This is a genomic window from Thalassolituus sp. ST750PaO-4 (assembly GCF_020320405.1).
GTDB lineage: Bacteria > Pseudomonadota > Gammaproteobacteria > Pseudomonadales > Oceanobacteraceae > Venatoribacter > Venatoribacter alkanivorans.
This window is the reverse complement of sequence record NZ_JABVCB010000007.1, coordinates 346,027-403,697: the sequence shown is the minus strand read 5'-3', so window position 1 is coordinate 403,697 and position 57,671 is coordinate 346,027. Positions and strand designations below refer to the sequence as shown.

The 57,671-nt window shown below is 53.0% G+C and carries 52 protein-coding genes and 1 pseudogene (2 of these 53 only partly in view); 19 read left to right on the top strand and 34 right to left on the bottom strand.

Annotated features, from left to right (window positions below):
- The 3 genes in view from HUF18_RS07685 to HUF18_RS07675 are tightly spaced (at most 2 nt apart) and all read right to left on the bottom strand, a layout consistent with a single transcriptional unit that may run on beyond the window.
- Nucleotides 1–760 carry the 5' portion of a rhomboid family intramembrane serine protease gene (locus HUF18_RS07685; protein ID WP_225691738.1) on the bottom strand. It extends 92 nt beyond the left edge of the window, so the window shows 760 of its 852 coding nt (coding positions 1–760); it begins with the start codon at nucleotides 758–760; its stop codon lies beyond the left edge, outside the window.
- Nucleotides 760–1,716: a metallophosphoesterase gene (locus tag HUF18_RS07680; RefSeq protein ID WP_225691737.1), complete on the bottom strand. Its 957-nt coding sequence runs from the start codon at nucleotides 1,714–1,716 to the stop codon at nucleotides 760–762. The genes HUF18_RS07685 and HUF18_RS07680 overlap by 1 nt, the downstream gene beginning before the upstream one ends.
- A 2-nt stretch (nucleotides 1,717–1,718) precedes the next feature.
- The gene (locus HUF18_RS07675) at nucleotides 1,719–2,603 is read right to left on the bottom strand and encodes an NAD(+) kinase (protein WP_145469448.1); all 885 of its coding nucleotides are present in this window, start codon (nucleotides 2,601–2,603) and stop codon (nucleotides 1,719–1,721) included.
- A 97-nt stretch (nucleotides 2,604–2,700) separates the two neighbouring features.
- Between HUF18_RS07675 and HUF18_RS07670 the strand changes: the two genes are divergently transcribed.
- Complete coding sequence (locus HUF18_RS07670; protein ID WP_225691736.1) at nucleotides 2,701–3,597, top strand: DUF1853 family protein; 897 nt, start codon at nucleotides 2,701–2,703, stop codon at nucleotides 3,595–3,597.
- Nucleotides 3,598–3,668: 71 nt separating this feature from the next.
- Here the strand turns inward: HUF18_RS07670 and HUF18_RS07665 are convergent, their stop codons facing one another.
- From HUF18_RS07665 to HUF18_RS07655, 3 genes are all read right to left on the bottom strand, one after another.
- The gene (locus HUF18_RS07665) at nucleotides 3,669–4,607 is read right to left on the bottom strand and encodes a 1-aminocyclopropane-1-carboxylate deaminase/D-cysteine desulfhydrase (RefSeq protein WP_225691735.1); all 939 of its coding nucleotides are present in this window, start codon (nucleotides 4,605–4,607) and stop codon (nucleotides 3,669–3,671) included.
- Nucleotides 4,561–5,760 (bottom strand): hypothetical protein, encoded by a 1,200-nt coding sequence (locus HUF18_RS07660; RefSeq protein WP_225691734.1) that lies wholly within the window; start codon nucleotides 5,758–5,760, stop codon nucleotides 4,561–4,563. The genes HUF18_RS07665 and HUF18_RS07660 overlap by 47 nt, the downstream gene beginning before the upstream one ends.
- A gap of 295 nt (nucleotides 5,761–6,055) precedes the next feature.
- Complete coding sequence (locus HUF18_RS07655) at nucleotides 6,056–6,835, bottom strand: hypothetical protein (protein WP_225691733.1); 780 nt, start codon at nucleotides 6,833–6,835, stop codon at nucleotides 6,056–6,058.
- A 239-nt stretch (nucleotides 6,836–7,074) separates the two neighbouring features.
- On the opposite strand from HUF18_RS07655, the gene topA reads away from it, so the two are divergent.
- Together topA and HUF18_RS07645 are read left to right on the top strand one after the other, a co-directional pair.
- Nucleotides 7,075–9,729 carry a type I DNA topoisomerase gene (gene topA / locus HUF18_RS07650; protein WP_145469443.1) on the top strand — a complete coding sequence of 885 codons (2,655 nt, stop codon included), beginning with the start codon at nucleotides 7,075–7,077 and terminating at the stop codon, nucleotides 9,727–9,729.
- Nucleotides 9,730–9,836: 107 nt separating this feature from the next.
- Nucleotides 9,837–10,130: a ComEA family DNA-binding protein gene (locus HUF18_RS07645; protein WP_225691732.1), complete on the top strand. Its 294-nt coding sequence runs from the start codon at nucleotides 9,837–9,839 to the stop codon at nucleotides 10,128–10,130.
- 82 nt (nucleotides 10,131–10,212) lie between these two features.
- On the opposite strand, the gene HUF18_RS07640 is transcribed toward HUF18_RS07645, so the two are convergent.
- The 5 genes from HUF18_RS07640 to HUF18_RS07620 all read right to left on the bottom strand — a co-directional run bounded on the left by HUF18_RS07640 (nucleotide 10,213) and on the right by HUF18_RS07620 (nucleotide 13,970).
- On the bottom strand, nucleotides 10,213–10,926 hold the full coding sequence (locus HUF18_RS07640) for a hypothetical protein (protein WP_225691731.1): 714 nt from the start codon (nucleotides 10,924–10,926) through the stop codon (nucleotides 10,213–10,215).
- Nucleotides 10,927–10,939: 13 nt separating this feature from the next.
- On the bottom strand, nucleotides 10,940–11,203 hold the full coding sequence (locus tag HUF18_RS07635) for a glutaredoxin family protein (protein WP_225691730.1): 264 nt from the start codon (nucleotides 11,201–11,203) through the stop codon (nucleotides 10,940–10,942).
- Between the two features lie 94 nt (nucleotides 11,204–11,297).
- A complete protein-coding gene (locus HUF18_RS07630; protein WP_225691729.1) occupies nucleotides 11,298–12,353 on the bottom strand; it encodes a DUF5610 domain-containing protein in 1,056 nt (351 codons plus the stop codon).
- 159 nt (nucleotides 12,354–12,512) lie between these two features.
- Nucleotides 12,513–12,800 carry a hypothetical protein gene (locus tag HUF18_RS07625; RefSeq protein ID WP_145469438.1) on the bottom strand — a complete coding sequence of 96 codons (288 nt, stop codon included), beginning with the start codon at nucleotides 12,798–12,800 and terminating at the stop codon, nucleotides 12,513–12,515.
- A gap of 147 nt (nucleotides 12,801–12,947) precedes the next feature.
- The gene (locus tag HUF18_RS07620; protein ID WP_255605903.1) at nucleotides 12,948–13,970 is read right to left on the bottom strand and encodes an AraC family transcriptional regulator; all 1,023 of its coding nucleotides are present in this window, start codon (nucleotides 13,968–13,970) and stop codon (nucleotides 12,948–12,950) included.
- A 183-nt stretch (nucleotides 13,971–14,153) separates the two neighbouring features.
- On the opposite strand from HUF18_RS07620, the gene HUF18_RS07615 reads away from it, so the two are divergent.
- Nucleotides 14,154–15,050, top strand: a complete 897-nt coding sequence (locus HUF18_RS07615) for a MaoC family dehydratase (RefSeq protein ID WP_225691728.1) — start codon at nucleotides 14,154–14,156, stop codon at nucleotides 15,048–15,050.
- Nucleotides 15,051–15,073: 23 nt separating this feature from the next.
- Here the strand turns inward: HUF18_RS07615 and HUF18_RS07610 are convergent, their stop codons facing one another.
- Complete coding sequence (locus HUF18_RS07610; protein ID WP_145469436.1) at nucleotides 15,074–15,478, bottom strand: STAS/SEC14 domain-containing protein; 405 nt, start codon at nucleotides 15,476–15,478, stop codon at nucleotides 15,074–15,076.
- Between the two features lie 372 nt (nucleotides 15,479–15,850).
- On the opposite strand from HUF18_RS07610, the gene HUF18_RS07605 reads away from it, so the two are divergent.
- Together HUF18_RS07605 and HUF18_RS07600 are read left to right on the top strand one after the other, a co-directional pair.
- Nucleotides 15,851–16,570, top strand: coding sequence for an outer membrane beta-barrel protein (locus HUF18_RS07605; protein ID WP_225691727.1), 720 nt, complete (start codon nucleotides 15,851–15,853; stop codon nucleotides 16,568–16,570).
- 299 nt (nucleotides 16,571–16,869) lie between these two features.
- Nucleotides 16,870–17,919, top strand: coding sequence for an AraC family transcriptional regulator (locus HUF18_RS07600; protein ID WP_145469434.1), 1,050 nt, complete (start codon nucleotides 16,870–16,872; stop codon nucleotides 17,917–17,919).
- A gap of 95 nt (nucleotides 17,920–18,014) precedes the next feature.
- On the opposite strand, the gene rrtA is transcribed toward HUF18_RS07600, so the two are convergent.
- The 6 genes from rrtA to lepB form a co-directional block, all read right to left on the bottom strand.
- A complete protein-coding gene (gene rrtA / locus HUF18_RS07595) occupies nucleotides 18,015–18,626 on the bottom strand; it encodes a rhombosortase (protein WP_225691726.1) in 612 nt (203 codons plus the stop codon).
- Nucleotides 18,627–18,740: 114 nt separating this feature from the next.
- Nucleotides 18,741–20,849, bottom strand: a complete 2,109-nt coding sequence (locus HUF18_RS07590; protein WP_225691725.1) for a M6 family metalloprotease domain-containing protein — start codon at nucleotides 20,847–20,849, stop codon at nucleotides 18,741–18,743.
- A gap of 285 nt (nucleotides 20,850–21,134) precedes the next feature.
- Nucleotides 21,135–22,148 (bottom strand): YheT family hydrolase, encoded by a 1,014-nt coding sequence (locus HUF18_RS07585; protein WP_225691724.1) that lies wholly within the window; start codon nucleotides 22,146–22,148, stop codon nucleotides 21,135–21,137.
- Nucleotides 22,149–22,254: 106 nt separating this feature from the next.
- A complete protein-coding gene (locus tag HUF18_RS07580; protein WP_145469430.1) occupies nucleotides 22,255–22,614 on the bottom strand; it encodes a glutaredoxin family protein in 360 nt (119 codons plus the stop codon).
- Nucleotides 22,615–22,754: 140 nt separating this feature from the next.
- Nucleotides 22,755–22,880, bottom strand: coding sequence for a hypothetical protein (locus HUF18_RS19625; protein WP_255449037.1), 126 nt, complete (start codon nucleotides 22,878–22,880; stop codon nucleotides 22,755–22,757).
- A 39-nt stretch (nucleotides 22,881–22,919) separates the two neighbouring features.
- Nucleotides 22,920–23,750 (bottom strand): signal peptidase I, encoded by an 831-nt coding sequence (gene lepB / locus HUF18_RS07575; RefSeq protein ID WP_225691723.1) that lies wholly within the window; start codon nucleotides 23,748–23,750, stop codon nucleotides 22,920–22,922.
- Between the two features lie 103 nt (nucleotides 23,751–23,853).
- On the opposite strand from lepB, the gene HUF18_RS07570 reads away from it, so the two are divergent.
- Nucleotides 23,854–24,918, top strand: coding sequence for an alpha/beta fold hydrolase (locus HUF18_RS07570; RefSeq protein WP_145469428.1), 1,065 nt, complete (start codon nucleotides 23,854–23,856; stop codon nucleotides 24,916–24,918).
- 3 nt (nucleotides 24,919–24,921) lie between these two features.
- Here HUF18_RS07570 and HUF18_RS07565 read toward each other — a convergent pair whose 3' ends face one another.
- Nucleotides 24,922–25,806: a LysR family transcriptional regulator gene (locus tag HUF18_RS07565; RefSeq protein WP_225691722.1), complete on the bottom strand. Its 885-nt coding sequence runs from the start codon at nucleotides 25,804–25,806 to the stop codon at nucleotides 24,922–24,924.
- 122 nt (nucleotides 25,807–25,928) lie between these two features.
- Here HUF18_RS07565 and HUF18_RS07560 point away from each other — a divergent pair, with 122 nt between their 5' ends.
- From HUF18_RS07560 to HUF18_RS07550, 3 genes are read left to right on the top strand one after another with little or no spacing between them, the layout of a single operon-like run.
- Complete coding sequence (locus tag HUF18_RS07560; protein WP_225691721.1) at nucleotides 25,929–26,672, top strand: NAD(P)H-dependent oxidoreductase; 744 nt, start codon at nucleotides 25,929–25,931, stop codon at nucleotides 26,670–26,672.
- Between the two features lie 18 nt (nucleotides 26,673–26,690).
- Nucleotides 26,691–26,870: a hypothetical protein gene (locus tag HUF18_RS07555; RefSeq protein ID WP_225691720.1), complete on the top strand. Its 180-nt coding sequence runs from the start codon at nucleotides 26,691–26,693 to the stop codon at nucleotides 26,868–26,870.
- Between the two features lie 53 nt (nucleotides 26,871–26,923).
- A complete protein-coding gene (locus HUF18_RS07550; protein WP_225691719.1) occupies nucleotides 26,924–27,508 on the top strand; it encodes an NAD(P)H-dependent oxidoreductase in 585 nt (194 codons plus the stop codon).
- Here HUF18_RS07550 and HUF18_RS07545 read toward each other — a convergent pair whose 3' ends face one another.
- Together HUF18_RS07545 and HUF18_RS07540 are read right to left on the bottom strand one after the other, a co-directional pair.
- A complete protein-coding gene (locus tag HUF18_RS07545) occupies nucleotides 27,509–28,837 on the bottom strand; it encodes a hemolysin family protein (RefSeq protein WP_225691718.1) in 1,329 nt (442 codons plus the stop codon).
- Nucleotides 28,838–28,966: 129 nt separating this feature from the next.
- Nucleotides 28,967–30,343 carry a deoxyguanosinetriphosphate triphosphohydrolase gene (locus HUF18_RS07540; protein ID WP_225691717.1) on the bottom strand — a complete coding sequence of 459 codons (1,377 nt, stop codon included), beginning with the start codon at nucleotides 30,341–30,343 and terminating at the stop codon, nucleotides 28,967–28,969.
- Nucleotides 30,344–30,538: 195 nt separating this feature from the next.
- Between HUF18_RS07540 and HUF18_RS07535 the strand changes: the two are divergent.
- Nucleotides 30,539–32,749 (top strand): annotated as a pseudogene (locus HUF18_RS07535) (efflux RND transporter permease subunit); the annotation flags it as partial.
- Nucleotides 32,750–32,794: 45 nt separating this feature from the next.
- Here the strand turns inward: HUF18_RS07535 and HUF18_RS07530 are convergent.
- Nucleotides 32,795–33,484, bottom strand: a complete 690-nt coding sequence (locus tag HUF18_RS07530; protein ID WP_145469422.1) for a MarC family protein — start codon at nucleotides 33,482–33,484, stop codon at nucleotides 32,795–32,797.
- A 235-nt stretch (nucleotides 33,485–33,719) separates the two neighbouring features.
- Between HUF18_RS07530 and HUF18_RS07525 the strand changes: the two genes are divergently transcribed.
- A complete protein-coding gene (locus HUF18_RS07525) occupies nucleotides 33,720–36,032 on the top strand; it encodes a hypothetical protein (protein WP_225691716.1) in 2,313 nt (770 codons plus the stop codon).
- Nucleotides 36,033–37,348: 1,316 nt separating this feature from the next.
- Here the strand turns inward: HUF18_RS07525 and HUF18_RS07520 are convergent.
- A complete protein-coding gene (locus HUF18_RS07520; protein WP_225691715.1) occupies nucleotides 37,349–37,594 on the bottom strand; it encodes a hypothetical protein in 246 nt (81 codons plus the stop codon).
- Nucleotides 37,595–37,739: 145 nt separating this feature from the next.
- Between HUF18_RS07520 and HUF18_RS07515 the strand changes: the two genes are divergently transcribed.
- The 5 genes from HUF18_RS07515 to HUF18_RS07495 all read left to right on the top strand — a co-directional run bounded on the left by HUF18_RS07515 (nucleotide 37,740) and on the right by HUF18_RS07495 (nucleotide 40,598).
- Nucleotides 37,740–38,270, top strand: a complete 531-nt coding sequence (locus HUF18_RS07515; RefSeq protein ID WP_225691714.1) for a hypothetical protein — start codon at nucleotides 37,740–37,742, stop codon at nucleotides 38,268–38,270.
- A gap of 100 nt (nucleotides 38,271–38,370) precedes the next feature.
- Nucleotides 38,371–38,637: a hypothetical protein gene (locus HUF18_RS07510; RefSeq protein WP_225691713.1), complete on the top strand. Its 267-nt coding sequence runs from the start codon at nucleotides 38,371–38,373 to the stop codon at nucleotides 38,635–38,637.
- A 100-nt stretch (nucleotides 38,638–38,737) separates the two neighbouring features.
- Entirely contained in the window at nucleotides 38,738–39,568 is an 831-nt protein-coding gene (locus tag HUF18_RS07505) for a TIR domain-containing protein (protein ID WP_225691712.1), read from the top strand.
- 54 nt (nucleotides 39,569–39,622) lie between these two features.
- Nucleotides 39,623–40,114 (top strand): hypothetical protein, encoded by a 492-nt coding sequence (locus tag HUF18_RS07500; protein ID WP_225691711.1) that lies wholly within the window; start codon nucleotides 39,623–39,625, stop codon nucleotides 40,112–40,114.
- Nucleotides 40,115–40,211: 97 nt separating this feature from the next.
- Nucleotides 40,212–40,598: a DUF7668 domain-containing protein gene (locus HUF18_RS07495; protein WP_225691710.1), complete on the top strand. Its 387-nt coding sequence runs from the start codon at nucleotides 40,212–40,214 to the stop codon at nucleotides 40,596–40,598.
- A 119-nt stretch (nucleotides 40,599–40,717) separates the two neighbouring features.
- On the opposite strand, the gene phnX is transcribed toward HUF18_RS07495, so the two are convergent.
- The 8 genes from phnX to HUF18_RS07455 form a co-directional block, all read right to left on the bottom strand.
- Nucleotides 40,718–41,545, bottom strand: coding sequence for a phosphonoacetaldehyde hydrolase (gene phnX / locus HUF18_RS07490; RefSeq protein WP_225691709.1), 828 nt, complete (start codon nucleotides 41,543–41,545; stop codon nucleotides 40,718–40,720).
- Nucleotides 41,538–42,131, bottom strand: coding sequence for an HD domain-containing protein (locus HUF18_RS07485; protein ID WP_225691708.1), 594 nt, complete (start codon nucleotides 42,129–42,131; stop codon nucleotides 41,538–41,540). Before HUF18_RS07485 ends, phnX begins: the two co-directional genes overlap by 8 nt.
- 29 nt (nucleotides 42,132–42,160) lie before the next feature.
- Nucleotides 42,161–43,270, bottom strand: a complete 1,110-nt coding sequence (phnW, locus tag HUF18_RS07480; protein ID WP_225691707.1) for a 2-aminoethylphosphonate--pyruvate transaminase — start codon at nucleotides 43,268–43,270, stop codon at nucleotides 42,161–42,163.
- 961 nt (nucleotides 43,271–44,231) lie between these two features.
- Nucleotides 44,232–44,960, bottom strand: a complete 729-nt coding sequence (locus HUF18_RS07475) for a UTRA domain-containing protein (protein ID WP_145469411.1) — start codon at nucleotides 44,958–44,960, stop codon at nucleotides 44,232–44,234.
- Between the two features lie 2 nt (nucleotides 44,961–44,962).
- Nucleotides 44,963–46,330: a DUF5690 family protein gene (locus HUF18_RS07470; protein ID WP_225691706.1), complete on the bottom strand. Its 1,368-nt coding sequence runs from the start codon at nucleotides 46,328–46,330 to the stop codon at nucleotides 44,963–44,965.
- 98 nt (nucleotides 46,331–46,428) lie between these two features.
- Nucleotides 46,429–47,664, bottom strand: a complete 1,236-nt coding sequence (locus HUF18_RS07465) for an NAD(P)/FAD-dependent oxidoreductase (RefSeq protein WP_225691705.1) — start codon at nucleotides 47,662–47,664, stop codon at nucleotides 46,429–46,431.
- A 157-nt stretch (nucleotides 47,665–47,821) separates the two neighbouring features.
- Nucleotides 47,822–50,617: a TonB-dependent receptor gene (locus HUF18_RS07460; RefSeq protein ID WP_225691704.1), complete on the bottom strand. Its 2,796-nt coding sequence runs from the start codon at nucleotides 50,615–50,617 to the stop codon at nucleotides 47,822–47,824.
- A gap of 223 nt (nucleotides 50,618–50,840) precedes the next feature.
- Nucleotides 50,841–51,380 (bottom strand): DUF2147 domain-containing protein, encoded by a 540-nt coding sequence (locus HUF18_RS07455; protein ID WP_225691703.1) that lies wholly within the window; start codon nucleotides 51,378–51,380, stop codon nucleotides 50,841–50,843.
- Between the two features lie 469 nt (nucleotides 51,381–51,849).
- Between HUF18_RS07455 and HUF18_RS07450 the strand changes: the two genes are divergently transcribed.
- Together HUF18_RS07450 and HUF18_RS07445 are read left to right on the top strand one after the other, a co-directional pair.
- Nucleotides 51,850–52,119 (top strand): DUF4212 domain-containing protein, encoded by a 270-nt coding sequence (locus tag HUF18_RS07450; protein ID WP_145469407.1) that lies wholly within the window; start codon nucleotides 51,850–51,852, stop codon nucleotides 52,117–52,119.
- Nucleotides 52,120–52,133: 14 nt separating this feature from the next.
- Nucleotides 52,134–53,909 (top strand): sodium:solute symporter family protein, encoded by a 1,776-nt coding sequence (locus HUF18_RS07445; RefSeq protein WP_145469406.1) that lies wholly within the window; start codon nucleotides 52,134–52,136, stop codon nucleotides 53,907–53,909.
- Between the two features lie 110 nt (nucleotides 53,910–54,019).
- Here the strand turns inward: HUF18_RS07445 and HUF18_RS07440 are convergent, their stop codons facing one another.
- The 3 genes in view from HUF18_RS07440 to HUF18_RS07430 are tightly spaced (at most 10 nt apart) and all read right to left on the bottom strand, a layout consistent with a single transcriptional unit that may run on beyond the window.
- Entirely contained in the window at nucleotides 54,020–54,445 is a 426-nt protein-coding gene (locus tag HUF18_RS07440; RefSeq protein WP_225691702.1) for a group I truncated hemoglobin, read from the bottom strand.
- Between the two features lie 10 nt (nucleotides 54,446–54,455).
- Nucleotides 54,456–55,313: a DUF3034 family protein gene (locus HUF18_RS07435; RefSeq protein ID WP_225691701.1), complete on the bottom strand. Its 858-nt coding sequence runs from the start codon at nucleotides 55,311–55,313 to the stop codon at nucleotides 54,456–54,458.
- A protein-coding gene (locus HUF18_RS07430; RefSeq protein ID WP_225691700.1) for a bifunctional diguanylate cyclase/phosphodiesterase crosses the window boundary here: on the bottom strand, nucleotides 55,310–57,671 show its 3' portion. It continues 38 nt past the right edge of the window; only the last 2,362 of its 2,400 coding nucleotides appear in the window; the start codon falls outside the window, past its right edge — the gene reads right to left on this strand; the stop codon is at nucleotides 55,310–55,312. The genes HUF18_RS07435 and HUF18_RS07430 overlap by 4 nt, the downstream gene beginning before the upstream one ends.

Genomic DNA, 57,671 nt, shown 5'->3' with positions numbered 1-57,671 from the left:
GCGCGGTACCGGATAATCCCGGCACTAAGGTATCGGCACTGATGGTGAGCAACAACCAGCCCACCATGACCGGTAATAACATGCGCGGAATACGGTAATCGATATTGCGCCGGCGCTGACGGAATCCAACCCAGCCAAGCAAACCGAGAGTGACGCCGGAAATTCCGCCAAATGCCGGCCCGGCATACCACCACTGCACTATATTGCCCATCAGACCGCAAACCAGCAGCAGAACCAGCAGAGGCTTAACGCCCTCATGCTGCTCGACTCTTCTGGCCAGAATCCACCACCAGAGCGAATTAAACAGCAAGTGCAGAAGTGAAAAATGCAGCAAGGTTGGCCGCCACAATTCCCAGACACCTAATTGCCAGTAAACCCCCGGATCAAAGCGCTGCTCTGGCCAATAATCTGCGCCTGCGCTGACCCAGCTATGCCAGCCGGTTGAAAAATGCATCCAGATAAAAACGGCCGGCAACAACAATAAAATAAAGGTGCTGAGCGGTGTTGCCAGTAACTGCAGCAACCCCTGCCAGAGTTTAGGTTCAACCGCTTCCGCGGGCAGCGGAGTAATCTGCCCTGCCTGCCATTCTTCCAGCCACTGTTTAACCTGCGGTGCATGACGGCCATCGGCCAGGTATAAACACTGCTGACCATCCGCCTGATCAATGACTCTGTGCGCTATACGTTCGGCCCACAGACGCTGAGTCAGCGGCGATAAATCCACACCGGCCGGGGCGACCAGCACAAGCACAGGCTCCATCAGCGCTCGCTCTTTTCTACCCGCACCCAGGTAAATTTACCCGGCTGCAAACTGCGTTCGGTATCCATACGGTACGCGGCAAGACGTCCGTATTTAACCGCACTGTAATCAAGACAGGCTATATTAGGCACAATGGGCGCAGGTAAACCCTGCATCCAGTAGTGGCCAATAAACAGCGGTTTTTCCTGCGGGCCGTAAAACAGCAGCTGGTCGCGTTCTTCACCGCTTAATAAAGCGTGTTCAATATCATCGGGCAGCGGATCAGGCTGGAACACCACATCGCTGTAACGCTCCGGGTCACCTTCCCAGAACTTGGTGCGGAAAAACTGCCGCACCATACCGTCTTTGGCCGTCATGGAACGGCCATCCGGTAATTTCAGAGATGTGCCGCGCAGCATTCGGTCGAGAAATTTATAAATAAATGAACTGGTATTCACCGACTCGGCGAGCATATTACGGTGCAGTTTATTACTGCCATAACGGCGCAGATATTCGTCAATCATGGCCTGATCCCAGCAGGCATGAACCACGCGAAAGTGCTCATACTCCAGGAACAGCGGCAGATCGATAAACCAGTCGAGAAATTCATTAAACTCGTGCGGATAATTAGCAAACTGCTCCAGTGTCTGCTCGACAATAAAACTGTTGCGTTTGGTGTGCGGACGCAGAAAAGGCTGGCGCATTCCCGGCGGCGCTTCGGTGCAATAGGTCACCACATTGTATTCGTGATTACCCATCACTATGTCGGCATGACCGGCATCCACCATATCGCGTACAACATGACAGGCGAGACGGATATGCGGTCCGCGATCAACAATATCGCCGAGAAAAACGACCTTGCGCTTCGGGTGCTGGTACACGCCGCCGCGCTTGCTGTAGCCCATCTGCTCCAGCAATTCGATCAGCGTTTCGCCACAGCCGTGAATGTCACCGATTAAATCGTAACCCTGGTGCATACTTAATCCCCCAGGTTGCTACTCCAGCCCAGTTTAGTCCGGCAAATTTCATAGAAATTGTGGCCTTTGGGGTGAATCAGCTTCAGTTTATGGGCTTTTTTGCGGATGGTAATACTGTCGCCGGGCGCACAGGGAATATGCGTCTGGCCATCACAACTGATGGTCGGGTAAATACCCAGATCCGAATCAATCACGATTTTAATTTCGCTCTTGCCGTCAACCACAATCGGCCGGCTGGAAAGCGTGTGCGGGAACATCGGCACCAGCACCAGCGCATCCAGTTTCGGATGCATAATAGGGCCACCGCCGGAGAGCGAATACGCGGTCGAGCCGGTTGGTGTCGATACAATCAGACCATCGGAACGCTGGTTATAAACGTACTGGCCTTCAATCCACAGATCAAAAGCAATCATCCGTGCTGACTTACCCGGGTGCAGCACCACATCGTTCAGCGCCGCGGCGGTCGCAATCGGATTGCCATCACGCTTTACTTCAGCATCCAGCAGGAAGCGCATCTCGCTGACGTATTCGCCATTAAGAACATCCTGCACCGCATCGAACATGGTTTCGTCCGGGCTGATATCGGTCAGGAATCCCAGGCGGCCACGGTTAATCCCCAGCACCGGCGTATTAAAACGCGCCAGTGCGCGCGCCGCACCCAGCAAACTGCCGTCACCGCCCACCACAATCACCAGATCGCAGATCTCACCGAGCAGATTAACATTACTGACCTGCATGCCATGACCCGGCATCACTTCAGCAATACGGTCATCAAGAATAACGTGATAGCCTTCATCGATCAGATAACGGGACAGACGCTTAACCGTCTCAATCACTTTATTGCTGTTCAGACGGCCGATCATGCCGATGTTACGAAATTCTTCCATTACTGCGACCTGGCATTTAAGTGGGCGATAGGCAGAACGGCTGGCTGCAGCCCTGCGAATAATGGCCCGATTTATACCACAGAGGAGTTAAAAACGCTTGTTTGCCGCTGATCATTCCTACTTCGCCCTGCCCGGCCAGCATCAGCGCGACCTGATCTGGAGCCTGTTCGGCCCGCCCCTGCTCGACTGTGACTGGAGCCCGGCTGAGCAACCCTGGCTGCCTGATAACTGGCAACCTCTGGCTGCCCAACTGAGCAATCTGGCGCCGGACTTCAGCAGTCCGCGTCTGGGATTAATATTTGAGCAGCTGTGGCAGGAATATCTGCAACTCAGTGGCATCCGCTTTCAGGCCAATGTGCAGATTATTGATCAGGGCAAAACCCTCGGTGAGCTGGATCTGCTGCTGGATGACGGCCGCCAGCAATGGCATCTGGAGCTGGCGCTGAAATTCTATCTTGGCTACGGCAATGAACAGGGCCAGCACTGGGTCGGCCCCAACCGCGCCGATCTGCTGGCACGCAAGATCCGCCATACCCATGAACATCAGCTGACCATGCGCCAGAATCCGCAGGCACAGCAACAACTGGCTGCGCTGAACTGGCAGCCGCAGACCAGTCTGGCGGTGATGCGCGGCTGCCTGTTTTATCCGGCCAACCCGCAGTATCAGGCCAGCCTGCCGGCGGAAGTATCAGCCCATCACTGGCGCGGACACTGGTGCCATGCCCGGCAGGCCGCCGATTATCTGCCACAGGGGCGCTGGTACGTGCTGGCCAAACCGCAGTGGCTGAGCCCGGCGCTGGCGGCTTTCAGCATCGGCCGGGAGGAGTTACTTGAGTATCTGTGCACGCATTTCCGTCATCTGACCTATCCCTGCTGCGTGATACAGGCAGAGGAAGGTCCATACGGCTGGGCCGAACAGCAGCGCTGGCTGATTATGCCGGATGACTGGCCACAGAACGGCACTCATAAGAATCTGCCGGTTAAGCTGGGCTAAGATCGGGCTGGGCTGGGCTGAGGTCGGGCTGGGCTAAGGTCGGGTCAGTTGAGGTCAGATTTAAAAGCACATTACAGCGAATAGCCGCGACGCCCCTGCAACCCGCCGCTGTGAATCAGTAAAATCCGGGCGTTCGCGGATTCAGTCATCAGGGCCTGCTCAAAGGCCAGCAACAGTTTGGCGGTATATACCGGGTCCAGTGGCAGATGCTGACGATCATAACGTTCAATCAGCGCCAGCAGCTCTGGCGAAGTACGTCCGAACGCCCCCAGATGCGCATCATCCAGCAGGCGCCAGCGTATATCCGCCGGCATCGCCTGCTGCCAGGCGCGCTGGCGTTCGCCCTGATCGGCAACCGCATTCACCCCGACCAGTTCACAATCAATCCGTTGTTCCTGCAGCCCTTTCGCCAGTCCCAGTGCCGTTGTACCACTGCCAACCGCCAGCCAGACCTGATCGTAGTCAGCACACAACGACGCCAGTTGCCGGCACTCCTGCTCTCCGGCATCACCTGAGCCGCCCTCAGGAATCACAAAGGCATCGTAGTGCTGAGCCAGCTCCTGCCACCATTGCGGATCATAACGGCGGCCGTAAGTTTTTTTATCGGCAAAAACCAGCTCAGCTCCCCAGCTCTGGCAATCCTGCAACGTAGCCGTCAGCGGCAGATGTGCATAGCCGCGCACCAGCGCAATCACCGGAATATTCAGCGCCTGCCCGAGGGCTGCAAGAGCATGCAGATGATTGGAGTACGGGCCGCCGAAACTCAGCAGCGCACGGCGGCCGGATGCTCTGAAGCGCGGCAGAAATCCGGCCAGCTTAAAGGCTTTGTTACCGGAGATATGAGGATGCAGACGATCAAGCCGCAGGATATCGACATGGCCGCGGGACGGCAGGCCGGGCACAGGCTCAATCAGGGCGGCCAGCTCAGCCGGATCAATCCCGGACCAGCCAGCCCCGGTGTCGTCAGCTGCCGGCAAGGTGCAACTGGCGGTGCAGTTTACAGTAGGCATTCAGGTCGTGATCGAACTCACGCGGGTGTTCTATGCGGGGGATTTCAGCGTTGCATTGCTGACAGCGCGGATCATCATAATGATCCAGCCAGCGGCGGTAAACCTCTTCGCTGACAAAACACTTCTGCGCCGCGTAGGCCAGGGGGTTATCGGCATAACGCAGCATGTTGGCCGGCGTAATGGTCAGATGACCAACGCCCGGATGAAATGCCACCAGCACCGCTTCCAGACCATCCAGACGATTAACAAAACGTTCAGCGCTCTGCTCTTCTGCCTGTTCCAGATACTGGCGCAGGGTTGCTGCTTCTTCTTTTAAGCGTGCCGCCTCTTCATCACTGACCACAGGCTCTGCCGCTGGTTGGTTATCGTTCAGAAACTGACGTAAACGCTCAGTCTCCTGACGCTCCTGCTCCAGCGCCAGGGTCAGGCTTTCGACTTCGGCGGCATGAGCGGCCATTTCATTGCGGTGCACCTGGCGCAGCTCTTCAAGTTCGGCTTCGCCGGTGGCATCCGCCTGACGTCCCAGCTTTTCATTCAGGCTCTTCTGCCGCTCAATTTCCTGCTGCAGTTGCTGCAGCTGACGGCGGTAGGCTTCCATCTCATTGCGCAGCGTGCGCTTAAGATCTTCCACTTCCGGGTCGCTGTGCTTTTTAGCCAGCAGGCTGCCGGCGCCGGCGCCACCGGTCACGCGTTCCACAGCAGAAATTCGCTCCTGCGGCCACAGATCACGTTCCGTTAACGGTGCCTGATCGCGCAGCATGCTGCCGCGTAATGCTTTGCGGATAGCCATAAAATCGGATGTCACCGGCTCCCACAGGGACTCTGCATGCCAGCTGATAGAACACTGACTGCGACAGGCCAGCCGGATACGGCCGGCGCCCATATTAGGACCACGCCCGGCACTGTCAGCCAGACGACGCAGCGGCATATACCAGCGCGCATCAATCACAGAATGTTTAACCGGTGCCTCAAACAGTACCAGTGCTTCGGCCGAACGATGATTACCGATCTGCAGATAAGCCGCCTGTATTTTGTGTTCCGCAGCATGCTGCAGAGGTGTTTGCTGACGAACCAGACGTTCAAAATCTGCCAGCCAGTACGCTTCGACCACCTCGTGGTCATGCAGGACTAAAACGGCTTCCTGAATACTCATGCTTGCATCTCTGCTTATGGTGCCGGACAGACAAAGGTCATCGTCAGCGGGTAGTAACAAATCAGGGCCTGTTTAATTCGTGTCAGCCGGCCCTGAGATTGTCTGACACACTAATGAAAACTTATGACGCCGAACAGGTCAGTTCCCGCCACCAAAATGAAGGATTATATTCTGTGACGAACGTCACAAACGAAATTTTCCCTTTGTTTTCAGCACTTTAAAAAAATCACCGAAAGCAGGTGTGTGACATTTTACGACCCACTAAAGGGGCATTCAGGATAACTTCCGGGGCCTGTCAAAACTTACGTTTCTCTGAAGCGTTAGGATTGGTGGGAATGCCAAAAGGATCATGCTCATCTTTGATCTCTTTCGATAACGCCTGAGCAAGGCTGCCCTCTTTCTTTTCGCCACCGTTATATAAAGAAGCAGTACGCTGGGTCAGATCGCGGATGCGCTGGTTTTTCTCCGGATACTGCAGGTCAAACTCAATCAGAATCTTTTTCGCTGCTTTGTAGTAATTGGTCGCAGTAATCACATCACCACGCCCTGCCGCCACATCACCCTGCGCGGTGTAGGTATCGACTTCTTTTTCCAGCAGAGTCAGACGCAGATAACGGCGATACTCCATCATTGCCGCCTCCGAAATCAGTTTTTTACGCGCCATAACATTCAGCGCCTTCAGAATCCGGCCAAACTGGCGGCGCGCAAAACGTATCTCACGATCGCTTTTCAGTACCCGGCGATTACCTTTGCCTTCATCAATTTTGCGCCGGTAAGGTGCTGCATCAAACAGCTCCTGTGCGGAACCGTTGTTGTCTTTTTTAGGTAAGGCTTCCTGATAAACAACGTACAACTGCTCGACCCTCTCCAGGACCGCCAGCTGCACCTCCTTAAAATTATCAACCAGAATCAGAAACTCCAGCGCTTCCAGCAAATCATCCGCCCCCTGCTTCACCGCCCGGGCCTGTAAACGCTGGGCTTGCTGCGCCTGCTGCCTGCGCCCCGCCATAACCAGTCCGAACAGAATCAATGCAACCGGTAACGCTATCGCCACGATCAAACCAATCGCTGACATAAAAAACGGTTCTCCCCAATCTATGCTATTCCTAAACAAAGGCCCTGTTTACACGGCCTTTGGTGACGTCAATATCACCATATACTGGTGACAAGTTTAGCAACGTTTCACCACCCTGCCGGAGCGCATTGCATGACTCCGGTAACGAGAGAAGCTTGACCACCCCCCCCGGTGTACCTATAAAGTGTCGCCTTCTGTGCGCCTGGCTATATCAACAAGAAAGGGTTAATCAAAGGAATATGGGCAAATCGCTGGTTATCGTGGAGTCGCCTGCAAAGGCTAAAACCATCAATAAATACCTGGGTAAGGACTTTATTGTTAAGTCCAGCGTGGGCCACGTACGCGACCTGCCAACCTCTGGCTCAGGACAGCCCAGCGATCCTAAAGAGCGCGCTAAACAGGCAGCTCTCACCCGTAAAATGTCGCCCGAAGCCAAGGCCGAGTACAAAAAGAAAAAGTCCCGCGAGCAGTTAATTGGCCGCATGGGCGTTAACCCGGAAAAACACTGGGAAGCCAACTATCAGGTGCTGCCGGGTAAAGAAAAAGTTGTCGAAGAACTGCAGCGATTGGCCAAAGATGCCGATCAGATCTATCTCGCAACGGATTTGGACCGCGAGGGAGAAGCCATCGCCTGGCACCTTCGTGAGATTATTGGCGACAGCAAAAAACAATACCGCCGCGTCGTGTTTAATGAGATTACCAAAAAAGCGATTCAGAGCGCGTTCGAGCAGCCATCCGAACTTAATATGAATCGCGTCAATGCCCAACAGGCACGCCGTTTCCTCGACCGCGTTGTCGGTTTTATGGTCTCACCTCTGCTGTGGAGCAAGGTCGCGCGTGGTTTATCCGCCGGCCGTGTGCAATCCGTTGCTGTTCGTCTGATTGTTGAACGCGAACGGGAAATCCGTGCCTTTATTCCACAGGAATACTGGGAAACCTTCGCCGATCTGAGCACTCCTGCCGGTGAAGCTTTGCGCGCCCAGGTGATGCGCCAGAACGGTAACGAGTTCCGTCCGGTTAACGAGCAGGACACCATGTCGGCCGTCGCCGCGCTGCGTGGCCACCGCTATGAAGTGCTGAAACGCGAAGACAAGCCGACCAGTTCCAAGCCTGCTGCACCTTTTATTACCTCTACGCTGCAACAGGCTGCCAGTACGCGTCTGAGTTTCAGCGTTAAGAAAACCATGACGCTGGCGCAGCGCCTGTACGAAGCCGGTTACATCACTTACATGCGTACCGACTCGACCAACCTGAGTCAGGAAGCGGTCAGCAACGTGCGTGATTACATCAGCGATAAACTGGGCGAACAGTACCTGCCGGATGAGCCGCGCAGCTACAGCAGCAAAGAAGGCGCTCAGGAAGCGCACGAGGCCATCCGTCCTTCCGATGTCCGCCTGCGTGCAACCGATCTCAGTGCTATGGAACCGGATGCACAGCGTTTATACGATCTGATCTGGCGCCGCTTTGTTGCCTGTCAGATTAAAGATGCGCAATTCACCAGCACCAGCATCACCGTCAAAGCCGGCGAGTTTGAACTGAAAACCCGCGGCCGCGTTATGCGTTTTGACGGCCACCTGAAAGTATTGGCTGCGATGGGCAAAGGCGAAGATGACGTCCTGCTGCCGGATGTCAGCGAAGGCGACACCCTGCAGCTGGTCGAGCTGGAACCGAAGCAACATTTCACCAAACCGGCACCGCGTTTCTCGGAAGCGGCACTGGTTAAAGAACTGGAAAAACGCGGTATCGGCCGTCCTTCGACCTATGCCTCGATTATTTCCACCATTCAGGAGCGTGGTTACGTCAGCCTGAAAGGTCGTCGTTTTTACGCCGAAAAAATGGGCGACATTGTCACCAGCCGTCTGGTTGAGAACTTCGACGACCTGATGGACTTCGGCTTTACCGCCAGCATGGAAGAAAAACTCGACCATATTGCCGAAGGTGATATGAACTGGACCGACGTTCTGGATGAGTTTTATCAGGGCTTTCAGCAAAAGCTGGAAGTAGCTGAAGGCGAAGACGGCATGCGTCCGAATGATCCGGTTGATACCGACATTCCGTGTCCTACCTGTGGTCGCCATATGCAGATCCGCACGGGTTCTACCGGTGTATTCCTCGGTTGTTCCGGCTACAGCCTGCCACCGAAAGAACGCTGCACTCAAACGCTCAATCTGGTACCGGGCGATGAAGCAATCTCCGCCGATGAAGACGAAGAAGCAGAAAGCCGCCGCCTGATGGATAAGCGCCGTTGCAGCATCTGCGACAGCGCGATGGAAAGCTATCTGCTGGACGAAACCCGTAAGGTACATATCTGCGGTAATAACCCGGATTGCAGCGGCTTCGCCGTAGAAACCGGCCAGTTCAAGATTAAAGGCTATGACGGTCCAACGCTTGAATGCGATAAATGCGGCAGTGAAATGCAGCTGAAATCCGGTCGCTTCGGCAAATACTTTGGCTGTACAAACAGCGAATGTAAGAACACCCGCAAATTATTGAAGAGCGGCGAAGCGGCACCTCCGAAAATGGACGCGATTGCCATGCCGGAATTGAAATGTCAGAAAGTAGACGACACCTACGTTCTGCGTGACGGTGCAACCGGTTTATTCCTGGCGGCCAGCCAGTTCCCGAAAAAACGCGAAACCCGTGCACCACTGGTTGAAGAACTGCTTCCTCATCAGGCCGAACTGCCGCAGAAATACCATTTCCTGCTGGATGCTCCGCGTCAGGATCCGGAAGGCAATCCGGCCATCATCCGTTACAGCCGCAAAACCAAAGAGCAGTATGTAATGACTGAAAAAGACGGCAAAGCCACCAGCTGGTCGGCCTATTACGTCGATAATAAATGGGTTGAGCACGACAAGAAAAAAGCACCCGCCAAAAAGGCCGACAAAGCCTGATTCACACCAATGTCTGGGGAAAGTGTCGGTTAATTTGATACTTTTCCCGGATTTTTCCGCAAAATATTCATTGCTATGTTCGGATCTCCACTCAAGGAGAGACGACTATGCAATGGATAAAGCACGCACTATTTTCTGTCTGCCTGATTCTGGGCACCCTCAGCGTACAGGCAGCAGAAACCAGCAAGCCAGACGGTAATACGGTAAAAGCCGTTAATATCAACACCGCCACCGCGGAACAACTCAGCCAGCTTGACGGTATTGGTAAAGCGAAAGCGGAAGCCATTATTGTATACCGCCAACAACATGGTCAGTTTAAATCACTGGACGACATCACTCAGGTTAAAGGAATCGGCAAAGCCATCCTTGATAAAAACCGTTCCATGCTGGCACTGGAATAAAATATAAAAAACAGCGCATAAAAAGCGCACAAAAAAAGAGCCGCTATGCGGCTCTTTTTCTCAGATATTTTCTGTTTATCGGTCAGTCTGTTACCAAACAATTCCCCCACTCGCAGCGTACCAGCAGGTAGCTGTTATCCGGGCAACGGGCATCATACACCTCATGCGGCCAGGCATTTTTCAGCAGGTGAACTTCTGCACCGGAACAACCATTGCGCTTCGCCATTTTTTCTACCACATAAAAAGAGCGGCCATACACTTTTCCGGTTTTTTGCTCAACGGCCGCACGCTTTAAATTCAGATCCGTACCATCACGCTGTGAGCGTCGCTGTAAATTTACCAGTGATTCGTACACTTTATCCTGGCTGCGCAGGTCGCGTTCGCCCTGGTTATATTGTGATAACACCCGTAAACAGAGGTCTTCTTTATCACCACTGGCACTCAGCAATTCCTGCACTTCGGCCTCTGCCGTCTCAACCACCTGCCAGGTCAGGGCCATCGCCATGCGGGCACCGGTTTCAGTACGGTCATCGGTTACATGAATAATATCGTAGGCCAGTCCAAAATCGGCGCTCTCGACAAAGGCACCGTTACGCTGCCACCAGTTTTGCTTCGCGGTATAGGCTGCCTGCTTGGCTTTGGCGCTGACATCATCACAGGCATCGACCCAGGTGCGCAGTGTGGTATCGGTCTGCAGCGCGTAATAAACCGCCTCTCCGGTGGGTGACAGCTGAGTGCTGGAGCAGCCTTGTAACAGCGCCAGCGAAGCCAGGATCAGTCCAGATAAAATCCGCATGGTAATCATCCTTTTATTCAGAAATTGGTTCAGGTTGAGCACTGCTCTGCAGCCAGTTCAGCAGTTGCGTCTCATCGAAGGGCCAGTCAAGTTCGGCCCCGTTTTGTTCGTTCAGCAGCACCGGAATTCGCAAACCATAGCGTTCCACCAGCGCTTCTGTTTCAGCAATATCTTCGACATAAACATCGAGGGAAATCTGGCCGGCGACATTCACAATAACAGCTTGTGCCAAATCACACAGATGACAGGCCTCAGTGCCAAATAAAACCAGAGCCATCAGGCAGTTCCAGTAAAAACAGACAGGGGGAAGTATAGCGGTTAGCACCGGGGCATGACAAAAAGTCTGCCCCTGAGAAGCGGAGAAAGGAAAACTACGGTCGGGCTTTGTTACCAAGCAATGAGTTCAATCCCTCATGGAAAGACTTCCAGACCGGCAAACGCTCTTCTTCCGGCAACAACTGGTTTACCAGATCCTGCAAGGTCTGCGGCGCATCTGCCAGAGGGCTGGCTTTTTCCAGTGCAGCCATATAAGCATCCACATAAGACGCCAGCGGTGCTTTCAGCGATTCCAGCTCTGGTGTAGGTAACTGCGGCTGAACACTGGCATAGGCTTTGGTTGAGGTCGCAACCGTTTGCTGAGTCAGATTAAGACTCATCGCCGCCAGCTGGCTGCCATCAAAGCCAAGGTCCATTGCCTGTCCCAATGCCGCACCGATATCACCGGCAAAGAAACGCTCACTCAGTGACTGTACATCATCAAACAGGCCAGCCAGCGCCGTCCGCTCGGCATCACTCAGGCTGCCATTCACTTCCATACTCCAGTTTTGCTGAGCCGAAGCCTGCAGACTGAAAGCCGAATTACCCTGCCCATCCTGGCTGATTGACGTGCTGAGACTGCTGCCCTGAGAGAAACTTACCGTCACCCGGTCGCCTTCCTGGGTCAGGACCTGCAGAGACAACTCATTAGCCACGCTGAGCGAGCTTTTACTGGCAAGCAACGCCCGACTCTGTTCTGCCGGTCGGGCGAGCTGATCCAGACCGTCATCGACCAGCTGACGTCCAGCGGCAATCTGGCCTTTTAATTCGTCATCCAGCAGCCCCATACCGTCCAGCATCTCTGTTGCCTGGGCATAACCTTTGGCAATGCCTTCACGGGCGGCCTGCAGGCGCTGATCGATGCGGCTCTGATCTGCCCCCTGGGAACGCAGCTGGTTAATACCATTTTGTACATGGCGCAGGATGGCTGAAGCGGTTTCCTCCGGGCTCTGTTTTTTATCCAGCTGAACAACGCCGGGAAGTGCCTTAGCCAGGGATTCGGCGGCTGCACCCTGTTTTACATCGCTGGCAGAAGCTCCGGCCTTTTTACTGCCCTCAGGATTCTGGGTGCCGTAATTCCGGTATTGCGAGGGGGTAATTGTGATTGCCATATAGCCTCCGCTCAGACTGTGTTGCTGTTCTTTGGGTTATCGGCCAGAACAGCCGGAAATTGAACCCTGTGACAGTTTAGTCAGTAAACAAAAAAAGCCCGCAACTGGCGGGCTTTTTTTGTTTGCGCTAACAGGCTGATAAAAGTACAGGCCTGCAAGTCAGTAGCAGACAGCGCCCTGATGATAGTCGTAGCTGAAATCCAGTTTCCAGCAAACTTTATTACGCTCGATCTCATTCATGATGTGATCCGGGTGCTCATTCAGCAACTGCATGATTTTAAATGTTTTATACGCTGCATGCAGAGCATTCTGATCAAGGGCGATGACTTCTTCTTTACTCATAATTCCCTGATTGAGCAGGGCCTGACGCCATTCAGCAACGTCCTGAGTCTGCATCATGTGCTCAACCAAGGGTTGAATCAGTGATAATTTCTGCGTCTGGCTCATAACAAATCCTCCGAATAAAAACCCGATTACAATGGCTCAGGCACACGAAGAAAACCAGATCAAAAAATGAACACTATTATGACAATAAGTTAAAGATTCACGACGACTGAAAGCATTACCTTGCAAGAAAAGGCTAATCAGCCCGCTTCATAACTGTTTGCGCTGATTGCGGTACTCAACCGGTGTCTGGCTGGTCCAGCGTTTAAATGCCCTGTAGAAAGTACTCGGTTCAGAAAAACCGGTAAGGTAGACAATCTCGTCGATACTCTCATCGGTACCGGATAACAGACGTTTAGCCAGGTTGCAGCGGTAGTCTGCCAGCAACTGATTGAAGTTAGTGCCCGCTTCCGCCAGACGGGTACGTAATGTGCGGGATTTAATGTCCAGCCGCTCCGCGACATCTTCCAGACTGACCTGTCCCGTTTCCAGAATTTCGCCGAAGACCCTGTATACCCTGGTCACAATATCCTGACGCTCCAGCTTGGCCACATGCTCAATCGCCAGTTTTTCGTGCAGCTGCAGCAGTTCCGGCTCAGCATGGGAAGACGGCATATCCAGCAGCTGGGTATTGAAATAAATACGGTTGTCATCCTGTTCAAACAGAACCGGACAGGCAAAAATCCGCTCATGCTCCGTACTGTCAGCCGGTTTTTCATGGCTGAAATGAACGCAGGATGGCACAAAGGCATCATCGGTTACATAACGGAAGAAACGGATCAGGCCAAGCGCCATGCATTCATTCAGATGGCGCAGGCCGGCCACACGGTCGCTGGCACTCTCGACCAGAATATATGCCTGATCGCCTTCCGTGCCGGTACTGGCCTGGGAAGCATCGCTGAGCAGGCGCTGATAATTCAGTGCTCTTTTCAACCCCTCACCAAAGGTCGGACTGGACAGAAACAGGTACTGAAGCACCTGTCCCTTATATACAGGCATATGTTCGCCAAGATGCAGACCGATATCAGCATCCTGGCTGACCTCTTCCAGCACATGCCAAAAGATCAGCTGAGCTTCGTGTGGCGTGCGGATATTCCTGTCTGCCAGCAACTCAGGGGTAACCCCCAAACGCGCAAACACCGCATCCACATCCAACCCCATTTTCAGCATGGCCTGATGAGCCAGCTGGATCATGACGCCAGAGTCACGCAGTTCTGTCATTCCACCGGACATAAGTCGTTGAAATTCCTGATGAGTGTTGGCGAATTCTGCCAGATAAACAGGCCGCTGCAAGTCCTATTGACCAAACTGACGCAGCACACGAAGTGGCTGCGCCAATGGCCCTCTGCAAGCTGCCTCTATACTCCCCTTTCTCACCCTTGTCTGATCAGAATATTAATTAAGGACACCGTGGCCATGACTCAAGCTATACGCATGCAATTCAGTGCGACTCCGGGAACTCTGAGCCAATACGCCCGGGCGCTGCTGGCACGTGGCGCCGGCCAGCGTGATATACAGATGCCTGATATTGAAGCTCTGCTGGTTGGTGTGAAAGCGCGCCCGGAGCGGGTAGCGGCTTACGCCAGCGTCTGCGGCTTCCGCACTCAGACATCCTTGCTGCCGCTGACCTACCCACACGTACTGGCATTCCCGCTGCACATGGAGCTGATGCTGCATAAGCAATTTCCTCTCGCCCTCATGGGGCTGGTGCATATCCGCAATGAGATCACTCAATACCGGGCCATTCGCCAGGAAGAGAAACTGGATATCCGCTGTCATTTTTCCGGAAGCACAAAAACCGATAAAGGGCTGGAGTTTGATATTCATACCGAAATAACCATCGGCGGTGAAAAAGTCTGGGAATCAGTCAGTACCAATCTGGCGCGCATGCGCAGCACTGAAGCCAAGGGAGCGAAAAAAGAGCGACCACCACTGGCCAGCTTCGCCACCATAGAACGCTGGACGCTGCACAGTAATCTGGGTCGGCGCTATGCGCGGGTTTCCGGTGATTCCAATCCCATTCACCTCTACGCTCTGTCAGCCAAACTGTTCGGTTTCAAAAGCCACATTGCCCATGGTATGTGGAGCAAAGCCCGTACAGCGGCGGCACTGCAACCCCTGCTGCACAGCGACGCTTGTCGCCTGACGACTGAATTTAAGCTGCCGGTCTTCCTGCCATCCGCTGTCGAATTGCACTACAACCTGCATGAAACACTCAGCAGTGATCAGCCAAACAACGCTGGCATCGACTTCGAGCTGCGCAGCGTCCGAGGCGAAAAGGTTCATATGAAAGGACGGATTGAGAAAATCTGAAGAGACAGAAGCAGCCTTCAGGCTCAGCCATGCTGAGCCTGAGCGGCCATCCCCGTCAGCCAGCATTCGGCCTCATCACGCTGATCAAAGCGTTGCACCGGATAAGCGGGAGCATGATAACTGAGAAACATCGCCGTCAGATGACGCAGCATAAAAGAGTCGCCCACAATCGCCAGCGCTGTTGTGGTACGCAGAAGGTCGGGGTGTGAAGCGAAAAGCTGCACCTCGAAATCAACGGTAAGAATATCCTGCCCCAACAGTAATACAGGTCGCTTGCGCTGCCCCGCAATCCGCCCATGAGCATTGTGCATAAAACGGACAAGGTCGATCGTCAGATGGCTGAAGCCGTGAAGGTCGTGGTAGACAATGCCGTTTTCTCCCAGCCAGGTAGCTGGCTTTGCCGGAGAATTCACACCTCGAATTGTCATATTAACCGTAGTTTTAAGAATTGATTTTCATAAACGATAGCAAAATTCGCCGGAAAATAAAGGCAATTATTGCCATATTTTCCAATATCAGAGGCTCATCGGACAGACTTAATGACAAATAGGCCTATATCTCCCGGACCTCCATCCACAGTGCGCTCTGCCAGACGCACTCCAGAACGTTCAGCTGCTGCATCCGGCTGCGGTTTTATAACGTAAATTGCCCGAAGAGTGGCTTTATATTGAAGCGGTGGCTGGTATCATGCGCAAACGTCAGGAATCTGTAGCGAATACCACTGAATTCCTGCCAACAAAATAACAAGATAATTCCTGCTCAGGCAGATCAGAACAACTATAAAAATGGACTCCCTCACTATGGCCTCATATTCCTGCACACCTGCACGTGGTGGCATGCTGACTTCGCTGGCGCTGAGCTCTCTGCTCGGTTTATCCCTGCTATCCCCTGCAGCACAGGCTGAAGGCGGATTTGTTGGCCTGCAGGGCGGTATCACTGACTCTCAGGATATGGACTCTTTCGGCAACACCATCAAACTGACATTCGGACCCAATATTACCGACCGGCTGGCTCTGGAATTCGGCATTATGGATATTGGAGAAGCCAGTTACGATGATCCGAAAGCCGACTTCACTGATGTGGCTGATGATAAGCCACCGACGTTTAAAAACGCGAAACACGGTACAGTATCCCGTACCAATGCCACGACTGACGATCAGGCATATGCAACCTACACCGGTTTTGCCAGTGCCCGTCCGCAAAGTTTTCTTATTACTTTCCGCTACCGTTTCCCACTGACCGACAGTATCGATTTTTTCCTGAAAACCGGCGCCAACCTGTGGGTGGCTGATTATGACACTGTTGAAATCAAAGCATTCCAGGACCAAACCATCAGCCGCCGTATCGTCAGCACCAAGCAAACATCAGCCGTTGACCAGATTTCCGGTGGCGGATTCTTCTGGCGCGCGCTTCCTGATCTGGCATTACGCGCCGAATTGGAGACAACGGCGCTGGATAGCAAAGAGTTCAGCCGTGTTCGCTTCCAATTGATAACATTGGGTGCGCAGTACGAATTCTGAAAAAGCGAACAACCGTACCTTCTTCATCTCCTGCCCGGACAAGAAAATGCTAAAAAAACCTCATTCCGGGTAGGTTTATGCCAATAATTGTTAGATTCGTCACAATATAACCTTTCTCATTAGACCAGAATGGGGGCTCGGGTAGATAAGTGCCAGCCCTTTGTTACCTACGGTAACACATGACAAATTTGGTCACATTCATTTACCATAATGCCTGCTCTTTTTACCAACCTGTCAGTGGCATACCGCTTGCTATTGAGTAAGGTTAAAAAACAAAAACCGAATCAGATTAGACGCCTATGAACATGGAACAAGGTTACGTATCCACCGCATTGGTTCGTCCTCTGCTGGAAGCTGCAGGCCCTACGTTTTTTGATCAGCTGCCGGACAGTGCTTCCGGTGCGATTCAGCGTGTGCTTAAGCAACTGAAAGATCCTGACAGCCGGATCAACGCAGAAGATGCCGATGAATTAATCAGCCAGCTGGTTAAGCGTACAAATGACGAATCACTGTGTGTGCAGTCGTCGCATAAATTCAACGTTCACAGCAGCTGCCAGCTGCAGCACCTGTTTCTGTGCTGCAATACCCTGCGCGAAGCACTCTATTATCTGGAGAAGTTTTCCTCCCTGCTGAGTGATCAGCTGGAAATTCAGGTAACCCGTACCCGCGATAACATCATTAAGGTAAAACTGCCGGTTGAAGAGAACTTTATTGTTTCAACTCAGCGCCGCCGCACCGAAATCATTATCAGCACCCTGCTGAGCTGGCTGCGACAGCTGTGTGGCCCGGAACTGAGCATCAGTACCATCGCCCTGCCATTCCCGGCCACGCAGTACAGTGAGCACTACAGCTCGCAATGGCGCAGCGACGTGCAGTTCAATGCTGACGAATGTTCTATCCAGTTCCACAGTAAGTGGCTGGATGAAGGTCTGCATAACACCAATCCGCACATCCTGAATATGATGAAGCGTGAGGTGGAAGAGCAATACCGCAAACTGGCACGCTCCGGCTCTCTGGCTGAGCGCATCCGTAAGGCTTTCCTGCAGAACAAAATCCGCCTGAATGCCAACCAGCAGGAAGTTGCTGATTACTTCCACATCAGTGCCCGCACCCTGAACCGTCACCTGCACCGCGAAGAAACCTCGCTGAAGCAGATCGTAACCAGTGTGCGTCTGGAAACCGCCAAACGCCTGTTGGTTAATACCGATGAAAGTATTGAGCAGATTGCGCTGAATATCGGCTTGTCTGGCCGTCGTACTCTGGACCGGATCTTTATCAAAGAAATTGATCAGAGCCCGGCTCAGTATCGTCAGTCACACAAGCAGATGCCGATAGCCGCCAACGGCTGACCCGGTAACCGCCAGGTAAAAAGAGCAATAAAAAAGGCAGCCTGGCTGCCTTTTTTATTGCTCTGATGCTTCTCATCGGCTTAGCCGATACGCTCCTAGTCTGACGGTGCCAGCCTGAGAATTCGTCGCCAATACAGCTGCATCAAGAAAAATACTCCGGCCAGTGTCCCGAACAAATGTGAGCGGGTTTCAACCCGGCCACCAATCACATCCGCCAGAGCCATATCGTCATACCAGGGAGTTTGTTCCCAGGCGACCTTGACCACAATCACCACAAAAAACAGCCAGGCGATACGACGGCCGTAAAAGGGCGAAACAAAGGGCGCAACCAGCAATAAACCATGCGAAGCTCCGGACATTCCGCCATAGCGATACAGATCCGGAGCAAACACATAAAGACCGCAGCCAACAAACAATACACACCAACACAGCAACAACAGGCCGCGCACTGAATTCAGCGAAGGGCCGGCGATATAAGCAAACAAAGCAATCCCAGCCATATTACTCAGCGCATGATTTCCGGAAATATGCACCCAGCTGGCAGTAAACAGGCGCCACCACTGGCCGTCAGCGATTGCCAGACGGTCAAAACGCAGCCACTGGCCGCTTAAGGGCTCTGCCAGTGCCAGGCCGGCAACCACAACAAGCATGAGTAAATAGAGGGTATAGCCCCGCCACAACGAGGCAAATCTGAACGGAGAAGACAAAGCCCATCCTCGGTTTGTCGGAAAGATTACAGCAGCACTGTGCCGCCGGATTCAGATAGGATTATTCACTCTGTGCCGCGATATGGCTACGGCTGAATAAAAGAAATGCACACGTCAGACGGTGCGACGGCGTAAGCCAAGAAAGGACAAAAGTGGAAACATAAACCACAGAGCCCCGGCCGAAGATGCTGAATCCGCAGCGGCGCCGGTATCCTGACCTGAGCTGACATTGCCTTTACCCGCATCCACGGCAGGCACTTCAATGTCTGCAACAGAATCCACGCTGACCAACAGGCGTACACTGGCGTCAAACCCTGCCTCCTGATATGCCGCAGCATTATCATCCCGCACCCAGGTCTGACCACTCAGACCACCCTGCTCATCCGTTACCAGAGGCGCCAGGCCAGACAGCGACTGCACACTGATCTGCAGCACAACACTTTCCAGCCCGCTGGCCACTACACGATCTGCCAGCAGTAACCGGTTCCAGCCATTCTGCAGCATAAACTGATGTTCCTGCCCCAGGAGATCCCGCCCCTCCCGGCCATTAAAGCTATGGTACAGGGCAATATCCGCCCGGCCATCACCCAGAGCGAACAGGTCCACACCATCAAATGACAACACCCCATCTTTAACCGGCAGTGTCATCAGCACCTGAGCATAACCACCAGCAGCTCCCCAGACGGCATTGGGCGGCAACTCATCCAGACCCAGATTATCGCCCGCCGGAGCCTCAGAGAGATTAACGTCCAGCTCCGCGATCAGACCAGCCTGCAGCTGCAGCAACTGCACAGCACCGCTGTTGCTGATCTGCCCTTCTGCGGCGGAATACAGGGTCTGGTCTGATACCGAGCTGAACAGATCGGAAGGCTCTCCCAGATTACTGTTGCTGAGCAGGTCATCACGGCCATCGGCTTCTTCAATGGCCAGCAACCGGCCTTCCTGTTGCGCCACATTCAGGGTGCCGAAACCGGCACGGTCGTTAATACGGCTAACCAGTACGCCACTGCCCGGCAGGCCCTGGTCATAGCCAGACTGACGGCGATGCTCGAGCATCAGGCGTTCACCATGGCGGTACGCATCCAGATGCACAGTCAGCGCATCATCACCATCACTGGCGGCACGCAGTGCCACCTGGTTAACACCACTGACCGCTGACTGCGGACGGATAAACCCGGCCTGCTCTTTACTCCATGCCAGCATATGCGCCGGTGTCTCGCCAGCTGCCCCCTCTGTACGGTTCCAGCCCCCCAACCCCATCAGCCCCCAGCGGCCAATGCCCATACCATTACCGCTGCGGTCATACAGGTCAGGCAGATCAAACAGCAGGTGTCCCAGCTCATGGCAGATCACACCGATGGTCGCCAGATGCGTCTGGTGCTGCTCGCCAAACATGGCGTATTCCGCCAGATAAAAATTCCCCAGGCGGCCCTGATACAGAGTCGATTTATGTGCCCATACCCGAGGATGACTGGTTGCCGAGCCGGCATAGGCCTGTTCATAGCCGGCAATCAGAAACACCACACCCAGTTCCTTGGGGTCGAGCCACTGATCGCCGTTGCGGTCATATTCATTCAGATCCAGTTGAGAGCCCAGCTGCGCCAGCACCTCGTGCACCAGCGCCTGACTGGCACTGCCATAGCCGTTGCCGAAATCCGGATGATTACGGCTCAGCACGACACTGACGATGCCATCATCCGCCACACCGTTTTGCTCACGGGCTGGCTGAATATCAAATTGCTGATAGGAGTTCTCGCGGTAGTAATTCTGCACGCTGCCTTCGCTGCCGAAGAAGCGTGCAGCTACCTCGGCATCACTGGCAATAAAGGCCTGATCAGCAAAGCCTACACGCACCACCAGCAGAGACTGGCGAAAGTAAGATGAGCTGGCGTCGTAACGGAAAGGTCTGCGTTGTGGAGCGGCAACAGAAGTGCTGAAGGTAGAGGTTCCGGAGGTGGATAAGCGGGAGGTCGGGGCAGCAAACGTATGAAATGATGGCTTAAGCACGGACTCTGCTGCCGGAGTGCCACTGACCAGAGGCTCTCCTGCACTCAGCAGACCATCATCACCGGTAATGGCGTAGTACCAGTAGCCGTTCACTTCCAGCAGGGCTTCCCCGTCGCGGGTCTCAACCCACAACTGGCGCTGATCACCACGGGGCAACACCTCAATCACACGATCATCGCTGAGCCGGATTTGCTGCCACTGCGCCGCAGACAGCATCGATGCCCGGGAGGCATTGCTGAAAAGCAGCAAAAATAGAAAGAACCAACGGATCATGACTTGAGGCTCGCAAAACGCTTACCTCAAACAATAGTCAACTCACGTTCAGTAAATGGCTGTTTTAACAACTCAATACACGATCACAAAATATTGACGCTGAGATTTAAAGTATTTCGTCAATTATCAGGTCACATATTGCCCACCGACTGACCAGCCGTAACCACCGGAAGACTTCAGTTACGTCAATCACACCCGCTTACATGTACTGTTTTGCCCGGCAACGCCTCAGGACACAGCCACTTCACGGGTAGCCTGTCCAGCAAGGCTTTCCACATCCGCCACAGCATCAGCAATAAAACTCATTGCCCGCTGCTCCATCCAATAGGTCTGATCGGCTGTGCGCTGAATAAACCCCACATGGCCGCCACTGTCCGGCATCTCCAGATGCAGAAATTCATGCCCCGCAGCCAGTTGTTCAGGGAAACATTCTGGCGACAGAAACGGATCATTGCGCGCGTTTACCAGCAACGTTGGAATCTGCAGCCCAGGCAGATAACGCAGGCTACTGGATTGCGTCCAATAATCTTCAGCATCACGGAAGCCATGCAGAGGTGCGGTGTAGCGGTCATCAAATTCTTTGAACGTACGGATATCATCGAAGCCATCCACGCTGACCAGATGCGGGAAACGCTGAGACTTCACCGTCATTTTCTCTTTCAGGTCGCGCAGGAATTTCCACATAAACACACGGTTCTGCCACTTAGCCAGCTGATACGCACTGCCACGCAGATCACAGGGGACCGAAAATGCCACCACCGAACGTACCTCAGCGGGCAATTGCTCAGCTTCGCGCCCGGCGTATACCAGACTCAGATTGCCCCCCATCGAATAACCCACCAGGTGAACCTGCTCATAACCCTGCGCCAGAGCATGCTGCACTACCCGGTGCAGATCATCGGTTGCGCCACTGTGGTACATACGTGGCAATAAGTTGGTATCACCACTGCAGGAACGGAAATTCCACGCCAGCGCATCCCACCCCTGACGGTTGGCTTCACGTACCGTACCCAGCACATAAGGCCGGCGCGAATGGCCTTCCAGCCCATGGGAAACAATCACCAGCGTGCGCGAGCCGACACGGCTCCAGTCAATATCAAGAAAATCGCCGTCATCGGTGGTGATGCGTTCGCGCAGCAGATGATCGTCATTCAGCTTGCGGAAAAAAGTCGGAAAAATGCTTTGTACATAGCCATTGGCTAATAACCACGGCGGACAATATGAAGATGTTAAAACGGGCATGGCCATTTCCTAGGGAAAACAATGCCCGCATTCTAACGTCAGACGGTCAGACGGACGAAGGCCGTTCACGCCACAGAGTAATGCCTGAATGTACAGGGGATCAGAATCAGAAGCGGTTTTTCAGATAGTCGAGAATGGCATCCGGGCTGTACAGCCACTGGCCGCCCTGTTCATCATCGACACGTAAACAGGGAACTTTAGGAGCGCCACCGCCATTGAGCAGTTCATTACGGTAGGCATTAACACGCAGGACGTCTTTTTCTACCACACGCAAACCGAGGCGTTCACAGTGGCGTTTAATGGAGATTGAGGAAGGGCAAGTACGGCAATAATACAGGTGCATTCGGCGTGATTCACGGTCCAGCAGCATCTGTTCGTTGGCGCTGCGCATTACCGGTCGCACAGGAAGCAGCCGATCGACTATATCCAGTGCCTTGCCTTTGAGCTGTCTCGTCAGATAATTCATCAGAACTGCCGTACATCAACCTGTCAAGGGGCGGCATTGTATGCCCTTGGCGGTAAATATCCAGTCCTTAAATAGTAAAAATATGTCGCTGCAGATAAGACTTTAGTGAAATTAAAGCAAACGCAGAAATAAACAGCGCTTCAGCTGCCGAGATTCAGAAAAGCAACGCTGAATAACACGACGAGAATAGTGATGGTCATCAGCCAGCGCGAACGCTGGCAGAATTTACAGGGGGCTTTCTTAACGGAAGAATTAGTGGATGGCATAAGACGATACCTGTTTATAACGTATCGTCTAAGTGTAGATCAGTCGATCCACTTATTGCGGCCAAATGATGGAATATCACCCCAGCTTTCCCAGTGCATCCACACAGCCACCGCTTTACCGACAATATTTTTCTCCGGTACAAAGCCCCAGCCGCGGCTGTCATGGCTGTTACCACGGTTGTCACCCATCATAAAGTAACTGCCTTCCGGTACATCCCACTCGCCTTCCGGCCCGGCCCAGACCACGGTCTGATTAGTACGCGGGTCACGCCCCACCATCCACTGCACCGTAGCATCAGCAGAGTCCAGCTGTTCCTGCGCCAGATACTTCAGCGGACGGTAAGGAGGCTCACCACCCAGCTCATGGGTTTCGATGATTTCACCGTTCACCTTCAACTGCCGGTTACGGTATTCAATATGGTCACCCGGCAGGCCAATAACCCGCTTAATAAAGTAACGAGGGTCATCCGGTGGAAAAAACACCATCACATCACCGCGCTGCGGCTCACTGACCGGCACCAGTGTGGTACCGAACACCGGCATACGCAGACCGTAATGGAACTTACTGACCAGAATAAAATCCCCTTTTACCAGACCCGGCTCCATCGAACCGGATGGAATCTGAAAAGGCTCAGCGACAAACGAACGCAGAACAAAGACAATGGCCAGAACAGGGAAGAAAGACTTCGATTGCTCGATAATAAACGGCTCGGTTTCAGCCTCATGAATGTCTTCCGGGTGAGCGCGCTCAGCGATGAGTGCATCCGCACGCGCTTTACGGCGCTTGGCCAGCCAGAATTTATCGACGCCGGCAATCACGCCGGTGCCCAGGGTAAGCACCATCAGTATCAGGGGAAAATCGATATCCATAGCTCTGCACTTATAACTACAATCTATAAAGTTCCGCATTCTAACCGCCGCGCGGTCACAAGGCGAGCGAGTATCAAAGACCCCAATATGGAGACAAGGTTGCATGACCCATATCCGCACCCCCGATGGCATTGAGCTGGCCTACGAAAGAATGGGCAATCCGGCTGATCCGGCTGTGATCCTGATTATGGGTTTAGGCGCACAAATGCGGATCTGGCCAGACAGCCTGTGTCAGGCTCTGGTTGATAAAGGCTATCAGGTCGTACGTTTTGATAACCGTGATGTTGGCCGCTCATCGCAGATGGATCATCACGGCAACCCCAGCCTGCTCGCCACCTGGCTGGTCACCAAACTCAAACGCAAAGCACAGGTACCCTACACGCTGAAAGATATGTCGCGTGATGTGCTGGCGTTAATGGATGAGCTGGAGATCGACAGCGCTCATCTGGTTGGTGCCTCAATGGGCGGCATGATTGCCCAGATTCTCGCCGCCAAACATAAAAAGCGGGTACGCAGCCTGACCTCCATTATGTCGTCGGCCACCAGCCCCGGTCTGCCCGACGCCAAACTGAAGGTGCTGCTGCAACTGGCCAAGCGCCCGACACCGTTTAACCGCGAAGCGTCCATCCGCTATACCATGCGGATGAACCGTTTAATCGGCAGTCCGGCCTACCCGATGGATGAAATGGAACTGCGCGCACTGGCCGAAACCAGTTTTGAGCGCACCACCAATCCCACCGGCTTCAAACGCCAGCTGGTTGCCATTACCGCCGCCGGTGACCGCAGCCACCTGCTGCGTAAAATCAAACTGCCAACACTGGTGATTCATGGCACCGACGATCCGTTAATTCCGGTGCGCATGGGCGAAGATACCGCCGCCGCCATCCGCAAAGCCAAGCTGAAAGTCATTCAGGGCATGGGCCACGACCTGCCACCGGCACTGGTGCCGCAGCTGGCCAAAATGATGGGCAAACACCTGAAAAAGGCTGAAAAACGCTGGAAGAAAAAACTGGAAAAAGAACGCCTGCGGGCCATGGAAGAAGCGGCTGCCGGAACGTCCGAAAACAGCCCTGCGGCAAACAACCCGGCAGAAGACAACGCAGCACAAAGCACGACCCCTCTGCCGCCAGCGGCCGAAGTTATCGAATTACGCGCCGGACGCAGCTGAGCTTCAGCCGCGCACCCGTGCCTTCATAAAGTCGATAAAGCAACGCACCGCCGGGCGCAGGTATTCGCGCTCGGCATACACCAGATACAGCGGCGCATCCTGCCAGTAACCCGGCAGCACAACCTGCAGTCGTCCGGCCTGCAAATCAGCGGCGATATCGAGCTGCGATTTGTAGGCAATCCCCAGACCGGCCAGCGCCCATTCGCGCACCAGTGCCCCATCGCTGGCACTGCGGTTACCGCTGACCGTCAGATCGCTCTGATTGCCCTGCTCATCACAGAAGTGCCAGTGATCATAACGCTCGCCGCGCAGGAAAAAGGCCAGGCAATTATGCTGTTTTAACGCCTCCAGCTGCTGCGGCATTCCCGCCCGTTGCAGATATGCCGGTGCGGCACAAAGCAACCGGCGGTTATCCAACAGGCGCGTGGCGATCAGCCCGGAATCACTCAGCTGACCGTAACGCAGCGCCACATCCACCGGATCACGGTAAAAATTACTCAGCTCATCACTCAGACTCAGCTGCAGCTGCACCTGCGGGTACAGTGCCTGAAAATCATTCAGCGCCGGTTGCAGCCAGTGCCGCCCCAGATCAGAAGGCGCAGAAATGCTCAGCTGCCCGGCCACATGATGCAGCTCACCGTCCAGCAAACCGCGACCTTCCTGCAGCAGACTGAGCGCCTTGCGCGCATAGGCCAGAAACAACGTACCTTCCCGCGTCAGCCGTAATGAGCGGGTTGAACGGCTGAACAGGCGCGCGCCCAGCTGCAGTTCAAGCCGCTTTAATGCCGCACTGGCCACCGCCGGACTGCAGTCCAGCACCCGCGCAGCGGCCGATAAACTGCCTGCATCGGCCACCTGAATAAACAGCTTCAGATCGGCGAGATTCATTAATGCCTCCATTTAACAGCCACTATCAAAATATTTTTGAAAGTAACTCAAACGTTATCGTCTTTTTCAATCTCAAACAATAAATAGACTGGGCATATTCCACTCCATCCGAGGAACACGATATGTCCGCCCACGAAGCAACAACCCAGCGCTCTCAAATCACTCAACCTGCTAATAACCAGTCTGCAGACAACAGGCAAGAAGCCCTGCGCCAGCAGATTCTGCAGGCATTCCGCTTCCGCCATGCCTGCAAAACCTTTGATCCGGCCCGAAAAATCAGCAGCGAAGAGTTTGCCACCATTATCGAAGCCGGACGCCTGTCACCCAGCTCTTTTGGCTTCGAGCCCTGGCAGTTTCTGCTGATTCAGAATCCACAATTGCGCGAGCAACTGAGCGAAAACAGCTGGGGCGGTAAACGCCAGTTTGCCAGTGCCAGCCACGTGTTAATTGGCATGGTGCGCCGCGCTCCGGGCGTGCGTCATGACTCTGATTACATCCGCCATATGATGACCGAGGTGCAGCAACTGCCTGCGGAAGTGGTGAATGCAAAAGGCGGCTTCTTCCGCACCTTTCAGGAACAGGATTTCAACCTGCTGGAATCCGAACGCAGCCTGACCGACTGGGCCACCCATCAGACGTATCTGCCACTGGCCAACATGATGACAGTGGCCGCTCTTCTGGGTATCGACTCCTGCCCGATCGAAGGTTTTGTGCAGGAAGTCTGGGAGCAGCAACTGCAGGAGCTTACCGGTGTTGATAACACTATGTTCAAACCGGTCTGGGCACTGGCGCTGGGCTATCGCCTGACAGAACCGGGAGAGAAAACCCGCCGTCCGCTGGGCGATGTATTACACCGTTTTGATTAGGACCTGACAGGAGGCCATATGAGCACAGCCGTTTACTGCATTCCCGTACGGACAATGTTTCGCCATATCCGTACCTGCCGCCGTCACAACAAAGACTGGCAACTGAGTCTGGAGCGTAATTGTTTATTGCTGCGCGCTCATACAGACAGCAACGGCCAGGCCTGCGCCTACCGTTCCCGGCTGCCTTATTTATTGTGACGACAACCCATTGTTAACCGCAAAACAACCGCCGCTGACCGGCAGAGGTATAAATGAATATTCTGATCCTGACCACCAACCCCAAACTGTACGCCGCCAAAGGCGAATTAAATGCCACCCTTGCAGCATTAACCGAGGGCTTCGCACGGCGTCAGGGACATTCCGTTCAGGTGCGTAATCTGGCAGCGATTAAAGCTGTTGGCGGCTGGAACATCGAAGAAGAAATAGAGCATCTGCACTGGGCCGATGCCATCGTTTACCATTTCCCTATCTGGTGGTTTGGTGCGCCGGCGCTGTTAAAAGAATACTTTGATGAAGTATTGCAGCACCGTAAAACCTTTTTAATTACCGATATTTATGGCGAAGGCGGACAGCTGGGCGGCAAGGCTTTTATGCTGGTTGTTACTTCCAATATGAAAGCCAGCGATCTGGGCGCCTGTCCGGTGCTGGAAAATTATCAACATATTGATGACGTTCTGGTACAGCCCATTCTCACCAACCGTTACCTGGGTCTGCGGGAGCAATGGACAACCTTTCACGCCGACAATGTAATTGCCGGCGATACCAGCCATCTGGAACAGAATTTTATTGCCCATCTGCAGCAGGTTATTCCGGCCGCAACACAGGCAATAAAATGATTACAACGGCCCGCTGATATGGTTGCTCTGCGGGCTGTCGTTTTCTTTAATACGTGACACCATCAGCTGATCGACGCGCAGGTTGTCGATATCCATCGCCTCAAATTTAAAACCGGCAAAGGTAATAAAATCGGTCCGTTTCGGAATACGTTTCAGGCGGTAAATTAAAAATCCGGCAACGGTTTCATACTGGCCGTTATCCGGAAAATCATCGATATCCAACTCCAGCACCCGTGCCAGATCGACCACCGGGGTGCTGCCATCCACCAGCCAGGAGCTGGCGTCACGGCGCACAATCTGTTCGTCCCCACTGGACGCGACCAGATCGCCCATAAAGCTGTTCATTAGATCTTTTACCGTCAGAATACCCACCACCAGCGCATATTCATTCAGTACCACGGCAAACGGCTGTGCAGTGGTTTTAAAGGCGTTAAGGCCTTCGGCCAGGGTCAGGGTGTCGGGTAAATACAGCAGCTCGCGCTCGATCATATCGTCGCCAATCTGCGCCTGTTCGCCTTTTAATACCTTGCGCAGAATTTCTTTCGACTCCACCGCGCCCACCAGTTTATCCAGCGAGCCATCACAGATTAAAAACCAGTTGTGCGGATGCTCGATAATTTTGGCGCTGATATCTGCGCTGCTGTCGTTAATATCGAAATAGACAATCTGCTCACGCATGGTCATCGCCGTTGGCAGCGTGCGCCCTTCCAGCTCAAACACATTACCAATCAGATGGTATTCCTGCTGCTGCAGACTGCCGTGCTCGGCACCGGCATCCATCATGGCAACAATATCGTCGGTGGTGACCGTATCTTCCCGCTGCATCGGCAAGCCAAACAGGCGCAGCAACAGGTTGGTCAGGCTGTTAAATAACATCACCAGTGGCTTAAGTAACTGCGTAACCCAGCGCATCGGCGTGACGACTTTCATCGCCATGGTTTCCGGAATAATCATGCCCAGACGCTTCGGCAGCAGATCGGCAAACAGAATAAACAGCGAGGTAACCGTGGTAAAAGACAGTACAAAGCTGATCTGTTCCAGCATCGGGCCCTGATAAAACAGCTGCAGCAGGTTCTGAAAATACGGCGTCAGGGTCTGCTCACCGACAATACCGCCCATGATGGCAATCGCATTCAGGGCGATCTGTATCATGGCAAAAAAAGCACCGGGCTCTTCCTGCAAACGCAGTACGGCTTCAGCCTGCTCGTTACCTTCATCGGCCAGTACCCGTAATTTGATTTTACGTGCCGCAGCGATGGATATTTCCGACACCGCAAACAGCCCGCTGAGTACAATCAGCAGCGCTATCAGTAATAATTCGTTAATCATCAGAGCACCTCACCGGCGCAAAAAAGAAGAAAAAAATACGACGCTGATTATCAGCCGCCCGTCCAGCAACAGCAACAGCAACAGCAACAGCAACAGCAACGATAAAACAACGGCCATAACCCGGCGTTGTTAAAATCCACGCCCCGGTGGCTGGTAACCGGAAAACTGCCGGGCAATCTGAGCCGCATAGCTGTCGGTCATGCCGGAGATAAAATCCAGCGCGCGCATATAGGCTTCGTACAGGCTCCAATCGGCCTGTGGCGCCGAACGGCCCATTAATTCCAGCACGCGCTGATTACGGAAAGTCGCCTGACCATCCAGAACACGTTCACGCACGGCACTTAAAAAGGCCTCAAGCAATACCCCCAGGGTTGAATAAGAGCCGATTTCCACCGCCAGTTTACGGCTGTCTTTAAAAATCCGCTCCCGTGCCATATTTTTAGCGCCCTGCACAACAGCCTTAACCACCGGCGGGCAGTAATCAATCAGATCGCCCTGCAGCGTACCGCACAGTAACGCCTGCTCGTTACGGATAAAGGCTTGGCTGGCAGCCGTAACCAAAACTTCCATCGCCATACCGCGCAACACCTGTAAACGCCGGCGCAGGTTATCGGCCTGCTCCAGTTCGGCCTGAGCCAGGTCCCAGTGATCGGCCAGTAACGGCTTAAGCAGTGCTTCCACTTCATCGTAGCGCAGCAGATCCATTTCGATACCGTCTTCCAGATCGATCAGGCCGTAACAGATATCGTCCGCCGCTTCGAGCAGATACACCAGCGGATGGCGCGCCCAGTAGTCCGGTTTTAATTCCAGTAAACCAAGACGCCCGGCAATCTCACGCAGCAGCGGTAATTCGGTCTGATAGCAGCCGAACTTTTTCGCCTCGCCGCGCTGCACATAATCCACCGTCCAGGGGTATTTAAGAAAAGCCCCCAGCGTGCCATAGGTTAAACGCATACCGCCCTGAAAACGGTGCGACTCTACCTGGGTCACAATGCGGAAACCCTGCGCATTACCTTCAAAGGTCTGCAGGTCTGCACGTTGCAGTGGTGTCAGTTCCTGCAGGAAATGTGCATTTTCCTCCGCGCGGAACCAGTGACGGATAGCATCTTCCCCGGTATGGCCATAGGGCGGATTACCAATATCGTGGGCCAGACAGGCGGCCTGAACCAGTGCGCCGACATCGCTGGCATCGATACCGGCCGGTAAACGCTCACCCAGCGCCTGACCAACCCGGGTACCCAGCGAGCGGCCAACACAGCCAACTTCCAGACTGTGGGTCAGACGACTGTGTACGTGGTCATTTTCCGATAACGGATGCACCTGGGTTTTGCGGTCAAGGCGACGGAACGCCGAAGAAAAAATAATACGGTCATAATCTTTATGAAACGGCGTACGCCCGTGTTCCAGCGCAAAACCCAGCGAACCCTGACGCTCACCGGAACGGGCGGCCGATAATAATTGCTGCCAGTTCATGCTGGGTACTGCCTGATCGTTACTGCCGTTCATGCTGTTCTTCCTGTTTGTTGCTTTTTGTTGCTGTATCAGACGGAAAGTCTGCCCCAGTATAGCGGCGAGAGCCTGAGGCGCCCATCGCTATACGCCTGAAGAGGTATCCGAATGGCGGAATTCCCCCTTGTGGGCAGGCCTGACCGGCCTACAATCGGCCGACAATAATAATTTCTGCCTGCAGGCATTTTCACCATGATCCAAAGCTACCTACAGTGGGTTATCAGCCACCCGCGCCGCGTTGTGTTTTTTACCCTGTTAATCGTTGGCCTGCTTGCCAGCGGCGTACTGAAGCTGAGCTTTACCAGCGATTTCCGCACCTATTTTGGCCCGGAAAATCCGCAGCTAAAGGCCTTTGAAGCCATGGAGCGCACTTATTCGAATCAGGATAATATTTATTTCCTGGTGCAGAACCCCAACGGCAGCCTGTTTACCCCTCATGGGCTTAGGCTGATAGAACAACTGACTGAACGCGGCTGGCAGCTGCCCTATTCGCAGCGGGTCGACTCGCTGCAGAATTATCAGCACACCCAGGTTGATGGCGATGACCTGCTGATCAACGATTTTTACCGCACAGAAGAATTAGCGGAAGATTTATCCGGCCTGCAACAACTGGCTATTTCATTACCCGAGCTGCTGCATAAATTAATCTCTGCCGATGGCGGCACCTCCGGCGTTAATGTGCGCTTTTTATTACCGGAAGGAAAAAGCGCCGAAAAATCCCCGGAGGTGGTATACGCCGCCCGCGCCCTGGCCGATGAATTCCGCGCCCGCTACCCGGATTTCAGGATTATGCTCAGCGGGTCGCTGGTTTCCAATGTCACCATGGGTGAAGCCATTCATCAGGATATTCAGTCATTATTGCTGGTGTCTTATCTGGTAATGATCAGCATTATGCTGCTGACCCTGCGTACACTGTCGGGCACCCTGCTGATTCTCGGCATTATCAGTTTTTCGGTGGTGTCCACCATGGGCCTGTTCGGCTGGCTGGGTTATACCCTGACACCGCCCACCGGTTTTGTACCCACCGCCATCATGACCATTGCCGTCGCCGATACCGTGCATATTCTGGTGTCGTATTATTTTGCCCTGCGCCACGGCCAGCCACGGCAGCAGGCACTGCTTAACAGCATGAGGCTGAATTTCTCCCCGGTTTTAATCACCAGTATTACCACCATGGTCGGCGTACTCTGCCTGAACACCAGCGACTCTCCGCCTTACCGTGACATGGGTAATATGATTGCCGCCGGGGTATTTTTTGCCTGGGCCTTTACCCTCACCTTTCTGCCTGCCGTGCTGGCGTTACTGCCGGTTCCGGAAAAATTACGCGCCGAAAATAACCACCAGTGGATTGACCGTCTGGCCGATCTGATTGTGCGTCATCATAAAGGTCTGCTGCTCAGCATGCTGCTGATTGTCGCCGCCTGTGCCAGCCAGATCAGCCGCAACGAAATTACCGAACGCTGGCACGAATTTTTTGACGAAAGTTTTGAAGTGCGCCAGACCAACGACATGATCGACCGGGAGCTGGGCGGCCTGCATCTTCTGTTTATGATTGCCGACAGCCAGCAGGCGGAAGGCATTAATAATGTTGACTATCTGCAGCAACTGGAAGCCTTCAGCCAGTGGCTGCGCGCTCAGCCCGAGGTCGTACATGTCAGCAGCCTGACCGACATCATTAAACGCCTGAATCAGAATTTAAACGGCGGCGATCCGGCCTTTTACCGCGTGCCCGACTCCGCCGAAGCGGCAGCACAGTATTTATTGCTGTACGAACTGTCGTTACCGCTGGGGCTGGGGCTGGACGATACGGTCAATAACGACCGCTCATCTTCACGTCTGCAGGTGCGTTTATACCGCTCCGATTCGGTCAATATTATCCGTGTCGAACAGGCCGCCATTGCCTGGGCACAGCAACATGCACCGCTGTTGCATCTGAGCGAAGCCACCGGCCTGGATGTGGTGTTCGCCAACCTTACCTTCCGCAATATTCATGGCATGTTGCAGGGCACCGGTATTGCGCTGGTATTAATTTCGCTGTTGCTGATTGCCGCCCTGCGGTCGTGGAAAATGGGCTTAATCAGCATGATTCCGAATATTTTGCCGGCGGCGATGGCCTACGGTTTATGGGGCATGATCAGCGGCCTGGTCGATACCGCCACCTCGGTGGTGGTCTGTCTCAGCCTTGGCATTGTGGTGGATGACACCGTGCATTTTCTCAGTAAATACCAGCACGCACGCAAGGTGCTGACGATGCAGGCGGCCGATGCCATACGCTATGCGTTTCATACCGTCGGCGTGGCGCTGCTGATTACTTCAGCCATTCTGGTCGGCGGTTTTGCCGTGCTGGAATTTTCGCACTTTAATCCGAGCACCAATATGGGCAACCTGCTGGCGCTGTCGATTGCCGTGGCACTGCTGATTGATTTTCTGCTGCTGCCGCCGCTGTTGTTACTGCTCGACCGTGGTGATGCCGGGCGCAACAGAAGCGGCCGCGGCGGCGTCAGCACTATGACTGAGCAGACCACTCCCGGCGATACCATCAAACACGAACTGGACCGCCAGAGCGCATAATAAAACGCCCATTACGCGGGTAATGACCTGCATGCCGGTTACGCCCAGCAGCTGAGTTAAGCGGCTGGCCGCCAGCAGGCACAACAGCGAGATCAGCATAACGGTTAACAACGCGGCCAGTACCGATAACTGCGCCGTCAGGTCATCGCTGGCCTGCGCCATCAGCAGCATCACCGCGCCCATGGTGCCGGGCCCGGCAATTAACGGCAGCGCCAGCGGAAACACCGCCACATCACCGCGCCGGCGGGCTTCGGCTTCTTCCAGCGGCGTGGTGCTGATGGCGCCGGAATTACGCGCAAACACCATATCCAGACCAATCAGCAGCAACATAATCCCACCGGCGGTGCGCAGTGCTGCCAGCGAAATACCCAGCGTATGCAGCACCAGATCGCCGACCAGCGCGAACAGCAGCAGTACGCCACTGGCAATCAGCACACCGCGCCAGGCCATGCGCCGTTTCTCCTGCTGGCTGGCATGCAGAGTGATGGCCGCATAAATCGCCGCCACATCCACCGGGCCGACGGTGGCAAACAAGGTTGCCAGTGCCAGCAAAAAACTGTCGTCCATCCCTCTCTCTCCGCTTGGTTTAATCGTCAACTCTGTGGCCGCTATCGGGCGGATAAAATACGCCACCCTGAGTTTTTAGCACAAACGTACTAGCGTAGTTCAGGCCAACCCGCCGAAGCCTCCATCATAGGCTTGTCGCCCCATACAGCAAGGCATAGCGTGATACAGCCGCTGGCCGCTTCTGCCGGCCGGCGGCGCATTCTTACCAACAATAATAATCAGGGGCCTAGCCACCATGACAATCAAATACCCAACCCGCGGAGGGCTGGCATTGCTGGCCGTACCGCTGCTGCTCAGCGGCTGCATTACCGAACTGCCCGGTGAATTTCCCGATCAGGAAACGCTCTGTACCTTTGACGCCAGCCGCGAAGCACAGCGTGCGGCCTCGGCGGCCAGCTTTCCACAACCGGAGATTCAGCAATTACTGGTCAATGGCGAACTGCGCTGGAGTGCCGGTTCTGCCAATACTGCACAACTGAATGCCGGTGACGAAGTTACCTTAAAAGGCAGCGGCTTTGGTGGCGGTACCGACATCGACTTCTCAAAAATCATGCTCGGCAATACCCGTATTCTGGAAACCGACCTGCGCATGTTCACCCAGTACCTGGCCATTAACGATCAGGTGAATTTTGAAAGCGACGAGCAGTTCGACAGCTGGGATAAAAACATTCTCAGCTGGAACGACAACGAAATCCGCTTCCGCGTACCCGACCACGCCAGCAGCGGGCCGTTAATTGTGCAGATACAAAAGCGCACCGGGTTTAATGAATCATTAAAACATCCGGGCCAGGCGCATAACGTGATTGATGCACAAACCTCACGCATTATTTCCGATACTTTTGAGCACGACTGCGATGTGGTCTCGACCCTGAGCGATGCAAAATCCACCACGCCGATAGCCGTCAGCGTTAATAACCCTGGCTTTGAGCAACTGGTGGAAAAAGGCCGTCAGGCTTTCTGGTCTTACGATTACAACATCGGTGTAGCGCACAGCGTGCGCAAACTCGACTGGAATGCGATTTTTAATTACAAAGCCAACGACCCGATTACCGGCGGTAAAGCCGACCCGGCGAAACTCTTTGGTGCAGTAAAAACCGTACGCGGTGAAGTACCGGACGAAGCCATCGACGATGTGTATTTTAATTCCTACCCGATGGCGACACCTATTCCCGGCTTTTTAACCACACAACCGGCGAAATTCAAAGGCAATACCCGCGACAGCGGCTGGGTGGGTTACCGCTACGCCGAAGCCAGCGAGCCTTATAAAGGCAATGGCGAATGGATTGGTTTTAACTGTGCCTCCTGCCACGGCTATAAAGTCAGTTATGAAAAAGCACCGGGCCAGGCCATCAGCAAAGTGATTCCGGGTTTACCTAACCCCAACTGGTCGATGAAATGGACAGTTCTGCAAACCCTCACCAACACCTTCGACGGTATTTATACCAGCGAAGAAGGCCCGAGCTGGAACAGCGGTAAAAAAGACATCGCCAAAGATATGCTGCTTTACCATATGCCCGCCGGTGCCGGTGAACACAATATGGTGCGCGTGGTTGGCGAAGGCAGCCATACCGACAACGACTACCAGTTCTCACCCATTGCCATTCCGAACGTGACCAATTACATGGCCATCCGCCGTTCGTTATCGCACACTGAATCCTATGTGGGTTTTGAAGGCTCTTATATTCATTCCGAAGAACCGGACGGCGCGCAGGGTGCGATGAGCAAAGAATGGCTCGAAGCCCTGACCGCCTATATGACCACCCTCGATCAGGATGACGATGACCTGCGCAATGTCGGCTTATACCGCTGGCTGAAATACAGCAATAAACTCAGCGCGCAAACCGGCAATGCTCAGTTAAGCGAAGGGGAATTTGTACAGACCGGCTGGCAACAATACGCCGATGTCAGCGCCGCGGTTAACCGTGGTAAGGCCACTTATGAGCGCGACTGCAGCAGCTGCCACAGCGACGGCGTAGGTGCCAATACCAACGAGAAAATGGTAAGGCTGGATGAAGTCGGCCGGTTCTTTACCCCGACCATTTATCAGAAAGAAACCGAATCGGTACGTGCGACTTTCCTGCGCGATCTGTACTGGACTCAGCACCGTGGTTTATTGTCGGACGGCCATGTGCGCAACCTCGAAGATCTGGTCAGCCCGCAACGCTGCACACCGGGCAGCAACCTGTATAACAACTACTACACCCTGCATGCACCGGTACGCCCGGATGCCGGTGGCCCGGATCATGTTACGCCCTTCCCCGACCTGAACCGCAAAGGCGATGTGTTCCGTGTACCTAAATCGAAATATTTAACCAAGCTGGATAAAGGCTACAAACGTAACCTCTTTATCGAGCGGCATAAATATTTTGTCAGCGTACCCTGGGACAAAGACCACTATTACTGGGATTACCAGAAAATGCGCGCCGAATACGGCCCGGATGAAATGGGCACCGCCGAACCGATTGGTATGCCAGCGGCACCGCATCCGTGGTGTGCGCAGAACAGCGCTGAAGTGGATGATTTAGTGCAGTATTTGCTGACGCTTTAATTTTTTCGCGCAAGTGCACGGGAGAATTTAAGCAGAATTATCTGCACTGAGATGTAATAAAACCGGAGTTTCTGCTGTTGAGTGCAGCAGAGGCTCCGGTTTTTTTATGGCTGCGATTGGCAGCCGGGCAGCGCGGTTTTGGGCTGAATGTTTGTGGGGAGTGTATATTGGAATGGCTGTAGGAGGGCTTTGTAGGAGTGGCTTTTAGCCGCGATACTGTTTCAGTGGCCGCTGCGCGGGCTGGCTTTTGTAGTCTTTGCAATGCCTTTGCGGGTGCTCCGCCCCCTGCGCCCCCATGCAAGGAGAAGTATCTCCTTCCGATCCTCTCTTGCGGCTGTCCGGTGCTGTTCAGCCAACTGCGTGGCCAATCCGGCCCGCACAGCAATTCGCCCGGAGCCTTTTACCCTTTGATAATTGAAATGAATGGGCTCCGGGCCGTACTGTGCTTTCCACCGGATTGTCTGCCTGGTTGACTGGCACCGCACAAATGCCGCGCTTATTCAGACTCAACGCGGCTTTTCAGAGCAAACAGAGTACTTTTTGAAAAGGGGTTTCCATAAACTCAGACGCAATGCCGCATATTAGTTCAGGCACAGCATTGTAGGAACGGGCCATGCCCGCGATGCCGCCGAGAAGCCTACTAGCGGTCAATCGGATACAAGAAGCGGATCTTATCCGCGACAGGCTAGCCATACGTTCACGCCGAAATGTAGGGTGGGCACTGCCCACCAAAGCTATTGTCGTCATTTGCCACTTGTAACCAAATCTATCAACAGATTGAACCTCCTCCCAAACTTCAGTACTCTCGAACCACAGCAGGGAGGCAGCTATACAAACAACGGACAGATACCCAATCCGATTCCCCTCCCCGCCTGAAATCCTAATACTAAACATGCGCCACTCCTGCCCTGCGCTTATAAGGATGGGCGGTAGCGTGTCTGGAATACAAGCATCATCTGAACGATTTTCACTGCCGGAAAAGCACTGAAAATTACCAGAGAAAAATAATGTACAAACAACCAGTATATTTTACTGTTTCCGAAATCTGATGCGCGTTTACGTTCCGGTAGCAAAACGCGCATGCGCGGATTGACACCTTCAGTCCAGATAAAATTCAATAAAATCAATCAGTTAGAATTCTTCGAAAAGTGATAACGCGCAAAACTTAAAGATCGGTTCAGGATAAAAGTGCGCATGCGCGTTTATATCCTGACAAGAAAGAAAATAACGATGATTTTTACAGCCTGGACAATGGGTTAGGCTGGGAATCTGAATAAGGGTTAGGTGTGTTAATGAGCATGCCTACTAAGAAACTGTTATGTGCGGTCTAGCCTTGGTTTTGGCCGCGCCAATTCGAAAGTTGGGTTCATCTTAAATTCAGCGTTGTAATCAGAAATGGAATTCATATCTAATCTGCACATTTTCAAACCGCGCATTTTTCCGCTTTCTGGCGCTTCAGCATCAAGTGTGCGCCTTTTCTCATTCTTCCAGCGCTTAGCCATTTCCACCATCAAGCCAGCCGGAAATTTATTGTTTTCTGTGCTCGACTCAGGTGTTAGCATTCAAATTATTTTTGGGCAATCACATAACAAGTCGCAGCAACGGACCCGCGGCAACTGTCACCGCTTTTGCTTGCGCAAAAGCAGCGCCAATTACCTTGTCCGTTGTGCGTGGCGTTAGGCGAATAAAATGATTCCGGCAGGATACATGTACAAAGAAGTCTGTGAAAAACCGGACTGGCTAAAAACCGAGAATATTAAAGATATATATTCGGTTAGTGGATGTGTATCTAAAGACTTTGACGATTGGATCAATGAGTGGAAACACAATGGATATTGGTTGTTCGATTCACCTGAAATAATGGAAGCTATAGCAAAAGAAAAGAATATCGATTTTTCAAAGATGAAACTTTTCTTTTACAAAGCCTCAGAGCAACAATGGGATGAAGATGAAAAGGCATGGGAAGACTACCAGCCAGAAAAGTCATTCAAAACTGAAGTCAAATTACCAAAAGAAACAAAGCTAGAAGGTTTTGATGTCGTTTCATTTTTTTCAAAAACATCTTGTGAATGCTCACCTTTGTCTTGCAATCATTTGTCTGAGACCATCAAAACCAATGAACATTGTCTCTTCGACACATACGAAGAGGCTATTAATTTAATTAATTCAGGTGAGTTGAAAGACTGTGAACCAGGGCCTTATCGCATTTTCGAGGTTCATAGTGTTGTACTCGCCTAACAAACGCAGGCAATCGAACAGTCAAAACTGTCACGCCTTTTGTTCCAAAAGCCGCGCTAATTTTGCCTGCCGTTGCTGCGGGCGTTATGTGTAAATGAGTATGGAAGAGAAACACGGGGCAATTTGGATAGAGGTCGAAGTCGATGGAGCTGCTCAAGTCGTCTTCGAGCATTACCTTCCTAGCCTTCAAAAACTACATGTAATTTTTGAGCAGGCTAATGGCACGTTTTTGCCATATTCATTCGTGCCCAAAAGTGACCCTCAGTGGCGGCTACCCTTGTGGTCAAAAGAGAATGAAAAGGCCATGATGCCAACTTTAGAGTCGGCAAAAGAGTATTTAAAAAACTATGCCACGCAAAACACATAACAAGCCGCTCAAATTCGTTCCGGCCACCAAAAGCGTGGCCTCCACCGGACTCGCTGACGCTCGCCGTTTAGCGGTGCGTTAGCCTCATTAAGGAGTCACCGTGTTCTATCACGTAATAATTAAACCAAAATCAGATAAGTACTACGGTGAATACAAAACAGATCTCACCAAAGAACAACTGATTTCAAGATTTGTTGAGCCCTACGAGCAAGGAATGCCAATTGTTATCAATGGGAAAACTGTTCAACCAAATGATCTTGAACGAATCAAAATCTCGAAGAGCGAAAGAACAATTGAGTCTTTTATTCCTCAGATTAAGGCTGAGGATAGGACATCATCAGTTGCTTTTATTGGCGGGCCTTCTTACACGTACCAAGCAATTGGAAGAGCTACAGATGTGACAGATGACTTTATTGAGGGCGCTGTCGGATATAAGAAAGTTCTTTCAGAAACCAAAAGCCATACTCATAAAAGTGAAGAAGGCGAACCCAATAGAGTATTTATTGTGCATGGGCATGATGAAAGCGCTCAAAATAAAGCTGCTAGGTTTGTGGAGAAGTTAGGCTTTGAAGCAATCATCCTCCATGAGAAAGCTAGCTCTGGAAGAACGATCATTGAAAAAATCGAGCATTATTCAGATGTTGGATTCGCGATTGTCCTATACACCCCAGATGATGTAGGTAACGTTAAATCAGAACCCGATAATTTGAATGTTCGCGCTAGGCAGAATGTGGTTTTTGAACATGGCTATCTCATAGGTAAACTTGGTCGCCAAAATGTCTCCGCGTTAGTAGATGGAAAGTTAGAGCTTCCAAACGATATTAGTGGCGTTGTATACATTAGTCTTGATGAAGGCTCGGCTTGGCAGCTACAACTAGCAAAAGAGATGAAGCAGTCCGGCTACCAAATAGACATGAACAAACTAATCTAAGGCTAACAAAGTGTTGCACCGGACAAGCCGGTGAACGCGGCATTAGGGCCAAACATGATCAAAGCCATCACATTTGCGATACGTATTGGATTTTCTATGACCTCAAATGCAAATGAAATATTTATCCACTCTCACAATCCAACATCTAATCGATTCGCCATACTAGAAGACAACGAGAGTATTGCTTTTCTATATTTAACGGAAGTCGGCACTCAACGCCCAGTCAAAGATGCTGTCGTATACTCTCGCAAGCCGCTCATTCCGAAATTCGATTGGGAAAAAGTAAAAGAAACAGCCGACGCGCCGCCACTATCGCAAGATGTCGCAAGCTCAGAGGCAATTATTACAACGCCTTCAGAGGGTGAGTTTTCGTTTAAATGGTCATTTGATGGTAACGCCGTAGCATTACTCAGAAACGGAGAGCCAATTGCGTTTGCTTCAGCCTCAGAAGAATATGGCTTTTCCAAAGCTATATCAAAGCCAAACCCACTAGCAAACGCTTGGGATCAAGAGCTTTATGAATTTACATTTAGAGAGCAACCCTAACTAGTAGTTCAAACCGTTTCGCTCACTGGGACGGGCTAAAGCCCCCCCCTTAACCAAACGTTAAGCGGCAGGGAAGAAATTCGAGATCGAGAAGTTCATGATAGAAAACGAAGTGTATGTAGTAAAAGATGAGGAAAATGAGCTTCCGATTCCGACAGTTTGGCGTCCAGTATTCTCTGAGATTGTTGAATCCCTTGTAAAAAAAGATTACTTACTGGGCCCAGGCATACCAGAGGTAGATCCCGTATCTAATGAAACAGCCGATCAAATCAAAGAGTATGTTCAAGACTACGGCGAAAAATTAGTCAGCTTATCTGATGAAACATGGAATTCATCAATATGCATCTGGATGGGAAGTTGGTGGGACGTACTAATCGACTTATGGACTGAGACAGAAGGAAGAAGTGATATGGTTCTAAGTGCAAAAGTTTTCGAGTCTGACTCAGGCTTTAAATTCAGTATCCAAATGGTGTATGTGCCGTAAGCCTAACAAGCTGCAGCAACGGTCGCTGATCCTCCCCCGCCTTAACGAACACCACTAAAAGCATCCGTTAAAGCAGTCCCACTCTTTCTGCACTCTAAAAACCCTGATCTGAACCCAGATCAGGGCTTCTCTCCCCGCGCCAGACGCGCATTAATATCCACAATAACACCCGGCAAATCCGCGACCGAATCAATCACGTAATGTGCTCCGGCATCGTTAAAGCGCTGGGTTGCTTTGCTGCGGCGCTGTGCCTGTTCGCTGGCGGAAAGCGCTTGCCATTCAGCCAGATCCAGGCCGACTTCGTTGCCGCTGATGCTGACACCGACGGTCCACATACCGGCACGCAGGCCTTCTTCAATACCCGGTAAGGTATCGTCTACTTTAATGCAGGCATGTACGTGGTTAACGCTCAGTTGCAGCGCTAACGCCAGCGCCATATCGGCGTATGGGCGGCCACGCAATACATCGGTGGCGAATACACAGGCATCCGGTTCGTAACCCTGATCTTTGGCGGCGGCCAGCGCAGGCTCCATCATGCCGGGGCCGTAGCCGGTATTACCGCCGATTTTTAACCCCTGCGCACGCAGTTGGTCGTAAGCGGCTTTCCAGCCCGGTATTAATTGCGCACGTTCGCCAACGATGCGCGTCTGAATCGGCGCAAAGGCATGGTACAGGCGGTCAATTTCGGCGCTGTCGGCTTCCTGTCCTTTCACTTCCAGCCAGCGAGCATGAATACGCGGATTGGCCAGCATACGGGTAATGTGTTCGCGTTTTTCGGTACCCATGGGTTCACGCGCTTCGGCCTGGGTGACCTCAATGCCTTCGGCGGCGAATAATTCCATAAAGGCGTAAACCGGTGCCAGCGAGCCAAAATCAATGGTGGTGCCCGCCCAGTCGAGAATAACGGCTTCTGTTGGCCCGGCAAAAAAACGTTGCGATTTAAACATGGGTATTGCGCTCCTGCACCACACGGGTGTGCTGAATTAATAGTTCGTAATAATGATCAATGCCCGGTACTTTTAAGGCCGGCTGTTTTCCCTGTTCGTCGTATTTGCGCAGCCGTAAAGCGTCAACAAACCAGGGCGAGGATTCAAAGGCGCGGCAGGTGCTTTCATCCATCCAGCCGCCCTGCAGTTCCAGGCTCTGCTGCGATGCCGCCGACAGCGACTCGCGGTAAACGGCATCGGTGGAATATAAATAGCGCTTGGCCGCGACATGCAGACGAATGGGTTTGGTCACGTCATCAGCAAAATATTCACTTAAAAAAGCCGCACCGACTTTTTCGTGGTAGCCGTTATCGCCACCGGCTTCCGGATGCAGCCCCTGTTCCTGCCAGGTAATTAAATGGCCAACATCATGCAGCAGCGCGGCAATAACCAGATGCGCTGGCGCATTATCCTGTTCGGCAAACCAGGCACATTGCAGAGCATGCCGGGTCTGGGAAATATCTTCCCCCAGTGGCATATGGCCGTAATCGGCAAAGGGTTGCCAGACCTGATCCACGGCTTTGCGCGCCAGCGTGCGTAAGCGCATGATGATTCCTCCGTTGTCGGCTGTCAGAGTCAGAAGCGGTGCTTTTCCAGCGCCTGCAGCAAACGCTGCATATCCTGCGGAAAAACATCACCGATATGGCCAATGCGGAAACACGGCGTTGCCGTTACCTTGCCCGGATAAATCACAAAGCCTTCCTGCTTTAAGCGCTGATACAGCTGGTTAAAATCGAACGCCGGATTATCAGGATATTTAAAAGTCGAAATAAACGGCGATTGTTTATCGCGGCTGACCACACACTCGAACCCCAGTGCCTGCATACCATCGACCAGGGTGCGGTGGTTTTCGGCATAACGCTGTGTCCGGGCGCTGATGCCACCCTCTTCCGCCAGTTCCGCCAGCGCCTGCTGAAAAGCGCGCACCACATGGGTTGGCGAGGTAAAACGCCATTTGCCATGGCCCTGCTCCATGCACTGCCACTGGTCAAATAAATCCAGACTTAACGTGCGCGCACGACCGGCACATTTGGCCAGCGCATCGCGTTTTGCTATCACAAAGCCCATACCGGGCACGCCCTGAATGCATTTATTGGCCGAGCTGATCAGAAAATCGATACCCAGTGCTGCCAGCGGAATTTCGATACCACCAAACGAGCTCATGGCATCGACAATCAGGGTTTTGCCGGCGGCTTTAATCACTTCAGCATAAGCCGCCAGCGGATTCAGAATGCCGGAGGTGGTTTCACAATGAACCAGCGCCACATGGGTAATGGCCGGGTCATCATGCAAAGCCTGATTCAGTTCTTCCAGACTCACCCACTCATGTTCGGCAGCGGTTAACAGCACATAATTAATACGGTGTACCCGCGCCATATCGGCAATGCGCTGACCGTAAGCGCCATTGGCTAAAATCAGTAATTTATCGTCGGCCGAAAAGGCACTGCTGATGACACTCTCTACCGCAAAACTGCCACTGCCCTGCAGCAGCACCGCGCTGTATTCCTCTGCAGCGCACTCTTTTTCACCACAGAGCGCCAGCTCTACCAACTGTTCACGGATAGGCTGCACCACCCCCAGGTTGTAATCGTCATCCCAGGTACACCAGTCACGCAGCATGGTCTGCTTTACACTGGCCGTGGTGCTCAGGGGGCCGGGAGTGAGTAATAAATAAGGGTTATTCATAAGTCCGTCACGTTTGCGCCGAGTTGGTTTTTGTATTCTCTTTATTCTGGTCTAGACCAGAATTCGCAAACTATAAAAGTTAACGGAGTGAGCGGCAACGGCAGTTTAATGAAGTTTTTGTGACAGTAATGCAGAGTGTTGGGCTGGAGGATTATTGAGTTCTGTGGCCGCTGCGCGGGATGGCTTTTTGGGCTGCCGCCCGGCCCTATGACCTCTTTGAGGGGTCTTACCCCTCACGCCGGTCGGGCGCTTACTTCTGACCGCCATGGATGGCGGAAATGCAGATTGTGCAGGAGCACACAATCGGCCCGCTTCGCGCTGTGCAGGACTTAATCCGTTCTGAATAATCCCGCGGTCGCGGTAACGCGAATAATGGGCCATCCATGGCCCTATTCGCTCGCCCGGCATCCATGCCGGGACGTACCGGCGCAGAATGATTCAAACCGGCGTCCTGCAGGCGCATAAAACCGTAACGCGAAACCGCGCTTCAAAATGAATAACACTCAGCTTTCCATGCCACATAAAAACATGAAATGAAAACAAGCTTCGCGTAATGATTAATGCGCACGTGGCCCGCCGCAGCGAATGATGGTTTTTTTGATCCGCCGGGCATGGATGCCCGGCGAGCGCGCAGCGACAGGGATGTCGCATGGGCGCGTGGTCAGAAAAACCGAGTGAGTAAGGATTTACGGGCCACAAAGCGCGAAGCGGGGAGTTTGCCCGACCGGCGTGAGGGGTAAGACCCCTCAAAGAGGTCATAGGGCCGGGCGGCAGCCCAAAAAGCCAGCCCGCGCAGCGGCAGTCAGTATTCGCAGAGATTGCTTAGCCGTTCCGCAAAGGCTTCGATATGATTACAAAAGCCAACCCGCGCAGCGGCCACAGAGACAGTATCGCGGCTAAAAGCCGCTCCCACCAAGCCGCTCCTACCAAGCCCCTCCCACAAAACAGCTGAAAAAGAAAATCAGTGACTGGGAATCCGCAGCTCTATCGCACTGTGAACCCAGTGCTCAATATCAAACTCCACCGCTTTGCGCTCCCCTTCATAACGGATACGGCGAATCTCCAGACAGGGCGCGCCGTTAATATGCGACAGCGCGTCGGCCACCTGATCGTACACCGCCGACACGCAGATGCGGTTATCTTCGTGCGTAATCTCAACGTTGTAATCACGCTGCATCAGGGTAGTAAGCGAGCCTTCCAGATCTTTTTTCATCAGTTCCGGAAAGCGGCTTTCCGGCAGGTAGATAAATTCGTACAACACCGGACGACCATCGAGGGAACGCAAACGTACCAGCTCAATCAGTTTTTCGTCAGCGGCAACAGCCAGAGCGGTGCGTGCCGCCTGTGGGCCTTTAATACGCTTTTGTGAAATTAATTCGGTGGCCGGAGTGCGTTGCTGTTGCTCCGCCAGCAGGTAGAAATTCACCCGTGAAGACGGGTCATATTCCAGCCGTGGCGGTGAAACAAACCAGCCGCGGCGGTTGGAGCGGTAAATCAGCCCTTCCGATTCCAGCTTTGACAACGCATCGCGCACAGTAATACGTGTGCTTTTAAACTGCTCCACCAGTTCGCGTTCGGATGGCAGGCGTTCGTTCTGTTTCAGGCGTGACTGTTTGATCAGTCCGGCCAGGTAGTCGCGTATTTCGATATTGGCTGGCAGCATTTTTTTCAATCCGGCATCGGTATGCATGGCTATTTTAGCCTCGCCGCAGCAACAGAAGCCAGCGGCTGTTTCTGGAGCTGAGTCTCTTCCTGAAACTGCTGCCCATTGCGGATAAAACGCCAGCGGAAATACAGCCACGACAGCGTGACCAGCGCCCCACCAATAATAGCGGTACTGTAAACAGCACTGACAAAGAAATTCAGCCAGCTGATGTCGGCCGCATAAAAATGCTTAACCAACAGCAACCCTACACTGCCGGTATAACCAGCGCTGTCGGCCAGATAAATCAGAAAACCGGCATTGGCCACGCCACCGGCCAGCGCGACAAAACGGTCAAACAAAAAGCAGTTAAACGGAATATAGGCCAGATACAAACCCGTACCTAAGGCGACCATCCAGATTTTACTGTCGAGCCAGTGTTGCTGATGCAGCCAAGTGCTGTAACCCAGAATAAAGCAGCCCAGCACAATGGCGAGATGGTTGGCGGTAAAGGCACGGAAGTTATCGCGGATAAACATTAATAATGCCAGCGCTACCAGTACCATACCGGCGATGCGCACCCCGGCGTAGGTAAAAATCGCGGGTTCATTGCCATACCCCAGCGCCTGCCAGATTTCGGCAGAAAAGTTATCGCGGAAATCGCGTAAGCCGGTGAACAGTAAAAATGCCAGAATCAGAAGACTCAGACCAAACCAGTACTGGCCAAATAATTGCCAGCGGTCGGCGGCGGTCATCGGCTGGCGTTTCATGCGTTCGGCCTCGTCTGTCGCATCCGGTTCCGGAATCATCGACAGTGCATAGACCGAAATCAGCAACAGCGGCATAAAAATCAGGCCGGTTAAAAACGGCATCCAGAATTCCGGCACATCGGCATAAACAATTAACGCCTTGCCCACACTGCGCACCATGCCTGAGGCAACAATAAAGGTGGCGCTTAACCCGGCCCCGAGTAATTCCGAGGTTTTACGCCCTTCCAGATAACTGAATACCAGCCCCCAGATCATGCCCAGCGGCAGGCCATTAAAAAACATCGCCAGAGGTTTTAATGGCGCCGGTAATACCGCAAATAAAAACAATGCCAGTTGTGCACTGGCGACCAATAACACAATGGCCAACGCGCGGCGGTCGTGCATCATGCCCGACACCACACGGATACCGATAAACTTCGACAACAGATAACCCAGCACCTGAGCAAAAATCAGAATCACTTTGTAATCCATGCCAAACAGGGTCTGGCCATCGTACATCGCCACCGAGAAAGGCTTGCGGAAGGCGTACATAGAAAAGTACGTCATAAAGGCGGCGCTGATGGCAAACATCACAAACCAGAGTGCAGACGCCTGCTGCAGACGCTGCTGAACCCGCTGGTGAAAACGCTGAAACGGCATAATTAACATAGTAATACTCCCGCTGCGGCACCTGTGCCTGCAGCGCAATCAGTTCTTATAAACAGGAAATACCCGAGGGATATGTCGGCTGTATGAAAATGCTGCATTCAGCCGGTACTCTTGCCGCTGCGCGCACGGGCACAGTGCAGACGGAATTCCGCACTCATCGGATCGGCTGGCGGCTGCAGGGTGGCAAAACGGGCCGGTGAGAATTCTTCGGCGGCAACAAAGGTGGGTTTGCCGAGAATCTGCTCGCTCAGCAAACGGCCAATACCGCCACTGAACGCAATACCGGCACCGGAGCAGCCGGTGGCGACAAAGGCATTGCTGTACTGCTCCAGACGTCCGAGCAAAGGTTTGCCATCCGGCGTGTAAGACGACACACCGCTTAAGTAATGCGACAGTTGCGCCTGCTCCAACAGCGGACAGAGCGCCAGCAGGTTATGCCAGTGCTCTTCCAGTGCCAGCCAGCCGTTGGCATCTTCGGCAAAATGAAAACTGTGAATATCGTGCGGTAATGCACGCGGGTCGGCGACACAACACTGGCTGTCGCGCACACCGAATAACAGCGCCGATTGTTCGCTGCGGAAATAGGCTTTGGCCGAAGGAATAATTGCCATCGGCTGCTTGGCATCAACCTGCGGCTGGTTGTTGGTTATCCAGTAATGGCTGCGTACCGGTGCCATCGCCAGTGCGATATCGTAGTCATAGGCCAGCGCCGCACTCCAGGGGCCGGCCGCCAGCACCACACTGTCAGCACGGATAAATTCACCACTGGCTAAATATACCCCGGTAAATACACCGCCCTGTGATTCCAGCCAGCTGACCGCACAATGAGCAATAATCTGCGCTCCTGCGGTGCGGGCAGAACGGGCATAAAGCTGTGCCAGGGTATAAGGGTCGGCGTGACCGTCATCGGGGTAATACAGCGCACTGCTGTCTGCTGTGATTGCCAGCCAGGGCAGCAGCCGCTGAATATCGCTGCTGGCCAGCCATTGTGTGCCAACGTCCAGCTGCTGCGCCTGCTGAAAATACCGTTGCTGTTGCTGACGTTCGTTATCGTTAACGGCGATGTGCAAACAACCGCTGCGTTGCGCAAAGGGCAGATTAAAACGCTGCTCCAGCATACGCAGGGTGCTGTGAGTTTCGTGCACCATTAATGCGGCACTGTCGCTGCTGCGCGCGCGGGTTAATAAGGCCGCCGCCTGACTGGTGGTGCCTGCGCCTAATTCGCCGCGTTCAAATAGCCAGACCTGTGCCTCACCACTGTTCTGCAGATAATGGGCAATGGCGAGGCCTAAAATGCCGCCGCCAATAATAACCACCTGCTGTTTTTCCGCCATCTTGATACTTCTTTTGGTCTAGTCCAGATAAAAGTATTTAAAAGAGTACGGATGACAAAACGATGACAGGCAGGTTCAGAGAAAGAAAACGTTGCATCAAGGCAGAACACAAATAAAAACACCGGCCAGAGCCGGTGTTCTTTGTTACTGCAATAAATCAGAAGAAGCTGTATTTAACCCCCAGATTGGCGCGGTAACCGTAGTATTCCACCTGCAACGGACGGCGTTCGCTGCCGAGGTAATACTTCATCGGTTCGTTGGTGATGTTATTAATATCGGCGTACACCATCAGATCGCTGGTTGCCTGATAAGACGCGCTCAGGTCAACACTGGTGTAATCACCGTAGTAGCTGTCTTCATCGCTGCTGTCACCGTGTTCCTGAATATAAGCGCCTTTATGGTTAACAGCGATGCGCACGGCAAAGGTGCTGTCATCGTAGAATAACGCGGCGTTATACAGCGAGTCGGCCTGACGCGGAATATCGGCTTTGCGGCCATTGGTTAATTCCATCACCGAACGCATACGGGTGTAGTTAGCCTGTACGCCGACATTTTCCAGCGCATCGGCAATAAAATCGAGGCGACGGCTGAAGGCAAACTCGGCACCGGCCAGCCAGGCATTATCACCGTTCACCGAATCCACACGGTCAACGGTTTCACCTTTAAAGGTCACTTCAGAACGCTTGCTGAAAATCGGATCGCTGATCTGCTTATAGAACAGGCCGCCGGAAATCACACCGACATTGTCGTAATAACGCTCGAATAACACATCCAGATTATTGGAATACGTCGGGTTCAGTCCCGGATTGCCTACCACCAGTTCACCATCGGCTTCAGAATAGGCCTGGCCCGGAGCCAGCGAACCAAAGTCCGGACGGGCAAAGGTACGGCTGAAGGCAGCACGCAGGTTGCTGTCGTCGGTCAGGGCGTAGGTCATATGTACAGACGGCAGTACCGAGGTGTAAGACTTGGTCTTTTTAACCGGCACAATCACCAGCGTGCCGGCATTGTCTTCGGCGCTGTAACCGGACACTTCGGTCTCGGTACGTTCGACGCGCACACCGCCCACTAGGCTGACATCATCGTTCAGCTGATAAGTCGCCATACCGTAACCGGCCATCTGGGTTTCGTTCACATCGAAGTTACGACCCAGCGCCCCACCGTTGGCTACGGTGTAGGATTCGCCATCAATCAGTTCGAACTGATCGCGGTTTTTGTTCCAGAAATTTTCCAGATCCGACATATCCGCCACCTGGCTGAAATCATCGGCGTAACCGGCGTTAATTTCTTCCAGATAATCGTTACGGCCTGGCTGATCGCTTAAATCAAAGTCGCTCAAAAGCGGTGTTGTCGCACTGTCTTTCCACTGATAAAACTCATCGGAGAAACGCGCAACCCGCTCTTTTTCACGGTATTTGGTACCGAATTTCAGTTGCAGATCGAGGCTCACATCCTGAGTAAAATCGAGCTGCGCCACGACCTTATCTTTTTCCCGCACATCGACCTTATAAAGTTCAATGGAAGACAACGCCATCTGTGTCGGGTCCATGCTGAAGCCATCCGGTAAATGGGTGGATGGTTTATTCGATGGACTGTTACCCCCGTCGATGGTGTTGTACGACAGGTTTTTACCGCTGCGGTTATCCAGCCCTGCAAAGCCTACGTTTTTCTGATCAAAACGGGCGACAAAATAACTCTTGTCTTTGCTGTTTGGCACATCGCCGTAATAGAAGTGGTTATCGTAGGTTGAGGCTTTCCATTCCAGCAGACCGCCCTCTCCGACCCAGTGTTCACCACCCAGCTGATGACCGCTGAGTTCGGTGGTCAGAATATTATGAATATGCTGCAGCTCGATCCGGTCTTTATCAAAACGGTAGCGGTGTTTGTAGTGGGTTTCATCGTCGATCAGGGTACCGTACAGGGTACGGGCATAAAGGGTATCGCCATTATCGAATTTATATTCCACGGCACCGTTAAAACCACGGGTATCGCGCTCACCGGTATAATCGCGCAGTTCAAGGCGTTTAATCCCTTCGCCACTGCGGCGTGGTTCAAAGTTATCGGTCGCCCAGTTACGCACATACTGGCTGGCATTAACGATATAACCCCACTTACCATCGTCACTGCGGTCACCGGCAAGAATATTCAGGTTATAACCACTCTCTTCCGCTTTATCGTTGTAGTTGGTGCCAACGGTGACATCCAGTGTGGTTTCCTGTGGCGCACGGCGGGTAATAAAATTCACATTACCGCCAATGGCATCGCCTTCCATATCCGGCGTGACGGCTTTGCTGACTTCCACACTTTCGATCATTTCAGTCGGGAAAAAATCGAACGCAGTCGCACGCGAGGTGGTTTCTTCTTCGGCGGTCGGAATACGGTCGCCGTTCAGCGAGGCGGAACTCCACTGCGCCGGTAAACCACGCACGGCAACAAAGCGGCCTTCGCCCTGATCGCGCTCAATCGAAATGCCGGGAATACGCTGTACCGCTTCGGCGGCGTTGCGGTCCGGTAATTTACCGATGCCGTCAGCCGAAATGGCATTAAGAATACGGTTGGCGTTTTTCTGTGTGTTCAGCGCTTTCATTTCGCCCTGAAAAATATGACCAACGGCGACCACTTCTTCGATACCTGCGCCGGTAAATACCACTTTCAGTGCGCCCAGATCTTTACGCTCATCGGCGCTCAGGGTCACGGTGGTTTGCAGCGGCTCATAACCTACATAGGTAATTTTCAGGTTGTAGGTGCCGGGCTGCAGACCTTTGAGAATAAACTGGCCGCGTTCATCACTCTGAACACGGGCGCCGGTTTCCACAACGGTCACCGTTGCACCGGGTAATATCGAACTCTGATCAATCACCGAACCCATCAGGCTGGCATCGGCCAGTGCCAGCTGGCTGCCCAGCAACAGTGTCGCCAGCAGTGGCAGTTTTGCAGTTTTAAACGTCTTCATCCTAATCCCCATAGTTTCCAGTAAGCCGCAATCACGCCCCTTGTGCCGGCGGCATCCGAATCTGGTCTAATCCAGTTAGCCAGTGCAGATTAGGAAGAAAATATGACGGGGTTATGACTGTGGCGTTCAACAACGGGAAGAAATCACATTGCCGATATGAGCAGATTACAGACACAAAAAAGCCCGCGGTTAAGCGGGCTTCAGCAGAATAAAAAACTAATCGTTATTCTGCAGCGGCGGTTTCAGCTGTAGTTTCAGCCGGTGTGGCTTCTGCAGTTTCTGCACTGTTGTCTGCGCTTACAGCTTCTGCAGCTGTTTCTGCAATTGGGGCTTCGTAGCGCAACCATTTCTGGCTGCGGCCAATCCAGGATACGCCGATATAACCGCGAACGCTCAGGCTCTGGCCATCTTCGGCAACTTCCAGCTGGGATTTATAAATGCTGCCGGATTTAGGGTCGAGGATACGGCCGCTTTCCCACTCGCCTTCACCTTCTTTTTCCAGCCCCCACATAAAGGTCAGGCCTTCAACCGGCTGATCTTTAAAATCGTCCGGACATTTTTCACAGGATTTGCCCTGATCTTTTTCACGCAGCAGTTTTACGATAGTGCCCTGCAGCTTGCCTTCTTCGTTAATGTTGATGTCAACGACGCTGGCCTGGCTGCCGTCTTCGTCGTCGATGGTTACCCACTGGCCCACAGCAGGATCGGCCATGGCAACGGATGACAACAGGCTAAAAGCAAGAGCGGATATGGATTTTTTCACAGACAAACTCTCCAGAGCTGGTGCAATTCCGGCCGGAGGGCAATGCCCGTATTACAACGAGCCGCGACACAACCGGACCCCGGCCGCTTGCGTTATCAGTTATTGGTTAGGCCAGGTAGGCCGATCATAAGGTATCTTCCGGGAAAAATCCGCCATTTGGCTGTACCTATGGCTCTGTCAAACCCGGCAAATCGGGCCAATTGTTAATAATCAGCCGTCGCCGGAGCGCTTTTATACCGGACTAAAGGCGTACGTATTAGCACCAAAGCACGCCATTTTTGCCACCTGCGACCATGGTCACCCCGTGCTTTCCGGGCCCCTGAAAAGCTTAGTTAACCCTTTGTTTTTAATAGAAAAAGTAATCATTGAACAGGAGTGTTCAAAATTGGTACTACCAAGGTCTAGCTGTCGTGTTCTGACGCTATGCTGCTAGGTTGATTCTGCATTCAAATAAAAACTAGGAGGGGTTATGGCTTTCAAGTCAGAAGACGATAAGAACGCGTACTGGCGCAAAAACCTGAAATTAATGTTCATTTTACTGGTTATCTGGGCAGTGGTGTCGTATGGCTTCGGCATTCTGTTCCGTCCGGTACTCGACATGATTCCGGTAGGTGGCGTTGGTCTGGGGTTCTGGTTTGCACAGCAGGGGTCCATTTATGTGTTCCTCGCCATTGTTGCAATTTACGCCAAAAAAATGCGCGAGCTCGATCGTGAGTTCGGCGTTGATGACGATGAATAAGTGAGGAGTTGAGCATGGATTTACAGACCTTAACTTACATCGTAGTGGGCCTGAGCTTCGCCCTCTATTTCGGTATCGCTATCTGGGCCCGTGCCGGAACCACCGGTGAATATTACGCGGCTGGCCGCGGTGTTCACCCGGTTGCCAACGGTATGGCTACCGCAGCTGACTGGATGTCTGCCGCTTCCTTTATTTCTATGGCAGGCCTGATCGCCTTCCAGGGTTATGATGCTTCTATCTTCCTGATGGGCTGGACCGGCGGTTATGTTCTGCTGGCACTCTGCCTTGCTCCTTACCTGCGTAAATTCGGCAAGTTTACTGTGCCTGACTTTATCGGCGACCGTTACTACTCCCGTACTGCCCGTATCGTGGCGGTTATCTGTCTGATCGTAGCGTCACTGACTTACGTAATCGGCCAGATGAAAGGGATTGGTGTGGCGTTCTCACGTTTCCTCGACGTGGATTATGCAACCGGTCTGTATGCAGGTATGGGTATCGTATTCTTCTACGCCGTACTGGGCGGTATGAAAGGCGTAACCTACACCCAGATCGCGCAATACTGTGTACTGATTTTTGCTTACACCGTACCGGCGATCTTTATCTCTCTGAACCTGACCAATAACCCGATTCCACAACTGGGTTTCCTCAGTGACACCGCTGACGGTACTCCGCTGCTGGTAAAACTGGATCAGACGCTGGTCGACCTTGGTTTTGCTGAATATACCGCGCAGAAAGGCGGTACCTTCAACATGCTGATGTACACCCTGTCGCTGATGATGGGTACTGCCGGCCTGCCACACGTGATCATCCGCTTCTTCACCGTACCTAAGGTGTCTGATGCGCGTTCATCCGCTGGCTGGGCTCTGCTGTTCATCGCCATTCTGTACACCACTGCTCCGGCTGTGGGTTCTATGGCCCGTCTGAACCTGACCAATACCATTCAGCCTGGCCCGGTTGGCAGCGCCGAAGGTAACCTGGCTTATGCTGAACGTCCGGACTGGTTCAAGAAGTGGGAAACCACAGGTCTGCTGGCATTCGAAGATAAGAATGGCGACGGCCGTATCCAGTACTACAACGACAAGAACCCTGAGTTTGCCGCAAAAGCTGAATCTTTCGGCTGGAAAGGTAACGAAATGGTGAAAGTCGACCGTGACATCATGGTACTGGCTAACCCGGAAATCGCTAACCTGCCAAACTGGGTAATCGCTCTGGTAGCGGCCGGTGGTCTGGCGGCGGCACTGTCCACTGCAGCAGGTCTGCTGCTGGCGATGTCGACAGCCATTTCCCACGACCTGCTGAAGCGTACCTTTATGCCGGATATCGGTGAGAAACAGGAACTCATGGCTGCACGTATCGCCATGGCCGGTGCCATTCTGGTAGCGGGTTACCTGGGTCTGAACCCACCGGGCTTTGCCGCACAGGTGGTGGCACTGGCCTTCGGTCTGGCAGCCTCCTCTATCTTCCCTGTACTGATGATGGGTATCTTCAGCAGTAAAGTGAATAACAGTGGTGCGGTTGCCGGTATGCTGGTTGGTCTGGTGTCTACCCTGGTATACATCTTTACCTACAAAGGCTGGTTCTTCGTGGCCGGTACTGAAATGCTGGCGAACACTCCGGACAACTGGTTCCTGGGTGTTTCTCCGGAAGCCTTCGGTGCTCTGGGTGCTCTGCTGAACTTCGCAACAGCCTTCATTGTGTCGAACATGACTGCACCTGTACCGGATGATATCCGTCACATGGTTGAAGACATCCGCTTCCCTAAAGGAGCTGGTGAAGCGCAGGATCACTAAGATCAGGCGTTTGATACAACCATAAAAAAACCGGCTTCGGCCGGTTTTTTTTATGCTGCTTGCCGGTGATAAATTATCGGGATAGCAGCGCAGGAATGTTGGCAATAAACTCAGCGGTGCAGCATGTCGTTACGCAAAGGCGCCAGTTTTTTTAATAACCGGTTCTGATCAGTATAAGGAATGCCACTATCTGTCAGTGCTTTCTGCAGTAATTCCACCACCCGGTTAAAATCGGCTTCACCGATATTCATTCCGGTGTGTACGCTGGACATATCATCGCCACTGTAACGGCATGGACCATCACTTACCACGCACAGCTGTTCGCTGAATTTATTGCGGAAGCGTTCAATATCTGAGTCTTTAAAAAACGGATAAATCCGCCGGTCAAAACTGATTTCTTCAATAAAGTGGTCGACCACAACTGCAATGCCTTCAGCACCACCCAATCGTTCGTACAGGGTGTCTTCTGCCATCAGAGGATTCAGTAAAGACGTTGCCATCAGTAGCGTGCTGCTGCAAAGCAAAGAACGGATCATCACGGCTCTCCTATTGAAAATACCCGGTTAACGATACATACAGACCGTCCTGATCATCGCTGCCGGCAATGCTGCCAAGCTGCGCCCAGGCCAGGGTAAGGTTCAGCTGTTTATGCGGAAACCAGGCAATAAAAAGATCACGATAATCATCTTCGCGAAATGCAGTTAAATTATCGGGCTTGGTGCGGTATTCCGCTCCCACGGCCAATCCATCACGTAGCAGCACCAATGCCGAAATCTCTGGCAGCAGCTGATAACTGCGTTTGTCGTCTCCGCCAAACCCCAGCAACCCCATCTGGTTGGCTTTACTGGCACGCAAGGTTGCGTTCCATAAAACGTTGTACCCGGCCAGTGCTGCCAGATGGATTTTACTGGCCGACAGATAAATATCCGTTCCCTGGGTATCGTTATCCGCGCCAACGGCGGCGGCCGTATCGCCATCCAGCAGACGTTTATGCTGTAACCCCAGCGCCAGCTGTGGCATTGCCGTAAACACAGCATCACCGGCGAGCCGGAGTTTGCCACCATAAACTTCCTGACGGACATCCGTTGCGGTATTTTTTAAGCGGAAATTCTGCTGTGCTGCGCTGAGTTCCAGACGGTTGTTGTAACTCCAGCTGGCACCCAGCACCTCCAGACGAAAATCCTGCACATCGGTGCGGGTCGTAAACGCGCTGAGACTGTGTTCGCCCTGCTCACTGTAACCACTGATCAGCGCCCAGGGCACAAGACCGCCACCGGCCGCCCCTTCCAGCTGAGTAACACCGGAGGTTGCCAGCAGACGTCCCTGCGCCAATAGCGGAACACTAAGAAAAGAACCCAGCCCCAGCAAGGTCAGGTATTTCAGCGGTGAAAAACAACCTTTCATGATTGTATCTCCTGTTGCCGGTCAGCCGTGTCAGAATGCTGCCGGAAATCGGCCAGCCAGCCCGCAATACTTTCGAACGCCATCGGCCGGCAGAGAAAATACCCCTGAATATAATTACAACCGGCAGCCTTAAGCCAGGTTTCTGATGCCTGATTTTCCACCCCTTCGGCAGTCACTCTCAGGCCTAATTCACGTGCCATATTCAGCGTTGAACGGACAATGATCTGGTCATCATGCGTTTCTGCCAGATTCAGGATAAAACATTTATCGATTTTAATTTCGTCCACCGGCATACGCGCAAGCTTGGATAACGCCGAATAACCAATACCATAATCATCCATCGAGATACTGAAACCATGCTCGCGCAGCAGCTGCAGTTGTTGCAGTGATTTTTCTTCATCCAGCATCATGTCGCGCTCGGTTATTTCCAGGCAGATATCCGCCGGCCGTAGTTGCAGATCCTGCAGTTTGTGTTCAATCAGGGTGGTCAGGCCATCCCGGCAAATATCCTGAGCAGAAATATTAATAGATACCTGCAGATCAATATTATTGCGCCGCCAGACAGCCACATGCTCCAGCACCTGCGCAATAACCCAATCGGTCAGCTGGCAGATCAGGCCGGTTTGCTCGGCCAGTTCGATAAAAACATCCGGGGGAATAAAACCATCCTGTGGATGGAACCAGCGGATCAGAGCTTCGGCTTTATCGACGTTTCCCGTCAGCAGATTTTTCTGCGGCTGATAGTACATCTGTAACTGGCCATCATTGTCGTTCAGCGCCTGCTTTAACGATTTCAGAATATGCAGTTTCTGCAGGTGTTGCTGATCCATGCCGTCTTCATATAAAAACAGCGACAGCTTATGGCTGCGTGCATGTTCCAGCGCAATGTTTGTACGCCGGATTAACTGCGCGGCGGTGCTTGCCTGTGCCGGAAACAACACCAACCCGACCCTGACATCAATATTCACACTGATGCCATTCACATTCACTGGTGTCGCCATACTGTGCAGTATTTTCCAGCCGTGCGCCTCAGCCCACAGGTTGGTTGCCGTATCGGGGCACGGAATTAAAAGAACAAATTCATCGCCCGCCACCCGTGCCAGCGCTCCTTGCTGGCTGAGCGCAGCCAGCCGCTGCGCGACGCGGGTCAGGCAGCCATCACCGACATCCGGGCCTAACGAATCGTTGATGTTTTTAAATCCGCGGATATTCACATCGGCCAGCATAAATGACTCACCAGTCTCTACCCGCTGTTCGAGTTCACTCAGCATGCTGACGCGATTCAGAAGACCGGTAAGGCTGTCATGCAACGCCTGGTAACGGATTTTCTGCTCACGGCCAGCCAGGTCATTGTTCATGGTGCGGAAAGCAGACACCAGTGTCTGAATTTCATTATTGGCTCTGCGTGGCGGATCGATGCTGTGATATTCCCCGCGGGCTATCGCGCGGGCATCACGTACCAGCCGCTTCAGCGGTACGGTTAAACGGCGTGCCATCAGAGTACTGCCTGCCACCGCCAATAAAACAATAATCAGTGCCAGTTGCAGAATACGGTTACGTAAACGGACATACCCCTCAGAAGAGGAGCGCAGATCAGCAGACAGCACCACGCTTACCGGGACTGTATCGTGGCGCGATATGGTCAGCCACTGACTGGCAAAACGCTGTGCAGCGTCATTCCCCCAGTAACCCAAAGCCTGTGCATAGCCAGGGGAACTCATCGCCTGCAAAATCTGCTCATCCCCGGACAGCGATGATGAATACACCAGATTACTGACCCCACGCGGAGAGCGCATGCCCAGGCTTTGCTGTTCAACAAAAGTAACCTCAATACCGCTGCTGCGGGCCAGTTGCTGCGCCAGAGGCTCGTCCATACGGAAGCCAACCCCGGCAATAGCAATCACCCGCGGCGCCTGCACCGGAATCAGCAGCAACTGATAAATATGATTACCCAGCACAAAAAAATCGGCACTGACCTCACCTTTAAGCGACTGTGCCAGTGCCGGGGCGTAGCTGAACTGTTCGCCTTCACGCACATCGCTGTCAGTACTGGCCGTCACCTGACCGCTGACATCCACCAGAAACATCAGATCAGAACGGATACGGGAACCATGATTTTCCAGCATGCTCGCCACCGTGGCTTTATCCTGGCTGGCCAGCGCCTGCTTAAAACCAAAGTCAGAGACCAGTATTTCGGCCGACGTCAGCAGCTGCTGCTGACGCATGGCAACGGTGTTTTTAAACACCTCCACCGCCGCGCTCAGGTCATTATTTACTTTGCTGCGGATGGTTTCGCCAGCACTGTAAAGTACCAGTGTCAGAATCGACAACGAGGTCAGGGCGGTCAGACCGGCGGTC

Bases quoted from the DNA above. Each gene is read 5' to 3' on its own strand.
- HUF18_RS07680 (WP_225691737.1), bottom strand. From the start codon at position 1,716: ATGCACCAGGGTTACGATTTAATCGGTGACATTCACGGCTGTGGCGAA.
- HUF18_RS07675 (WP_145469448.1), bottom strand. From the start codon at position 2,603: ATGGAAGAATTTCGTAACATCGGCATGATCGGCCGTCTGAACAGCAAT.
- HUF18_RS07665 (WP_225691735.1), bottom strand. From the start codon at position 4,607: ATGCCTACTGTAAACTGCACCGCCAGTTGCACCTTGCCGGCAGCTGAC.
- HUF18_RS07660 (WP_225691734.1), bottom strand. From the start codon at position 5,760: ATGAGTATTCAGGAAGCCGTTTTAGTCCTGCATGACCACGAGGTGGTC.
- HUF18_RS07655 (WP_225691733.1), bottom strand. From the start codon at position 6,835: ATGTCAGCGATTGGTTTGATCGTGGCGATAGCGTTACCGGTTGCATTG.
- topA (WP_145469443.1), top strand. From the start codon at position 7,075: ATGGGCAAATCGCTGGTTATCGTGGAGTCGCCTGCAAAGGCTAAAACC.
- HUF18_RS07645 (WP_225691732.1), top strand. From the start codon at position 9,837: ATGCAATGGATAAAGCACGCACTATTTTCTGTCTGCCTGATTCTGGGC.
- HUF18_RS07640 (WP_225691731.1), bottom strand. From the start codon at position 10,926: ATGCGGATTTTATCTGGACTGATCCTGGCTTCGCTGGCGCTGTTACAA.
- HUF18_RS07635 (WP_225691730.1), bottom strand. From the start codon at position 11,203: ATGGCTCTGGTTTTATTTGGCACTGAGGCCTGTCATCTGTGTGATTTG.
- HUF18_RS07630 (WP_225691729.1), bottom strand. From the start codon at position 12,353: ATGGCAATCACAATTACCCCCTCGCAATACCGGAATTACGGCACCCAG.
- HUF18_RS07625 (WP_145469438.1), bottom strand. From the start codon at position 12,800: ATGAGCCAGACGCAGAAATTATCACTGATTCAACCCTTGGTTGAGCAC.
- HUF18_RS07620 (WP_255605903.1), bottom strand. From the start codon at position 13,970: ATGTCCGGTGGAATGACAGAACTGCGTGACTCTGGCGTCATGATCCAG.
- HUF18_RS07615 (WP_225691728.1), top strand. From the start codon at position 14,154: ATGACTCAAGCTATACGCATGCAATTCAGTGCGACTCCGGGAACTCTG.
- HUF18_RS07610 (WP_145469436.1), bottom strand. From the start codon at position 15,478: ATGACAATTCGAGGTGTGAATTCTCCGGCAAAGCCAGCTACCTGGCTG.
- HUF18_RS07605 (WP_225691727.1), top strand. From the start codon at position 15,851: ATGGCCTCATATTCCTGCACACCTGCACGTGGTGGCATGCTGACTTCG.
- HUF18_RS07600 (WP_145469434.1), top strand. From the start codon at position 16,870: ATGAACATGGAACAAGGTTACGTATCCACCGCATTGGTTCGTCCTCTG.
- HUF18_RS07590 (WP_225691725.1), bottom strand. From the start codon at position 20,849: ATGCTGTCTGCGGCGCAGTGGCAGCAAATCCGGCTCAGCGATGATCGT.
- HUF18_RS07585 (WP_225691724.1), bottom strand. From the start codon at position 22,148: ATGCCCGTTTTAACATCTTCATATTGTCCGCCGTGGTTATTAGCCAAT.
- HUF18_RS07580 (WP_145469430.1), bottom strand. From the start codon at position 22,614: ATGAATTATCTGACGAGACAGCTCAAAGGCAAGGCACTGGATATAGTC.
- HUF18_RS19625 (WP_255449037.1), bottom strand. From the start codon at position 22,880: ATGCCATCCACTAATTCTTCCGTTAAGAAAGCCCCCTGTAAATTCTGC.
- lepB (WP_225691723.1), bottom strand. From the start codon at position 23,750: ATGGATATCGATTTTCCCCTGATACTGATGGTGCTTACCCTGGGCACC.
- HUF18_RS07570 (WP_145469428.1), top strand. From the start codon at position 23,854: ATGACCCATATCCGCACCCCCGATGGCATTGAGCTGGCCTACGAAAGA.
- HUF18_RS07565 (WP_225691722.1), bottom strand. From the start codon at position 25,806: ATGAATCTCGCCGATCTGAAGCTGTTTATTCAGGTGGCCGATGCAGGC.
- HUF18_RS07560 (WP_225691721.1), top strand. From the start codon at position 25,929: ATGTCCGCCCACGAAGCAACAACCCAGCGCTCTCAAATCACTCAACCT.
- HUF18_RS07555 (WP_225691720.1), top strand. From the start codon at position 26,691: ATGAGCACAGCCGTTTACTGCATTCCCGTACGGACAATGTTTCGCCAT.
- HUF18_RS07550 (WP_225691719.1), top strand. From the start codon at position 26,924: ATGAATATTCTGATCCTGACCACCAACCCCAAACTGTACGCCGCCAAA.
- HUF18_RS07545 (WP_225691718.1), bottom strand. From the start codon at position 28,837: ATGATTAACGAATTATTACTGATAGCGCTGCTGATTGTACTCAGCGGG.
- HUF18_RS07540 (WP_225691717.1), bottom strand. From the start codon at position 30,343: ATGAACGGCAGTAACGATCAGGCAGTACCCAGCATGAACTGGCAGCAA.
- HUF18_RS07530 (WP_145469422.1), bottom strand. From the start codon at position 33,484: ATGGACGACAGTTTTTTGCTGGCACTGGCAACCTTGTTTGCCACCGTC.
- HUF18_RS07525 (WP_225691716.1), top strand. From the start codon at position 33,720: ATGACAATCAAATACCCAACCCGCGGAGGGCTGGCATTGCTGGCCGTA.
- HUF18_RS07520 (WP_225691715.1), bottom strand. From the start codon at position 37,594: ATGCTAACACCTGAGTCGAGCACAGAAAACAATAAATTTCCGGCTGGC.
- HUF18_RS07515 (WP_225691714.1), top strand. From the start codon at position 37,740: ATGTACAAAGAAGTCTGTGAAAAACCGGACTGGCTAAAAACCGAGAAT.
- HUF18_RS07510 (WP_225691713.1), top strand. From the start codon at position 38,371: ATGGAAGAGAAACACGGGGCAATTTGGATAGAGGTCGAAGTCGATGGA.
- HUF18_RS07500 (WP_225691711.1), top strand. From the start codon at position 39,623: ATGATCAAAGCCATCACATTTGCGATACGTATTGGATTTTCTATGACC.
- HUF18_RS07495 (WP_225691710.1), top strand. From the start codon at position 40,212: ATGATAGAAAACGAAGTGTATGTAGTAAAAGATGAGGAAAATGAGCTT.
- phnX (WP_225691709.1), bottom strand. From the start codon at position 41,545: ATGTTTAAATCGCAACGTTTTTTTGCCGGGCCAACAGAAGCCGTTATT.
- HUF18_RS07485 (WP_225691708.1), bottom strand. From the start codon at position 42,131: ATGCGCTTACGCACGCTGGCGCGCAAAGCCGTGGATCAGGTCTGGCAA.
- phnW (WP_225691707.1), bottom strand. From the start codon at position 43,270: ATGAATAACCCTTATTTATTACTCACTCCCGGCCCCCTGAGCACCACG.
- HUF18_RS07475 (WP_145469411.1), bottom strand. From the start codon at position 44,960: ATGCATACCGATGCCGGATTGAAAAAAATGCTGCCAGCCAATATCGAA.
- HUF18_RS07470 (WP_225691706.1), bottom strand. From the start codon at position 46,330: ATGTTAATTATGCCGTTTCAGCGTTTTCACCAGCGGGTTCAGCAGCGT.
- HUF18_RS07465 (WP_225691705.1), bottom strand. From the start codon at position 47,664: ATGGCGGAAAAACAGCAGGTGGTTATTATTGGCGGCGGCATTTTAGGC.
- HUF18_RS07460 (WP_225691704.1), bottom strand. From the start codon at position 50,617: ATGAAGACGTTTAAAACTGCAAAACTGCCACTGCTGGCGACACTGTTG.
- HUF18_RS07450 (WP_145469407.1), top strand. From the start codon at position 51,850: ATGGCTTTCAAGTCAGAAGACGATAAGAACGCGTACTGGCGCAAAAAC.
- HUF18_RS07445 (WP_145469406.1), top strand. From the start codon at position 52,134: ATGGATTTACAGACCTTAACTTACATCGTAGTGGGCCTGAGCTTCGCC.
- HUF18_RS07440 (WP_225691702.1), bottom strand. From the start codon at position 54,445: ATGATCCGTTCTTTGCTTTGCAGCAGCACGCTACTGATGGCAACGTCT.
- HUF18_RS07435 (WP_225691701.1), bottom strand. From the start codon at position 55,313: ATGAAAGGTTGTTTTTCACCGCTGAAATACCTGACCTTGCTGGGGCTG.